Raw genomic sequence first — 51902 nt, forward strand, 5'->3', positions numbered from 1 at the left:
CACGCCGCCAGCGTTCGTCCTGAGCCAGGATCAAACTCTCCAATAAAGTTTGTTACTGGTTCAAAGCTGGCAAATCATTTAATGATAGACTCATTAACGCTTTCGCTGTTCAGTTTTCAAAGAGCATATCGTTCTTTTCTTTCGTCGTTAGCGCCTGTGGCGCCGACCTTTTAAACTATATCAGATCTTCTTTTGAAAATCAAGGGTTATTTTTAGAAGTTTGAAGTTTTTTTCATTCTCTCTAAAATTCCCTTCAAAAGCGACAAGAGTTATCATACCAAGTCGGTAGCAAAAACGCAAGCATTATTACCTAGAATTTTATCCCACTCCCGGTTTAGCTAGAACAGACAGGAATTCTCCCATAGAGCTAATAACAATTCGCGGCATGAAAAGCTCCGGAAGCTCTGACAATAACGGATTCTTGCACTCCCTCCTCCACTTCTCCAAGCAAAACAGACGCATTCCATGAACATTTGCACGCATCCGCGGTTGGAGCTTTAACAAGTCCTCTGGCAAATTTCGTTCTATTAAAATTGAGGTTACATGACTGCGGTTAGCAAGTTGAATGTCATGATCCAAACGATCTCCTACATGAGCAATTACTTTTCCCTGCAGTTTTTGCAAAATAGCTGGGTCAGGCTTGCCAGTACCAGTTCGTTCTGGCGTAATGATCTCATCAAAGTAATCCAGCAAGCCTAGTGCCTCCATTACTGGTGCCTGAAACTTGTAAAAGCCATTTGTGACCACGGCTAAAGAAAAGCCCCGCTTCTTTATCTCCTCGAGCACCTGAAGAATTCCATCCTCGAGCAAATGAACCTTGGGCACTACAGAGTGTTTCCGAACCAACAATTCAATATCAATCCTTTTTTCTATACACCACGCATCGCATCTACTGCCAAGGATATCATCCCAGTCATACGCTTCTACATAGCGTTCTTGGGACATCCGCTGCTCATGCTCGGCTACCATTTCAGAAACAATGTCATGCTCTCTCCCCAATTGACCGGAGATAACACGCGCAATCTCCGGAAATACCCACGCCCCAAACGGGTTTTGCATCAAAGTTCCATCCAGATCAAAGCTAATCCAGCGCTTGCTCATTTTATCACCCCTGATACAAGTCCTTCCATAGATAGTCAAACACACCGTGTTGTATTCCCCAAATAGTGTAAGCACGCCTAACGGAATGGTGCTAAATTTTTCGTTCTTCAAAAAGATCAGCGGGTAAAGGAAGAATTCCACGCTCCAATGAGATGGACGAATATGCACATAAAAAAAGAGACAGACGATTTGTCTGCCTCTTCTTAAAGAAAACGGCAAGCCGCTTTCTTACATCATGCCCATACCGCCCATGCCACCCATATCTGGCATGCCCATAGGAGCTTTGTTTTCTTCAGGTTTGTCAGCAATTACTGCTTCTGTAGTCAGGAACATAGCCGCTACAGATGCAGCGTTGGACAATGCGGAGCGAGTAACTTTCGCCGCGTCAACGATACCAGCTTCGAGCATATTTACATACTCTTCAGTTGCAGCGTTGAAACCGATGCCCACTGCTTCTTTTTTCAGACGCTCTACGATTACAGAACCTTCGAGTCCTGCGTTCGCAGCGATTTGACGAACTGGCTCTTCCAGGGAACGGAGTACGATTTGTACACCTACAGCCTCTTCGCCACCTACATTGATCGCTTCAACCGCTTTGATTGCGTTGATCAAAGTAGTACCACCGCCAGGTACGATACCTTCTTCTACTGCTGCGCGAGTAGAGTTCAGAGCGTCCTCGATGCGGAGTTTTTTCTCTTTCAGTTCGGTTTCAGTAGCTGCACCGACTTTGATTACTGCTACACCGCCAGCCAATTTAGCCAGACGCTCTTGCAGTTTTTCGCGATCGAAATCGGAAGTAGTATCTTCGATTTGTTGACGGATTTGGGTTACGCGGCTCTCGATGGAAGCCTTGTCGCCAGCACCTTCAACAACAGTTGTGTTTTCTTTTGTAACCACGATTTTGCCAGCGCGGCCCAGTTGCTCCAGCTTAGTGGATTTCAGGTCCAGACCCAGTTCTTCTGTGATTACTTCGCCGCCAGTCAGAGCAGCGATGTCTTGCAGCATAGCTTTGCGGCGGTCGCCGAAGCCAGGTGCTTTAACCGCTACAGCTGTGAAGGTACCACGCAGTTTGTTCACTACGAGAGTAGCGAGCGCTTCGCCCTCAACATCTTCAGCGATGATCAGGAGTGGTTTGCCGCTTTGTACGACTTGCTCCAGTACAGGCAGAACTTCCTGGATGTTGGAGATTTTTTTGTCAGTGATCAGGATGTAAGGGTTGTTCAGAACCGCTTCCATCTTGTCAGTGTCAGTGATCATGTAAGGGGAAGCGTAGCCACGGTCGAATTGCATACCTTCTACTACTTCCAGCTCTGTTACGAATCCTTTGGATTCTTCAACAGTGATTACGCCATCTTTGCCCACTTTTTCCATTGCTTCAGCGATCAGGTTACCTACTTCTTGATCGTCAGCGGAAATAGCAGCTACTTGCGCGATAGAGGATTTGTTCTCAACCGGCTTCGCGATGGATTTGATTTCTTCTACAGCTGCACGAACTGCTTTTTCCATACCACGACGGATAACCATTGGGTTAGCGCCAGCAGTTACGTTTTTCAGACCTTCACGGATCATAGCTGCAGCAAGTACAGTTGCAGTTGTTGTACCGTCACCAGCGATGTCGTTGGTTTTGGTAGCAACTTCTTTAACCAGTTGCGCACCCATGTTTTCGTAAGCGTCTTCCAGCTCGATTTCTTTCGCGATGGTAACACCGTCGTTAGTGATCAACGGAGAACCGAATTTTTTCTCAAGAACCACGTTACGGCCTTTTGGACCGAGGGTTACTTTAACCGCATTTGCCAAAGTTTCAACACCGCGCAGCATGGAGCGGCGAGCGTCTTCAGAGAATTTGACTTGTTTAGCCATCTAAACTCAACCTCCTGTTATGTGTTTATTCGTTCGACTTCCTATGTCAAGAGCCTTAACCGATGATCGCGAGGATATCGGATTCGCGCAGCACGAGGTATTCCTTGTTGTCTACCTTTACTTCAGTACCAGCGTATTTGGAGAAGATTACTTTATCGCCTTCTTTTACTTCCAAAGCGATGCGCTCGCCGTTGTCAGCAACACGGCCAGAACCTACTGCGATTACGCGGCCTTCTTGCGGTTTTTCCTTTGCAGAATCAGGCAAAACGATACCGCTTGCAGTCGTTTCGTCTTTGGAGATAGCTTCGATTACCACACGGTCACCCAATGGCTTAAGCACTAAAAACACCCTCCTCAAAAAATGTAGGTAAACAAATTTACGTTGTTAGCACTCGACTGTTATGAGTGCTAACACCCAATTCCTATAATAATGAATCACTATGTACTTTGCAAGTAGTTTCCCTCACTTTTTTCCATTTGCAACTGCTTGACTACTCTTCCTCCTATTAAATTGCATTCTCTAGCAAAAAGGTTCTAGTATTCGGACACGCTCATATAAATGAAACATAGAATCAGGCAAGCTCGCCAAGGAGGGAATTGTTCCATGCACAAATGGCTCTGGATCGGCTTAATTGCCCTGGGAGTCTTGGGAATCAGCCGTCTCTTCACTTCGGATACTACTTCCTTTATACGGGGCAACCTTAACCCTGCCTCCATCTATTGGGATGGCCGTGAAATCGTCACAAGCGAAAAGCCCGGGTACTACATGGAGGAAGGCAAGGAAATACCAGCTTCCCTAAAATACGAAGGAACGCTATATGTACCTCTGTCCATGATCAGTCGCCACTTGAATAAGCCTGTCGGGTGGGATGAAACTTCCCAAACCGCCTGGGTCGGTCAACCTCCCGTATTCTCCATCGGGCAGCCTGAAAAACAGACTACACCCGATGCCGTCCCTGCCTCTCTGTCGCTTCCCCAAAAGCCTGCAACAGCCAAACCACCTGCAGCACTCATTCGAGAGGAGAAGCCTAACACGATTTTTGGCATCGCTCTCGGCATGTCTTCTGAGGAAGTGCACAAACGGTTAGGTGAGCCTGCTCGCAAAGAGCCAAGCAGTCTCGGCTATCAATGGTGGGTGTATAATCGTGACCCTGCGCGATACATTCAAGTCGGTATCTCAAATGACAAAGTCGTCGATGTGTATTCGCTCGCTCCTACAGCAAAGCTCGGAAACATCGGAGTCGGCACCAGCCAGCAATCACTGGAACGTCAGTTGGATGTACAAAACATTGTTTCTTTCTCTTTTCAGGGGGCACACATTCAGATCACCAATCAAAAGCAGCAACGCCCTCTCGTTATGAAAGACGGCACACCCTACATTTATTATTTGGACAAGCAGAATGGCAACAAGGTCACCGCAGTACGTATGATGGATACCCAAATGCTGTTGCGCGGCAGTTTTTACGAAACGAAATGGACCTATCAAGGTCAGGCGCCCAATTTTGATCCCCCTCCGCTTCGTGTTGGTGAACGAGAACAAGTCAATGCTGCATCTGAGCGCCAAATCCTCGATCTGGTCAACGTCTCCCGCTACCGATACAAGCTTCCGCCCCTTCAATGGAATGAAAAGGCTGCCGATGTGGCACGAAAACACAGCATGGACATGGAGGGTAACAATTTCTTCGATCATATCTCTGCGACTACGGGGAGTAATCCATTTGACCGCATGAAAAGTGCCTCTCTCGCTTACAGCATGGCTGGAGAGAATATTGCAGCAGGTTACACGGATGCCATCGAAGCCCATGAAGGTTGGATGAATAGTCCAGGCCATCGTAAAAACGTACTCGAAAAAGGCTTCACCCAGCTAGGAGTGGGTGTATATACAGACTACTTCACCCAAACCTTCCTCACTCCCACAAAATAAACGAAAAGCCCGGTCTCGTCGCTTTTTATGGACGACCGGGCTTGTTTTTGCAAAACAGGTGCCACTTTACGGCAATTTAACCTGTTCCCTCAGGTGGTCAACTTTTTCAGTAAACTCCACAACAACCGTCTCATATTCTTTCGTGTGCAGGATCAGCCACGGACGACGCTCCCCTTTTTTGGGCATGATGACAAACATCTCTGCAATCATCGCATCGAGCTTTGCGGATTTTAGCTTGATCGGCTTTGGGGGGACTAGCGGAATTTTTACGATCATAGCGGAATCCAACGATGGATTAAACTCCAAGACCCGCCCACTCACACTCTGTAAAATCTGTTGGGCTTCCTCCTGAAATCCAGCTGTATTTTCAAAGCTAGCCACAACGCGTTGCTTGTCCGTATCAAACAGCTCAATAGGCTCCCCCAGCCCGGCGGCATTAACAGTACTCCCTGAAAAAAACAACGCCAAACATACGATCAGCCACATATTCCGCACCTCCCGGATCATAACGACCGTAGTATTTCCCAATTGCTGCTGGAATACCAAAAAAGTCCTCTGTCACTCAGGACAGAAGACTTTTCTCATGCTCGTTATTGAACGGGTTCGTTTGTTTCCAAACTGCCGTATTCTTGTTCCCACGCTTCTTGTTCTTTCAATTGCTTGCGATAAACAACACGGGATAGCCAAATGCTCAGCTCGTACAAAAGCAGCAAAGGGATGATCACGAGAATATCGCTGACAATCTCGGGAGGCGTCAAGGTAATCCCGACGACAGCCAATGCAAAGTAAGCGTAACGTCGTGCTTTTGCCAGCCTCATTGGATTGAGGATGCGCAGTCTCGTCAGGAACATGACGATAATTGGCAACTGGAACAGTATCCCGAACGGAATGACCATATTAAACATGAAACCAAAGTATTGCGCGATTCCGTAGTTCGGGTCAGCGCCCATCGATGCTGTAATACTGGTCATAAACTGCATAACCATCGGGAAAACGACGTAGTAGCCAAACACGATACCAACGATAAACAGAAAACAAGCCGCCGGGATGAAATAAAGCGTCCCGCGCTTTTCATGTACTTCCATCCCTGGTGAGACAAAACGCCAAACGTGATAAAGTGCTACAGGCAGTGTGATGACAGCGCCCACAAGGAAGGCAACCTGCATGTAAACACGAAGTGCGTCTGACGGATGCAACGAGACAATGGGCACGCCATCCGCAATCGGTTCTTGCTTTAAATAATCCACGAGTGGACCGGCGAGGAAAAAACCGACGATCAATGCGACAATAAACACGGCCAGCACCCATATGATGCGCTTGCGCAGTTCCGTCAGGTGTTCTACCACTGTCATTTCCTGATCCTTCATGGTAACCACCAACCTTACCTGTTACGCGTTCTTCTGCTCTTTTTCCATTTGCAGGCGCTCTTGCTCCAGCTTTTCGCGGATTTCTTTTTCCAAGCGCTCGCGTTCCATTTTTTCACGAACTTCGCGTTCAATTCGCTCCCGCTCAGCTGCTTCCTTCTCAGCGATAACCGGCGTTGTTTTGGCAGACGCTTCTTTTGCGGCTAGCTCCTTGCGCTTTTTCTCTTCATCGTCGTCTTCATCATCGCTTGTCAGACTACGCGTAGCATTTTTGAATTCTTTCAAAGTATGACCTACCGCACGCCCCAATTCTGGAAGCTTTTTCGGACCAAAAAGCACCAAGGCTAAAACTAAAATTAAGATTAATCCAGGAATCCCGATTGAGCTCATACGTGTTCACTCCTTTTTCTTGTGAAGTCATTTGCTTTTCGTTATTTGCCAGTCTAACCAGCTAGCACTTTCGTAAACCACCATATCCGAGTCTTGTCATATCGGAAGCCACAATTCGCTCCCCAGCTAAGATGCGCGGCAAAAACACATCAAAGGAAGTAAACGTTTCATGCATGACCGCTCCCGGCAACCCGAGAATCGGCACATCACCTTTGTAAGCAACCATCAGCATGGAGCCCGGCAGCATCGGCGTACCGTAGCGCACCACTTCTGCTCCTACTCCTGCAATCGCTCCCGGCGTGCGGTCATCTGGATCGACAGACATGCCCCCTGTGACCAGGATCAGATCGACACCTTCATCGAGGAATGAGTGAATCTGTTGTTCGATCGCTTCCTTGTCATCTGGGGCAAAACGCTGGTCCACGACAGTAGATCCGAGAGCTTCCACCTTGCTTCGAATGACAGGACCGAACTTATCTGCAATCCTGCCAGAGAAGACTTCTCCCCCTGTCGTAACAAGTCCCACTTTTTTATCCTGAAACGTTTTTACTTGTACAATCGGTTCTTCAAACTGTTTGGCCAGTTGCTCCAGCTCGATGATTCGAGACTCCTCCATAATTAACGGGATGATTCTCGTAGCCGCCAATGTATGTCCGGGATGTACGACCTGATCGCCGTAAATCGTGGAGAACGCAATTCCTTCGAGCTTGTTCAACGCATGGACAGCTTCCTCGTTGATTTTGGCTAAACCTGTTCTGGCGGCCTTCATTGATACTTTGCCCTCATAAGGAGGCGTTAAGGTCAAGCCTGGTCCAGAAACAGCCTTGGCGATACGAATGCCCGCTTCTTCCTCATGGATGTAGCCTTCTGGCATCTCCAGCACGTAAATATGCTCTTTGCCAATGGACAACAGCGGCTCAATATCCGCCTCGGTGACAACATGTCCTTTTTTGAACAAGCGTCCTTTGAATTCTCCAGGCAAAATTTGCGTCATATCGTGAGGAAGCATCATTCCGATCGCTTCACGCAATGGCACTTCCCGCATCTGAGGTTTTTCTACCAATGCAATCCTCCCCAATCTTCGTTTGCTTCTCCCGTTCCTTGCAAAATGTGCAAAGCGTCGGAAAGCATATCGCCAATCGCATTGAAACAGATTTCTACGCCTTTCGGATTCCCAGGGAGGTTGATGATCAATGAATTACCCCTGGTTCCGGCAACGGCACGGGTCAGCATTGCCCGTCGGGATTGCTTCAAACCAGCACGGCGCATTTCTTCGGCCAAGCCTGGGACTGGTCTGTCAATGACCCACGCTGTCACTTCTGGCGTAACGTCACGCGGGCTAAGTCCTGTGCCCCCTGTAACAATCAACAGATCGCATTTTTCGCGGTCTACGAGCTCAATCATATGTTCTTGCAAATCTTCCATATCATCACTAACGGCACGGTATACAGCGACATCTACTTGAAGCCATTCCCTTGTCAGATGACGAACGATTGGCATACGATCGTCCACACGATCTCCTCTGGCAATCGAATCACTTGCAGAAATAACGCCTACCTTCCATTTGCTCACGATACATTCCTCCGGTTTCTCATTCGATAGTATTGTACACTTTTCTGTCAAAAACGTCTCGTCGTTTTTCCTTGGTGGATAGCACCATTCGCGGCAGGAGAAGGCATGAAAAAGCTACTGACACAAAACATTCAAAAATGCAGCAGACCTTTTTCGGTGACAACTGCATCTAGCAAAACATCATGAGACTCTAGGGGCACATGCTCCACAACCTGAATAGAGAAACCGACTCCAACCAGGAACGGGAGCTTTTTCAGCGTTGCCAGAAAGCGGTCATAATAACCACCACCATACCCCATACGTCCGCCCTTGCTGTCAAAAGCAACGCCGGGAACAACGATCGCATCCAAGTGTGATACGTCCGCTTCCTCTGCCAGGGCAGGATCTGGCTCCCAAATCCCGTAGACTCCTTGCTTTAGCATGTGCGTTCCTGTATACCGATACGGAATGAGACGTCTCTCGGCAACGTTTGTGAGCGGCAACCATATGTCTTGGCCTCGCTTTTTTGCCTCATGTAGAAAGGGCAGAATATCCAGTTCATCGCCAAAAGGATGGAAAGCCATGATTGCTTTGGCATCAGCCAGCCTTTCATGAGACAGCAAATGATCGCATACTTCTCTGGAAAGCTGCTCTCGTTCCTTTGCAGACATGGACTTGCGCCTCTCCAAAATATGGCTTCGCAGCTGTTTTTTATTCGTTTTTTGGTCCATGACAACCTCTTCCCTCTTTCGTAACGTGCTTGGGACATTCCCGCGAGGCTTGTCCCATCCGCTCTCTCTAGGCTACACTGGCATTAGTATATAAAGAGGTGAATCCGATGATTTTGCTACAAGCTGAACATATAGAAAAAACGTATGGTATCGAAACCATTCTACAAGACATCTCCCTGCAAATTCAAACCGGGGAACGGGTTGGTCTGGTTGGCGTAAACGGTGCAGGCAAATCGACTCTGATGAAGATCCTCGCCGGCGAGCTAAGCTACGACAAAGGAATTATCCGCATTCCAAAGGATGTTACACTCGGGTATTTGGCACAAAACAGCGGCCTTGAATCGGAACGATCGATTTGGGATGAGTTGTTGAGCGTTTTTTCCCATCTACAAAAAGAAGAGCTGGAGCTTCGTGAGCTAGAGGCCAAAATGGGTGATCCGGCTATTCTCGCTGATGAGAAGCGTTACCAGCAACTGTTGGAAAATTACTCTCACCGCTCGGAGGCCTTTAAAGAAAAAGGCGGATACAGCTACGAAGGTGCGATTCGCGGGGTTTTGCACGGTCTGCGCTTTGCCGACTTCGATTACACGACGCCGATCCGCACATTGAGCGGTGGACAAAAGACTCGTCTGGCACTCGCCAAGCTGCTGCTCCAATCTCCGACTATTCTTCTGCTCGATGAGCCGACGAACTACCTGGACATCGAGACACTGACTTGGCTGGAGACGTATTTGCAAAACTATCAGGGCGCCATTCTCGTCGTTTCCCATGACCGTTACTTTTTGGACAAGCTCGTGACCGTTGTCTATGAAATCGAACGGACACGCGCTACCCGCTATGTCGGTAACTACAGCCGCTTCCTCGATGAAAAGGCGGCTCGGCTCGAACAGGATTTGAAGCGATTCGAAAAACAACAGGAAGAGATCGCCAAGCTGGAGGATTTCATCGCGCGAAATATCGCTCGGGCTACGACGACCAAACGTGCACAGAGCCGACGCAAGACGTTGGAAAAGATGGACCGCTTGGACAAGCCGATTATGAACAACAAATCCGTCCACTTCTCCTTTGATGTGGCGAAAATGAGCGGCACCATTGTGATGAAAGCAAACAACGTCGCGATTGGCTACCCGGATGCTGTCCTTTCTCAGGGCCTTACGTTTGAAATCGAGCGCGAGGAGCGTGTGGCCTTGGTCGGTCCCAATGGTATCGGGAAATCGACACTGTTAAAAACGATTGTGGAACAGTTGCCCAAGCTGCGCGGCGATATTCATTTCGGAAGCAATGTAACGATCGGGTACTACGATCAGGAGCATCGTAACCTGAACGAACGGAATACAGTGCTCGGCGAAATTTGGGATGAATACCCGAACATGCTGGAAAAGGATGTCCGCACCTTGCTCGGCAACTTCTTGTTTAGCGGTGATGATGTACAAAAGAAGATCAGCGACCTGTCTGGAGGAGAGCGTGCACGCGTCTCTCTGGCAAAGCTCATGCTGAAGCAAGCAAACTTCCTAATCTTCGACGAGCCGACGAACCACTTGGATATTTTCAGCAAGGAAGTGCTCGAGAACGCCCTATACGATTATCCGGGTACGATCCTGTTCGTCTCCCATGACCGTTACTTCTTAAACAAGATTGCCACCCGCGTACTGGAGCTGACAGGCGATGGCGTGACCAGCTATTTGGGTAACTACGATTACTTTGTGGAGAAAAAGCAGGAACTGGAAGAGCTCGCAGCCGAACAAGCAGCGCAGCCCGCAAAGAAACAAGGCGGTACCGTAGCGGCACAGCCTGAGAAATCCTCTTATGAGCTAGATAAGGAAGCGAAACGTCGCGAACGTCAACGTCAGCGCCGTTTGGAAGAGATTGAGGTCACGATCCAAAAACGAGAGGCTGACATTGTCAAATGGGAAGAAGAACTCTGTCTCCCGGAAATTTATAGCGATCATGTGCAGGCAAAAGAACGCAACGATCAAATCCATGCTGCCAAAGAAGAACTGGAGCAGTTGTATGACGAGTGGAGCGCGCTATCAGAGGAGTAATCCCCTCTTTACGTAGAACAACGCTCCTGTGCAGGCTCCTCCAAGGCGGCATAGAGAGCAGGCACCACCAGAAAGGTAATGCAGGTGGCTGCTGTGACGATGCCTGAGTCATTGAGGATCAACCCAGCCAGTGCACCCACAATGACACCAACAAAGCCTTTAACCAAGTATGGCGTGTCCTTCGCCAGATGGTGCAAAAAGCGGTCGTTTTTCAAGGTGAGAACGCCTAGAGCAATCAGGGAGACGACAAATGCTTTGCTCCAAATCGAAACGCGAATCAAGCGGAGATTCATCGCCAGCTTGCGTTCAATCATCTGCCCTACTTCGGACCATTCCCCATGTACAATCTGCTGAGAAAGCCGTCCGACATGAGTTAAGGGCTGATCTGACATGAGACTGATCGCCATCAAACTGCATACACCCATAACCAGGCCGCCTGCCAACAACAGGAGGCCTTTTTTGCCGATTCGCCAGCCCTCAAGACGTGACAATGCCACGGCAAATCCGATCAGCCCAGCAAGAAAACCGCCCGCGTCCGTTCCCAGGTTCGGTGCCACCATATAGTAAAGCACGACACTGTATATAGCCACGGAGACAGCAGGCAACCATTTATTTTCCCGACTTAGCTCCTTTTGCCCCCCACGTATTCTCTCATACAACGAAGCTACTAGCATGATCGTGCTGCCGATCAGGACCCCTTCGTATTCATTTCCTAACCCGTAAAACCTCGCTCCGATTACTGGATCATACCCGAGGTACGATTGTCGCATCAAATGAGCGCCAGTCCATCCGTCTGCCAGCAGGATGGTTGTTGTGACTCCGCTAACCGTCATCACGATTCGCGGGAGAGCATGAGCTTCCTGCCAAAAAGCCGCGATCAAGGCAGTCATGATGAGCCCTCCCAAGACAACCGCGCCAGATACCTGCCAGTCGAGCAGGCTCTCTGCCAAGAGCAATGCGGGAAACCATAATAAAGCCAGCAGCGCGAGACGTATTCCTCTACGAAGCCGAAAATGTCCCACTCCTTCCCGCTTCCGACCAAACCACCAGAGAACGACCGCACATCCTACAATGACAATCTGCAGCATGACATAGGTATATAGCACGGCTGGACGTGTCGCATATGTATGATGAATTGCGTCTACCTGATTCTGAAGGGCAAGAAGGCCATTCCCTTTTTCAATACGTATGACATGACCAGCCAACCCTTTTGGTACGGGTACGTCCAGCCAAGACAATATAGTTGGTACCATATCGAGTCCACTGATTAATCCCGACTGCCTCGTGGTAGCTGATGTCAAAAGTCCACTCGCTTTGTCTCCCCACATTAACACTGGAGACAAGAGAGCCTTTTCTTTTGTCGCCACACGATTGACGGCTGGCGATCCCAATACAATGCGTTGGTGTGGTTTGCGTTCCACAAGGAGCTGGTCAAGGAAAAGAGACAAGTCACGCAAAACGCGGTGATACTGCCGGGTAAACTGATCCGGATCCATATCCGCACTCAACTGGTATAACCGGGATAAATCTGAGAGTTGAGCAATGATCAAGCCCGCTTGACGCTCACTGCGGATTTTCTCAAGCAGGTACGTGTAATTGGTCTTGATCCCGTACGGATAGCCACGAAGGAGCTCTATGCTTTTTGAAGAAATGTCCCCTTTCGGAATCCTTCCTTGCTGATCCATCGCAAACAGAACAGCATGTCTCTGGCGGAAATCCTCATAGTCACCGTTTCCATATAAAGCGACCTGAATGTTGTTGGCTGCAAGCACGGTCCCAAGAAGCCCGATTTGCGCTGAATACGGTTTCTCCCGATTATCTGCCAAGAGCCGGAAAATACCCGGAAAAATGATCGAGGAGCGCGCCACCTCGTGCGCTTCATCACTGCCTAGCTGTTGCGCCCGTTCACCGGCTGTTTCCCTGAACGAAAGCTCCTCGTATGGATGATAGCCTGTCCCGCTCTTATCAGAGTAAAGCGCTTGACCGCCGCTCCCCATAAGCAGGTAGCCGTTTGCGGCTGTGCGCGATCCGGGTGTTCTTATGGAAAGAGCCCCAGCTCCTGCACCATCCAGCCATTTATCCACAGTAGATAACTTTTTGAGCTGCTCCAGATCATGAAACGACATCCCCTCCACAAACAGCATGATGACTTGTTGTTTTTCCTTTGCTATCAACGGTTTTCCTATATTTGTAGCTAGAAACAATATCAGGAATGACAAGCAAATCAGCGCAAGTTTCTTTCTCACGAGTCTCCCCCCTGTTGATAACTCGACTTTTTTATCCACATTTTCCACAAAACAATCCACAGAGTACATGCGGTTTTCCCGGTCATTTTCTCGTGTTATCACCAGTATTCACAGGAGTACATGTGAACAATCCAGAAAGTTATCCTATGATGTGGATAAATCATAGGAGATGGACGGAACAGCTACACCTTTTGCTTCTGCTTGCATATAGGGGTTATGTTTGGGTTTAGATTATATTTAAATATTGAAGCGTAGACTGGAAATACGCTTCTTCCCCCCACTTACAGCCGCTCGTTTAAACAAACAAAAAAGCATCTCTGATCCAACCTCAGAGATGCTTTTATTCCATTCACTCTATTGTTCAGAAAGCGACAGGCTTGGGACTCCGTTCAAATCAAGCCCTTCAAACTGTCCTTTTTCATACTTGATAAAGCCTGCTGCCCCAATCATCGCAGCGTTGTCTGTGCATAACGAGAACGGAGGAATCACGAGAGGAATTCCTTCTGCCTCGCATCTCGCTTGCAGTCTCTCACGCAGTCCACGATTCGCCGCAACGCCCCCAGCCAGCAATACCTGCTTCGCTCCATGCGAGCGAGCAGCCCGAATCGTCTTTTCTACGAGGACCTCTGTTACAGAGTCTTGGAAGCTTGCTGCCAGATTCGCCGGTTCGATCGTCTCTCCTCGCTGTGCTGCATTGTGCAAGGTATTGAGCACAGCTGATTTCAAGCCACTGAAGCTGAAATCGTAGGAATCTGGCTCCAGCCATGAACGAGGGAGCGGTACATTTGCCTCCCCTTCATGTGCGAGGCGATCAATATGAGGTCCGCCTGGATACGGCATATTCAGCGCTCGTGCTACTTTGTCGTACGCTTCCCCTGCAGCGTCATCCCGCGTTTCCCCCAAAATCTCGAACTGACCGTGCTCCTTCATCCAGACAAGCTCTGTATGCCCGCCCGATACGACGAGCGCAATCAGCGGAAACTCCATTTCTTGCACCAGACGATTCGCGTAAATATGACCTGCGATATGATGCACTCCGATTAGCGGGATGCCTCTGGCCATGGAAATGGCTTTTGCTGCTGCCACGCCAACTAACAGGGCTCCGACAAGCCCAGGCCCGTACGTCACCGCAATTGCCTGAATGTCATCCAACGTTTTTCCAGCCTCGGTCAGGGCCTCTTCGATGGTTAGCGTAATATTCTCTACATGTCTGCGAGAAGCCACCTCCGGCACGACTCCGCCAAACCTTTTATGGATATCGGCTTGGGAAGCGATAACGTTCGACAGCACCTCCCGACCATCGCGAATGACAGCAGCCGATGTCTCGTCGCAGCTAGTTTCAATTCCTAAAATATAAGTAGGAGCACCTGATTCCCTATGTGCTTCGTATTTTTGCTGTATGCGCTTCTCGTAGCGCGACGTATACGTCTTGTTCATTACAATGTCACCCACATAATGATTGCGTCCTCATTGTTATCCGAATAATATCCCTTGCGCCGCCCATGCTCTTTAAAGCCGAGCTTGATATACATGTTCCGCGCGACTGTGTTCGAAGGTCGAACTTCGAGCGTCATGCTATGGGCACCCTGCAACTTGGCAACACCCATCATTTTGATCATCAGCGCCAATCCAACCTTCTTTCCACGATATAATGGATGGACGGCGATATTGGTAATGTGTGCCTCATCGATCACGATCCACATGCCACAATAAGCGATAACCCGATTTTGGTGAACGACGACTACATAGCGTGCATTTGGATTTCTCGTCAGCTCGTTGACAAATGCATCATGCGGCCATGGAGTTGTAAAAGCCAAGCGCTCCAGCTCTGCCACAGCCCCAACGTCCTGCATCGTCATATAACGATATTCCAAATCGATTGGTTGACTCATGCTTTTACTCCTTTACGGCCCCCGCCTGCTTTTGGGCAAGCCACTTCGCTTCTGCTTCTGCCAGTTGCAAATACTCTGGAACCAGTTCATGCGCATTTCCGCCGTCTTGAAGCTTGCGCAGTGCCACATAGCCGATATGGGCAGCACGCGGGTGATTGAACGCTGGAGAAGCAAATTGCGCCTGATTCCCTAACTCTTGCACAATCGTCTCCCGGTGAAGCCTTACATCTTCACCCAAGAACAAAATCGGCTCTCCTTGCGCCTGATCTCGCAACAGTGGCAGCCATTCACGCAACAGGATGATTTGTTCTGTGGACTGCGCTCGCACCGCCTCCATGCCATCGGAACGATAACAGCCCGTATACACTTGACCTCTGCGCGCATCGAACAGCGGTACAATCAATCCAGAGAACCCGGTGGCATTCATGGCGATTACCTCCAGACTGGATACACCGATGACTGGCACATTCAGTGACCAAGCCATGCTTTTTGCAGAGGCAACACCGATTCTCACGCCCGTGTAGGAGCCTGGTCCATTCGCCACCCCGAAACCACTGAGATCCTCTGGCGCTGTTCCTGTTGCATCGAGCAGTTCACTGACGCAGTCCATCAGACGCACGGAATGGTTTTTTTGCTGGTTCGTCGTCATTTCGGCCAAGACCCGCTCTTCCTCTACCACAGCTACACTTAGCACCAGATTCGATGTATCAATCGCCAGTACGCGCATCAAAATCAAACTCCTCACACAATTTCACATAACGATTCCCTTGAGGAACCAGCTCGATCATCCGCTGTTCCTCTCCTTCTCTACGCAGGAAGACGGTCATCCGATCTGTCGGCAGGACATCCTCGATTAAAGAGGCCCACTCTACGACACAGACACCTTCTCCAAAAAAGTAATCGTCCAGACCAAGAGAGTCTGGATCATCGCCCACCCGGTAGACGTCCATATGGTAAAGCGGCAAGCGCCCCTGATATTCTTTTATGATGGTAAAGGTCGGACTGTTCACTACTTGTCGAACTCCTAGTCCTTTGGCCACCCCCTGGGTAAAAGTCGTCTTGCCCGCTCCCAGATCCCCCTCCATCGCGAGGAAGTCACCTGGCTCAAGCAGACTTGCCAGTTGCTCGGCAAAGCGCTGCGTCTCTTGCGCTCCCGTGAGCCTCCAAGTATAGCTCATCTCTTTCATCCACTCCTAAAATGGTTGAATCCTGCTTTGGGCAACGGGAGCTGTTGATCATCGCGCTGAAGCATCAATTCTGGTTCATGCCTCTTCCCCACCACCTCACCGATGACAGTAAATGGTACACCACTAGCGGCAAATTGCTTACTTACCGCTTCGTAGTGACTTTTCGCAAGCGTTCCGACCAATTGATAATCTTCACCGCCATAAAAAGCCCATTCCAGCGGATCTTTTTCCACGTACCGTGCATACTCCCGAACTTCGTCATGGATCGGTACCTTTGCAGCATCGACCAAGATCGATACACCACTCGCCTCAGCAATCTCCCACAGCTCTGAGGCAAGTCCATCACTTACATCATTCAGTGCACTACATGCCCCTGATTCCATCAGCAGTCTGCCCGCCTTTATTTGGGCAACGGGACGCTGATGGGCATCCATCAATGTCTCCCAAGGTAAAGAGACACCCCTTTCAGCAGTCTCGCCTTGCAGGAGAAGATGTAGTCCTGCTGCAGAAGTTCCGACATGCCCTGTAACAAAAACAAGCTGCCCAGGCTTTGCTTGTGAGCGGCGAATGGCACGCCCTTTTTCCACCTCACCCAGTACGGTAACACTTAGGTGCAGGGCATCAGGCGCAGAAACGGTGTCGCCACCAATGACACGAACTCCATATGCCTGACAAGCCTCGTAAATACCTTCATAGATTTGCTGGCATTCGGCAGGCGTCCATTGCGGACTTACCGCGATACTGACAAGCGCATACCGGGCAACCCCGCCCATCGCTGCAACATCGCTCACATTGCTGATAACAGCTTTATATCCGATATCACTAGGATTCATCGTTTTCTTCAAAAAATGAACCGTCTCCACCATCGCATCGCAGCAGGCTACGACTTCCATTTCTGGCGTTGGGGAGAAGACAGCGGCATCATCCCCTATCCCGACGGTCAAACCGTTCCCTTCCTGCCCCGCAGAACGACTTGTCCATTGCCGGATCAGGGAAAATTCGTCGTGTGCCACTTCAAACGCTCCTTTTCCTTCGCGGAAAACATTTTTCGTCTGTTCATTATACCCCTGCTGTCAAAAGACGTGCAAGAAAGCTAAACGCCTCTGACTCTTTATGTCGTTAGCTCGCGCAACAGCAGCTTTCCTTTGCAGCGCCCACAACGATAGCGGCTCGGGTTCATCTTTCGTTTACGTTTGTAGCTCATACCACATTCCTTGCAAACCAACTCGTAGCGATAAGGCAGGGTTGTACGTCCGTTTCCTACCTGTTGACAGTATCTGCTCCCCCCGACCTGACGCAGAAGCAGTTGAAAATCCTGATCCGCGTGACGATACCCGCGCTTTTCTATGTGCAAATGATAATGGCAAAGCTCATGCTTAATGATCGCAATCAATTCCTCCACACCATGCTCCTGCAAATGCTTCGGGTTCAATTCAATGTCATGCGAGCACAGCAAATACCTCCCGCCAGTCGTGCGCAATCTGCTGTTAAAGCGGGCCTGATGGCGAAAGGGCTTGGCAAAAAATTCGCTGGATATTTGCTCTACCAGCATTTGCAGTTCCGTATCGGTCATCTCATCTCCTCCGCTTCCTTCTTTTCACCATAGCAGTTCCAGTTGAAAAGTGCCAGACAGATAGGCTACACTGAGTGCAAATAAACGGTTATAACCGTTTATTTGCCGACCACATGCGGTCATATCCTGTTTAATGAAAAACGTCGAGACGTTTTTCACAAATAAACGGTCATTTAGACAGAATGGTGGAGGAGTTCATGCGCTATTTGTTGTTGCAGTCCAGTGACGGACTACAGTTTGTCTCGTTGCCCGAAACGCATATGTACCAATTAATCGCTCTATTAAAACGACTTAACAAGGAAATCGACAAATTGACGATCACAGAGCGCCCTGAATTGCCTACGGTTCTGGCAGACTGTGCGGATGTGGAACGGTTAGAGAGCGGGCTTTCGATCGTGGATGGTTTGGCGTACGTCAGTGGTCTGGAGCGACGCTTCGCTGCCCTACAAGAGACCGAGTATCCCCTCATCTCTTTATTGACAGAGATCCGTGCCCTACAAGCCCAATTGGAGTATTTGCTCGAAGAAGAAGAGTAAATAAAAATTCTAGGCACCTCCTGCTCGTCTCGGCGCATACATTGCCTATAGACGAATATCTCCAGGAGGTACTTTCATGCCACAATGGATGCGCAGGCAGTTGCAACGTGCCTTTAATGGGAAGGACGTTCGCCAAATCCGTGTGCTCAACAGTTGCTGGTTCTTATATTTAGAAAAAAATGGCGGCCGCCCTGACTGACAGGAGGCCGCCTTTTAGTTCATTCTTACCCTTCCGTTGGGGCGATCATGGTCATCCCTACACGCTGACGTTTCTCGTCAATTTCTACTACCCATACATCTACGATATCGCCAACAGTCACCACTTCAAGTGGATGTTTCACAAAGCCCTTCTTCAAGCGGGAAATGTGTACGAGACCGTCGTTTTTCAGACCGATATCCACAAACGCTCCGAAGTCGACCACGTTGCGCACAGTACCTTGCAGCTTCATGCCCACACTCAGATCAGACAACTGAAGGACATCACTTCGCAAGAGTGGTTTTGGCAGTTCGTCACGCGGGTCGCGACCAGGACGCAAGAGGCTGTCTACAATGTCTTGCAGTGTTGGCTCGCCAATCCCGAGCTTCGCAGCGGTCTCTTTTACATCCAAAGACTGCACGCGTTCCTTGCAGTTCTCACTACCGATCTCCTGAGCGCTAATGCCCAGCATCGACAGTAGCTGGTGGGTCGCATCGTACGATTCCGGGTGAATCGGTGTTTTATCCAGTGGATTCGCTCCGTCCATCACGCGCAGAAATCCGATGCACTGCTCGTACGTTTTAGCACCTAAGCGTGGAACCGCCTTTAGCTGGGAGCGCTCCGTGAACTTCCCGATCTCGTCCCGTTTTTTCACGATATTCCCCGCCACTTGACGGCTGATCCCTGATACATACTGCAAGAGAGAAGGAGAAGCCGTATTCACATCTACCCCGACATGGTTTACGGCAGACTCAACCACAAACTGCAGACTGTCTGCCAGCCTTGATTGGGAAACATCGTGCTGGTACTGACCGACCCCAACGGACTTTGGATCGATTTTGACCAACTCCGCGAGCGGGTCTTGCAAACGTCGGGCGATCGATGCCGCACTTCGCTCTGCTACATCCAGGTCCGGGAATTCTTCCTTAGCCAAGGCGGATGCGGAATACACGGATGCTCCTGCCTCGTTCACGATGATGTACATCACCTCACGCTTCAGCTCTTTCAGCAGCGTGGCAATGAACTGTTCTGTCTCGCGCGAAGCAGTACCGTTCCCAATCGCGACAACCGTAACTCCATAGGTTTCGATCAACTGCTTCACTTTCACTGTAGCTTCTGCCACTTTATTGGCCGGAGGGGTTGGATAAACGACTGCAACCTCCAGCAGTTTGCCGGTTTCGTCTACAACGGCGAGCTTACAGCCTGTACGAAACGCCGGATCTACCCCAAGGACGACTTTGCCTTTTACAGGCGGTTGAAGCAGCAAATTGCGCAGGTTTTCCGCAAAGATGTGAATAGCACGTTCCTCGGCAGCCTCTGTCAATTCAGCGCGCACCTCTCGTTCAATAGAAGGGGCAATCAGGCGCTTATACGCGTCCTCGACTGTCAATGTCAGTAGATCGCGGGCAACTGTCTCATGCGGAATGGTGCGTTTTTGCATCCAAGCCAAAATCTCTGCGACTGGGGCCTCAATAGAAACCTTCAAAATACCTTCGTTTTCTCCCCGATTGATGGCCAGTACCCGATGGGGAACGACCTTTTTCAGAGGCTCACTATATGCGTAATACATCTGGTATACATTTTTCTCGTCTGCTTCTTCGGCTTTCTGCTCCGTCAGAAGCAATCCTTTTTGCACGGTGCGTTGACGAATCCACTGGCGAATTTCTGGGTCATCAGACAGAAGTTCCGCCACGATGTCCTTTGCTCCTTGCAGAGCTTGCTCAGTCGTCTCGACGCCTTTTTCCGAGTTGATATATGGTTTTGCTTCTTCTTCCGGATTCCCGGTTTTCGGTATGCTCATGAGGTAGTTGGCAAGTGGCTCTAGTCCCTTCTCCTTGGCCATGGTTGCACGCGTGCGGCGTTTTTGGCGGTAAGGGCGGTACAGATCCTCTACCTCTTGCAGCTTTGTCGCACGCTCAATAGCTGTGCGCAGCTCGTCCGTCAGCTTGCCTTGCTCATCGATGAGCCGAACAACCTCTTCCTTCCGCACTGACAGGTTGCGTAAATAGCGAACGCGTTCCTCAATCGCTCGAATTTGTGTTTCATCTAGCTGCCCCGTCATTTCTTTGCGGTAGCGGGCAATAAAAGGAACCGTGTTTCCTTCATCCAGAAGGGCAACCGTGCGCTCCACCTGGTGAGGTTTGACACCCGTATCTTGGGCGATTGTCTGGATCATCAACGTAAGCTCCATACCTGTCCTCCTGCGCTCATTCTTCGTCGTTTATTGTACCACATTTGCTAACAAGGACTGGAAAAAGGGAAGAAAAAAGAGGAGCCACTTGGCCCCTCTACGTCGCGGTTTCCAGCTGTTCCACTCTCAATGCTTCTCGCAGCTTGCCCAACGCCCTGCGCTGAAGGCGGGATATATGCATCTGCGACATCCCCATGATGTCCCCAGCTTGCTTCTGACTCAAATTTTGATAAAAAGTTAATTGAATGATTTCTTTTTCACGATGATCCAAAATTTGCAGGGCCCGCTCCAGCATTAGATTCTGCTCGACTGCTCCGTACCCTTCTTCCGTCGTTCCCACCAGGTCGAGTAAAGAAATGGTGTTGCCGTCCAGATCCGCTTCCAGCTCGCTATCCATAGAGAGTGAATGATAGCTGCGCCCCATCTCCAATGTCTCCAGAATCGCTTCTTCTGTAACGCCGAGGCTGTTGGCAATATCCGCAATTTGGGGAGATCGCTGCAGCTTGATCGTGAGCTCGTCGACCACCCTTTTGATCTTCGGGCTCAGCTCCTTTACTCTGCGCGGAACATAGACACTCCATGTCTTGTCCCGAATATAGCGCTTAATCTCCCCTACGATAGTCGGAATCGCAAAGCTCTCAAATGTCCGCTCAAAGCTAGGGTCGAACCGACGAAAGGAAGCAAGCAGGCCGATTAATCCGACTTGCACGAGGTCTTCATACATGACTTGTCCGCGAACAAACTTCTTCGCTAACGATTCCACAAGAGGAGTATAGGCCCTCACCAGTTGTTCCTGTATCGCAGGATCTTTTGTTTCACCATACAGGTGGATGAGCTCCTTCAACTCCTCTGGACTATATTTCTGCTTCCGAGATTGTCCAGTCATTGCCAGCCACCCCATCCTGCCGAACATACTTGGTCATGGAGACTACTACTCCTGACTCAGAGCGAATCTCCACCTCATCCATAAGCGTGTGAATGAGATAGAGCCCGAGCCCGCCCTCATCCAAATCCTCAAGGTTTTTCCCTGCATAAATCGGCGTCAGTTGCTCAGCAATGAGCTCATTTGAAAACCCAACGCCCTGATCGCTTATCTCGATCACCAATCGATCTTCATAAACGTGGCATTGGATATGAATGGAGCAAGGATTCTCTGTTTCCTTGTATGCATGTCTTACTACATTCGTGCATGCTTCTCCGACGGCAAGCTTGATATCCTCAATCTCGTCAAAAGAAAAGCCCATACGGTTGGCTATACCGGATACAGTCAGACGTGCTACTCCCAAATACTCCGCCTTGCTTGGCAAAGTCAATTGAATCACGTCTGCCTGAGGTCGATTTGGACCCATTACTCGCTCTCTCCTTTGCGGATGGCAATATGATCGTATAAGCCAGTGATGCGAAATAGCCTTTCCACACGCGGAGACAATTTGTGCACCTCAAATGTACGATTTCGTTGGATGCACTCTTTCATAATCCCGATGAAAATTCCGATTCCGGTACTGTCCATGTATTCTACTGCTTCCAAATCAACCGTAATGTGATTGATATCCGGCTTGGTGACGAGTGACATGAGTGTTTCCTTTACTTTCGGTGCTGTAAAAGCATCAATATCTCCACCAAGGACCACTCGGTGCTCAGTTCCAAGGCTCGTTGTCTTAATTAGCAGGTCCATCTGCGTCTCCCCCCGTACGTTGCTTAGGTTCTTCGAAGTACAATCATGGTGTAATCATCCAGCAGGTTAAACTGGGAGAGCAGAAGCAGTCTATTGTACAGGCCGTTTGCCATCTTTTGGGCAGATTCGCCCACCTCTTTTTGCAAATGGTGTACAAGCTCTTCCCTTTGCAAATAATATCGGTTATTTTTGCATTCTGTTACACCATCCGTCAGAAGAATCAGAACATCATTTATTTCTAAATAAATCTCCTGAACCTGGTATTCACTGTTTGGGCATAAACCGAGTGCATTCCCTCGCCCTTCGAGATCGTAAAATTTTCCTTCCGCCGACTTGTACAAAAATCCTGGCTCGTGTCCTGCCATCGCATAACGGAAACAGTGTTCCACTGAGTCGTAACTGCCAAAAAGCATCGTCACAAACATGCTCGGATCAATATTTCTTCCCACGATCCGGTTTAAATGGTGCAGCATTTCATCGGGACCCAGCTCCATTTGTCCAAGGCTGTCTATCGCATATTTCACCATCGACATACACATCGCAGCAGGCATTCCTTTTCCGGTAATGTCTGCAATAGCGACGCCAAAACGCCCGTCACTTTGCTCAATGAAGTCGTAATAGTCGCCCGAGATTTGTTTCGCGGCAATACTCACTACGCCAATCTCCAGCTCTGGGTAGACCGGAACCTCACTTGGCAAAAGGGATTGCTGCATCGCTTTGGCCACGGCTATTTCTGATTCCATCTGTTGATGCCGATTCCGCCAGCTATTTACGGATCGGTGCTCGTTCCCATATTCAATCATGACCTCTGTCAAAATGGAGAAGGAGGAGCGCACAAACTCTGGCACTTCCCCAAGCTGCTCAAGCGCTTGCGCATGCAAATCAGTTATTTCTTCTGGTGAAATATCTTGAGAAAGCATCCATTTGCCCAACTGCTGGGCTCCATAAAGCTGGTCCTCCCCTTGAGCACTCAGGTAATCCCGAAGAATTTTGACATACTCTTCCTGGAAGCTCCGGGTTACCATCTATCTCATTCCTCCTTTGCTTAATCGCTCCACTTCACAACAACGACACGCGTCCCTTCTCCCAGGGTACTGTGGATCTCAAATTCATCCATCATGCGCCTGACACCCGGCAATCCGGCCCCGAGGGCACCCGAAGTCGAATAGCCATCATCTAATGCCTGGCGGATATCAGGAATCCCTGGACCACTGTCATGTGCTATTATTTGCAGGCCGATTACTCCTTCGCGCTCAATCGGCGAAATGGTGATCGTCCCCGTACCCGCATACAAATAAATGTTGCGAGCTAATTCAGAGATTGACGTGGCGATGCGGGACTGCGTGATCGTGCCAAAGCCAAACGACTTCGACATATTTCGCCCCACTTGTCGCGCCGTCACGATGTCTGATTCTTGTTCTATATTGATTGTCTCAGGAGAATAGTCTGCCACAACCAAAAAAACCCCTTCCGCCTCGCTTGGTAGGTAGAAATGAGTTTTTTCTCTACCTCGAAAAATAAATCATATTGTGTCACATTTTGTCTGATATTCTCTTTTCGAACAGTTCGATGTGCACCTGCGAAATCCCTGCAAATTTGACAGCAAAAAACCACTTGCTTCACTCAAGTGGCTTTTCCTATCAAATGGTCTGATCTTTTTTCACACGTTAAAAATCAATGAGTCCTAAACTGATTTGCAAGGATTCATTAACCCGATCCATCATCTCGTCATCGAGATGCGTAATTTTATCAGTGAGACGTTGTTTGTCAATGGTTCGTATTTGTTCCAACAGAATAACGGAGTCACGATCAAATCCATAAGTTTTTGCGTCAATTTCCACATGCGTAGGCAGCTTCGCCTTTTGAATCTGCGCCGTAATGGCAGCGACGATGACCGTCGGACTAAATCGATTTCCAATGTCGTTTTGAATGACTAAAACAGGCCGTACGCCTCCTTGCTCAGAGCCAACGACCGGGGACAGGTCCGCGAAAAACACATCGCCACGTTTGACAATCACCAGTCACACCCCGCTAACTAAGCGGACAAGAGTATGGTCAGCCTCTTCTTCAGCGCCAAAAGCCTCCGATGCCATATTCAGATTGATCTTCGCCATCTCCATGTACCCTTTTTGCATGGTCTCACGGATTGTGCGTTTTTTTCGCTCTTTCAAATACAAATGCATCGCTTGGCGAATAAACTCGCTGCGATTGGATTTTTCCTTTTGAATAACGCCATCCACTTCCTGAAGCAAGTGTTGTGGCAAGCTGATCATGATGCGTTTCGTGTTTGACTTCGACAAGACAAATCCACCTCCAACCATGACCGTAACTTCCATCCGCTATGCTGGTTCTAGAAAGAACAGCCAATATGAACAATACCATTATGTCGAATCCATTGCAAAAATATACCTACTGTGCGCTTTTTCGGTGAAAAAACGTGAGTGTAAACAATCCAAAGGTGCAGGTGAAGACTTCGTTTACCCAAAAAAGCCAGCTTTTTCGCTTAACTAGTATTCGTGTTCCACGGGAAAATTCCTGCTGAATTTCCTTGCTAGTTATTTACATTTTCACGAAGACGAGTGCTTCATCGTTAATGGGTGAAAGACGTCCGTTACTTTCTGGTCGCGTAAATAGAGGCGCGGAATTCGATAATTCAGCATACAAGGCACCTCGTAATTGATTGTTCCCAGCAAATCGGCAATTTCATCCAAGGAGATTTCCTCGTCCCCCTGCTTGCCATACAAGACGACCTCATCATTGACCGCTGCTTCTGTCGAATTCAGGCTGACCATCATTTGGTCCATGCAAACTCTGCCTGCAATCGGGTAGCGCGATCCATTGTACAACACCTCACCGCGGTTGGACAAAAGGCGAGAATAGCCATCTGCGTATCCGATCGGCAGCGTTGCGATCCACTCGTCAGGCTTTGCTGCATACGTAGCACCATAGCTGACCGTGAATAGCTCATCTGCCTTCTTGACGTGGGCAATTCTGGTCTTGAGTGCCAGGGCGGGGGCAAGAATGACATCCGCACGTTCTTTCATGTACAAAGAAGGATACAATCCGTATAAACCTATGCCTAAACGAATCGTATCATACCCCCAATCGGGAAATGCGATAGCCGCAGCCGTATTGCAGCAATGAACGGTCGGCAATGTTTTATTTGCTTCACGCAGTACTTGCAAGAAGGATTGAAACAAGTCGTGTTGTCGTCGCACATGGGTTGTATCTGGTTCATCCGCGCAGGCAAAATGCGTAAAAATGCCTGTCCACTCAAGCTTTGAGCATTCTTCAAGGGCATCTACAACTGCAAGCAAATCTTCTTTTGTCCGGACGCCCAAACGTCCCATGCCTGTATCGGTCTTCACATGAATCCCGACCGGCTTGTCATCATTTTTCTGAAGAATGTCGTTCGCTTCCGTGATCCATTCGACGCTGTAAGCAGTTAACTCCACTTCCAGCTCGCTTGCAGTGACAATGGATTCAACAGGTGTGTATCCCAACACTAAAATCGGCGCTGTGATCCCTGCCCTCCGCAAAATAAGCGCTTCATCGAGCAATGCGACTGCAAGTGAATCTGCACCGCTCGCCAACGCTTCTTTTCCAACATGGACAGCACCATGACCATACCCGTCTGCTTTCACAACAGCCATAATACCCGTTTTTTCTGGCAAATGACGTTTGAATGTCTCGAGGTTCGCCCGGATGGCATCCAAATCAACCTCTACCCAAGTGTCACGACAAAACGATTTCATTCCTATCTCCTCTTGTTCCCTTTTTTATAGTAAAACAAGCGTTCATTTAAATGACTGAGAAATTGCCTGGAAACCATCAGTGATTCCTTTTTGCCGCCTACACGATAAAAATGACGGCCTTCATAAATTTGCTCGACTTCAGACAGCGGGTAGCTCTTTTCCTGTCCTGACATAGAGATAATCAGGTGGGTCTTGGTCAGCTTGTACACCGGACGCAATACCGATTTGTACAGAAACGGAGACAATCCAACAACAGCAATGGCAATGGCAAAAACAAGCACTTTGAATCTCGTGTCATTGGTCGGGAAAAATTGAGAGAGAATCATCATTCCCAGCACAAACATGACAGTCTCGTTAATGCGCATTTTCCAGCTTTTTCGCAGGAGCATGTCTTTGTAGGTCGATGCTTCCTGGTACAAAACTTCGTTAGACGGTTTCTTCATGTAAAGCATGCCACCTCATTCAATAAGTTACTCTGAATGTATCGTGTTTTCCCGCTGTGTGTCAATTCGCGGATTGTCCTTTCACCTCATTCACACGTTGGTTTTTGTGTACAAATCGGCCCTCATCGACCAATCCCGGGAAAATAGAAAAGCAGATGGGATTCGCTCCCACCTGCTGACTTTTCTACATGGTTTTCTCCTGGTCTTTTTCCTCTTTTTCATGTCTTGGGAAAACGACTTTTTCAAAGCTGCCATCCACCATTTTTTGCACCATCGCTGTCAATTCCTCGCTGCGCTTATCTGCTTGCTCCTGTGTGAGCTTGCCTGCCTCTACTGCTTCTTTTAGCTTGGCTTCGTGCTGACCTACCAAGAGCTCGATGACGTCATCCACTTCTACGCCCTGCTCCTTGGCAATGGTCGCCAACGATTTTCCTGCTTTTTGCTCTTCCTTCAGCTTGTCTGCATCCAGCTTGAGGAGGGACAGCAGTTCTTCATTTTTCTCAATGCCCATTCCTTTACCCGGTCCGCGTCCGTGATGCGTGTTTTGCACCATTTCTTTTACCCGTTCACTCGCATTCTCATTCATTTTGTCGGCCTGTTCCTGCGTCAGCTTCCCGGCGGTTACCGCCTCTTTCAGCTTGGTTTCCTGTTGTTTCACCAACAGAGCCACCAGATCATCCACGGATACGCCTTGAGCCTCTGCGATGGCAGCCAGCGATTTGTCTGCTTTCAGCTCTTCTTGGAGTTTATCGGCGTCCAGCTTCAAGAGGGACAACAGTTCTTCGTTTTTCTCGAAGCCCATTCCTTTATCCGGTCCGCGTCCGTGATGCGTGTTTTGCACCATTTCTTTAAATCGTTCGCTCGCATTTTCATTCATCTTGTCGGCTTGCTCCTGGGTGAGCTTGCCTGCTGCTACCGCTTCTTTCAGCTTGGTTTCCTGTTGTTTTACCAACAGCGCTACCAGATCATCCACGGAGACGCCTTGCGCCTCTGCGATGGCAGCCAGCGATTTGTCCGTTTTCAGCTCTTCTTGGAGTTTATCGGCATCCAGCTTCAAGAGGGTCAGCAGTTCTTCGTTTTTCTCGAAGCCACCGATGAAGCCTCCTCTTCCGAAGCCCTTATCCGATTTCGCGTTTTCTACTTGCTCTTTTACGCGATCGCTCAGATTTTCAGATAGCTTATCTGCCTGCTCCTGAGTCAGCTTGCCTGCTGCTACTGCTTCCTTCAGTTTGGCCTCTTGCTGGTCAACCAGAAGTGCCACGACATCAGCGGAGTCAACTCCTTGGGCTTGTGCAATTGCTGCGAGTGTTTTCCCTGCTTGAAGCTCTTCTTTCAGCTTGTCAGCATCCAGCTTCAACAGAGAGAGAAGCTCTGTATTTTCTTTGAGGCCCACACCACCGTGGTGGCCCATCTTGCCCGTTTTGAATTTTACTTCTGCAGGTTTATTCAATGAAGTTGGTTTTGCTGAATCGGCTGCCATTGCTCCGCCTATGCTACCCAAACTCAGAACCACTGCCATCGTTCCCATCAGCATTCCCATTTTCGTTTTGCTAAACATGTACACTCAACCCTTTCGTCTTTGCTCGTGTAGTGTGCTTGTTCTTTGGTACAAGACCAAGTGTACATGGGTATTTTTAGATTCCCGTTTGAGAAAAAAGGAAAACTTGAGGGAAAATCGTAGAAAACTATGAAGGGCATTTTGGTTTGAGTCAACATAGTGGAGGAAAAAGAAAAAGCACAGTTCTCTTCGACTCTGACACGCCAACTGGGGGGATTCACTGGCCGGCTCCACTCCAAAAAGGGGACCGTCGATCCAAAGCCACCCTACGGGCGGAAGTTTCTCAGGGAAGAAGTGTTCGACAAGCGTGGTCCCTTTTTTGGAGTTCCGACTGGGTAGGCGTTGTCAAGGTCTGCGAGCCCTGTGCTTTTTCTTTTCGCCAGCTTTTTCATTCATTGCTTCTTTAAAAACTTAGGAAGATCATCCTTTGAGTATCAACAGGGGGGAGTTTCTAAAATAGTAGAACAAAGCCGCTTGGGAAGAAGTGCATTTCCAGTCCAAGCGCCTCTGGAGCCCGACCCAGTTTCGAAATAAATGACGGGGGTTTTCAGCTTCAACCTCTGCGAATCCTTCATCGAGATGACTACTTTTGAAGCGCTCCCGTCATTTATTTCGGAACGGACAGTCCAACCTACAGCGGGGCGTAGACTGGAAATGCACTTCTTCCCCTCCACTGCAGCCACTTTCCCTAAGAATAGCAAAAAGAGGACGCTATTCACCGTCCCCTCTCCCACGCTTTTATTTTGCGCTGAGACCATATGTCGACTGTGCGACATTCACCATTTCTTCCTCAGGGAGATCCCCAGCGATTGTATATTCGATGCCGTCGAGCTCCCACGTCAGAAGTCGCTGATTTTCACCTGTCTGCGCAAGCACACCAACCGTAAAGCCGAGGTTTACAGGCATACCTTGCTCATACGACACAGATGCTGCCGTCGGACGCCCTTCGATTACCTTGTAGTTGTAGGTTCCTTTGTAGGTCAGGATAACCTTTCTCTCTCCATCACGGGTGACGGGCTCGATATCTCCTTGCGTAACCCCTTCTGGCATATACGTAGGGACGATGACACCGAATTGGCTGTTCGGTTGTTTCACGACCTGTCCATTTGTTGGTGCCATTGTTGGGATTGTTGTCAACGAGCTTGTTGTCATATTGCGCTCTTTGTCAAAGGCGTCTTTGTCAAACATAGGGTTGAACGAAAAATCAGTGAAATCAATTCGTACGAGCGGATTCATGCTAGCATCCATAATTTCGGCGTGTGTCGGTTTGAAATCTTCTGTCAGCCAAATTTTTTGCTTGGTCAAAGAACGATTGCCACTGTAGTTCGCTTTCACTTCGAATACATACTGTTTTTCTTCCATCTTCATTTGGCGCTCCGTGTCATCGATAATGCTCTTGGCCAGCGTTTCGTATAAATATAACGGTCCGTTGTTCTCAGGCCAGCCACTTTGGAAGCGGAAGCTCTTGTTCAGATGCGGGGTCAATACAAAGACTCCTTCATTGTTTCGCAAGATGATTTGTGTAATGCCACGCTGTTTTGAGGTAAGAGCTACCCGATAATTGGTTGGCTTTTCATACCAGACCTGAACATCGTACTCCATGGGGGTAGAGCCTGTCTGCATGGTCAAAACTGCCTGAGACTTGTACCCAGTCATTTTTCCCAGTGCACCGTTCAGGTCGCTCACCACATCTTCTGGTGTTTTCTGACCGAAACAACCGCCGAGGAACAGGGTGAAAACCAACAATAACACCAGTGGTAAAGCTACCCGTTTCATTCAATGAACTCCTCCTTGTCAATATTTTCGACAAAGAAGGGCATCCCTGTCTATTTCCTGGGAAATCTGTCAGTCTCTCGCCCATGCAGCGCACATCGTGTCAATAGTTGCGAATAGTTACGAAGTTGGCGATATATCGCTTGGATCGGCTACAGACTTAGCCTTCCTGTGTAAGAGCAGGTAGTCCCTCCTGATCTACGCGATATAAATGTATGTCCATCCTCGTCCCAATATGCAGACAAGTTAATCGGTTTTTTCAAACATCTATCGTTCTTCTACAATAACCTGGGCAATCGCATGTGTCTGGCTATGAGAAATGCTCACATGAATATGAACGCGAGCGGGGTCGAGATCAAGCTTGCTGTACACCTCGTTATTGATGGTCATGACCGGCTTCCCCAAATGATTTGGGAGGATTTCCATATCCAAAAAACTGAGCACAGCACCAATGCCTGTGCCCAGAGCCTTTGCTCCCGCTTCCTTGGCAGCAAATCTGCCTGCAACCATTTCCGCCTGTCTCGTCTCTGCTTTTCCCTGTAGGAGCTGTTGTTCATCTGTGGTCAAAAAGCGTTTGATTGCACTCTCTTGTCTTTTTATCAAAGCAGCGATGCGCTCTATTTCCACAATGTCTACACCTGTTCCAATGATCATGAGCACTTGCCTCCTAGTGGGCTGATTTACGAATCACAGTATCATCCACTTCCACGCTTTTGCAAGTGCGAGGATAGAAACCACATTCCATGCATAGACTTTACGTAAAAAAATAAAACCCCCGCAAATTGCGAGGGCTCTGTCCGCTGGCTCCTACTCAGTAACTTGGCCAGAAGATTGTTGTGCAGCCGATTGTTGGTTTTGACGGCGAACTTCTGCAACATTTGTCTCACTTGCGAATTCAGTCGCAGTACCTTGGGAAGCAGCGCGCTGTGCAGATTGTTGGTTCTGACGACGAACCTCTGCTGCGTTTGTTTCACTTGCGAATTCAGTCGCAGTGTTTGCTGCTTGGCTAGCTTGGTTCGCTTGGCCCATACCTCTGTTTTGTTTAGGCATCGTTACATTCACCTCCTCGACGTCACTGAATATAATTTGTACAGCCCCCTATGTGCGTATCCATCCTCATTTTTCCAAATCATGCTGTTGTTTACTTGCTTTGTCTCGACCGATCATTCATATTGGAAGGAGCAAGGCTTTTACTCTGCTTTTGAAAGGGGCAATTCTGTATGGCTCACAAGGTTATTATCTATACCCAAGTCACTTGCGGTCCTTGTCAGGAAGAAAAAATGTGGCTGACTTCCAACAACATTGCTTTCGAAGACAGAGACATCCGTCAAAACGAGGCTTTTTTCCAGGAAGCCATTCAGTTAGGCGCTAGCATGACACCTGTAACCCACATTGAAAAGGAAAACGGCGAGCAAATTGTCATCCATGGATTTGACAAGGAAGAACTAAAAAAAGCGTTGGATCTCAATTGATCCAACGCTTTTTACGACTGATCAGCCAAATGAAGGTTCACTTGCAACTGATTTTTGTTTGACTACTGGCGACATGTCCGGCAAGTTAGACAAAATTTGCTTCACTTCAGGACTGCATTCCGTATTAACGGAGTAATAAACCCATGGTCCTTTCCTACGCTCTTTGACCAAACCATGCGTTTTCAACTTAGCCAAGTGCTGGGAAACAGAAGGCTGGGAAGTTTGCAAAATTTCCACGAGATCACGGACACATAAGGACTGTACTTGCAGGAGAGCCATGATCGTCAAGCGCGTCTTGTCACCAAGTAGCTTATAAGTCTCTGACAAAAACAGTACCTGCATCAAATCCATTTCCATAAGGATACCCACCTTTGCCTTACATATCTGTTTATCAGTATACTATATGGCTTATATGATGGGGAAGATAGAACGCAAAAGTTATGTGAACCCTGCTTATACATCCTGCTTTTTCATCGCCTCAATGATCTTGTCTGCAGTGCGCGCAGCCAGCGCCATGACTGTATTTGTCGGGTTGCTTCCACTCGAGGTAACAAAAGTAGAAGCGCCTGCTATGAAAAGATTGGGTATGTCATGTGACTGCCCGTATTCATTCACAACAGAAGTTTCCTTGTCATTCCCCATCCGGCATCCCCCCATGAGATGAGCGGTATCAGATACCACATGCTCTGGCTGCCCCCCCATCGCTTCTATAATCCGGTTCATTTGCCCAATGGCATGCTTGTATAGCTGCTTGTCGTTCTCCTGATAACTGAACGTCACCGTAGGAATCGGTATTCCGTATTCATCTTTTTCACCTGAAAGCGTCACTCTGTTATCAGGATGAGGCAGCACTTCCCCTACCAAGGTGATCCGCGCATACATATTGTAATCCAGCATGGTCTCACGAAGCTGTTTTCCCCATAAATACGAGCCATCTTCCCTCTCGGCAGCAATGGCAGTCGCCATCGCGACCGGACGTGACCCGTGTGCACTCAATGTATATCCGCGGGCAAATCCTCGTTCCCGGTCTGTCTCGTAAAAATGCTGGGTCAAGGCAAGGACAGGTGTTCCCTTATACAATCGCACCTCCTCCGGAAGCCGTCCGTATACATCATGGCTGGAGTGGGGCATAATTGCTTTTCCTACCCATCCGCTCGAATTCGCAAGCCCTTGCGGAAACTGTGCATTCGCTGAACTGAGCAACAATCGGGGAGTCTCCACTACAAACCCGGCCAAAATGACGACACGAGCCATCTGCTTGTGCGTCAAGCCATTATGGTTAAACAACACACCGCTGACCCGGTCGCCTGCCATCAAAATTTCCGTCACCATGCAGTCGGACAGTACCTCTGCCCCCTCCGCTATCGCTTTGGGGATATGATGAATCAACCCGCTGTACTTGGCATTCGGCATGCACCCTTGATTGCAAAAGCCACGATTGATACAGGGAGGACGTCCATCAAAAGGACCCGATAAAATCGCCAGAGGCGCAACCACACTCTCGATCCCCAGCTTCTCGCACCCTTCCCGGAACAGTTGGGCATTGGCACTGATTGGCTCCCGAACGGGGTAAGGATACGGCCCTTGAAAGGAACCCCACGGAAAATGATTGGGACCTGAGACCGCAATCTCCCGTTCGATCTTGTCGTAATACGGGGCAAGATCCTGATACGTAATCGGCCAGTCATCCCCTACGCCGTCTACGGTCTTTGTCTTAAAATCACTCTCGTGGAAACGCAGGAACACCCCCGTAAAATGCACGGTGCCTCCCCCAATTCCCCGTCCTGAGTTGTTATGTCCCAAACGCAGTGGGTCTTTGCCTGCTACCAGCCTCGTTTCCTGCCAGGCCAATCTCCGCATCGACAGCTCATCACTGGCAAAATCGTGTTGCGGGTCCCAAAACGGCCCTGCTTCCAGTACGACAACGCGCAACCCGGCCTTTGCCAGCTCATAAGCCAGCACGCCACCTGCCGCTCCAGCACCTACGATGCATATATCTGCGTCATTGGCGTATTTTCTTTGATCCACAGGAGTGGGGCGATGAGTAATCGTATGATGGTCATGACTCGTCATTTGTTTTCGCCTCCCATGGGTCCGTCAATCCTTTTTCCACCCGTACATAGCCACGCGGATAAGCGGGTCCGCCATAGCCGATATCCGACCAAACTAACGGATGTGAATAGTAAGCACTGACTGTGTCATGCAGCAACCGCTTGAAAAAATCTGCTGGAGCAAAGTCTTTCCACGCCTCCTGGTTTTGGATGCCCCCATTCGCAACGCGCTGAAGAACGGCTTCTTGCTGGTCTAGCTTCAACGCAACAAAATCAGTTCCATAAGCGGCATGACTCTCCGCATCAATCCCTTTCAAGCCCGAGCGATAGAACTCTTTTTTGGGGGGAATTCCGACCTTTCGCTGTGATTCGCCGATATTACTAGCCGTCGTATTATCCAGATGCTCCACCACAAAGGTCAGCACTTCCAAACGGTGATCATTGACCAATACGCCTACGACTGTCTGCAAGAGCAAGGATTCAGGCTTCGTAAAAAATTGATTGGCAATCGCGGGCATTCGTCTGGCGCCTACCACTTTCCTGGTGTGAGCATCCCACTCTGTATGCTGGTCCCAAACATCATAGGATGGGTAACGTTTAGGCTTTTCCATGTCCTCTCACCCCTTTGAAAACGATTTTTACCAAAACAGCGCAAGAAGCCCCAATGCAGACATGGCCGTGATCAGTAAAGGAAGAATCACAGGAGGACCGACGAGAAAATTTTGACCTTGTGAATAACCTCCCACACGCTGCCCAACCCCGACCGTATGCAAATAGGCCCCGTACAAACCACCAACCATGCCGACTACCATCATCAAGGCAAACACCCAACGCAGCCATCCCGCATTCACAAACGATAAAACAATAGCAGTAACCGCAAATACAGGGAGCTCAAGCACGGGAATCCACATTGCCCAATGGCGGAAGTTTTGTCTTGAGTGAAAAAGTGTGACCTGAACCGCAATCAGGGCGAACGCCAACCCAGCAAAAAGTATCAGTACGCGTTCGATCGGCCAGCCATGCCACATGGAAACATCCTCCTTTTTACGTACATTGCGCCTATTTTTTCCGTCCTTGTCAGGTCCTATTCTGCCTATTTCACTACAAGCAGCATGATGAATAGAAAAAAGCCTGCTACTAGCCAGCAGGCTTTTCATTCCCTATGAAAAATAAACCAATGTCAAATACAAACCGAGCAAAGTGAACATCAATGTCGGGACGGTCAAAATAACCCCCGTCCGAAAATACTGCCCCCACGTAATCGTCACGTCTTTGCGTCTCAAGACGTGCAACCAGAGCAAGGTCGCAAGCGATCCGATCGGCGTCATTTTCGGCCCCAAATCGCTTCCGATCACATTCGCGTAGATCATTGCTTCCCGCAACACTCCATCTGCTTGTGTCCCTGCAATTGCCAACGCGTTGAAGATGACTGTCGGTAGGTTGTTCATGACAGAGGAAATAGCAGCAGCCAGAAAGCCTGTTCCCAATGTCGTTGCCAATAAACCATGCGCCATGAACCAATCCAAGGCGTCTTTGACCAAGTCAGTCAATTTCGCGTTGTGCAGCCCCCACACCACGACATACATGCCAATCGAAAAAACAACGACTACCCACGGTGCTTCTTTCATAATCCGCCGCATGGCGATCGCTTCACATTTTCTTGCAGCCAGACAAAAAATGATGGCTGCCCCTGCAATGATGATAGAAACGGGCGTATGGATGGACTCGCTAATAAAAAAACCAATCAACAAGACCGCAAGAATCGGCCACGCCAGGCGAAACATTCTGTGGTCGCGAATCGCTTCCTCCGGATTTTTCAGATGGGAAAGGTCAATCTGCACCGGGATGCTTTTGCGAAAATATAGGTACAAAACCAGCAGGCTTCCACCAATCGAAAACAAAGTCGGAATGATCATTTTGGCCGCATACGCAGCAAAGCCAATATCAAAATAGTCAGCAGAAACAATATTCACCAGATTGCTAATCACAAAGGGCAAAGAGCTCGTATCTGCAATGAACCCGCTCGCCATGACAAATGCCAAAACTGTTTTCCCATCCAGCTTTAGTGCCCTCACCTGTGCCAACACAATCGGCGTCAGGATTAGGGCTGCCCCATCATTCGTAAACAAAGCGGATACGAGTGAACCAAGCAGGATCACATAAACGAACATCAACCGCCCATTCCCTTTGGCAAAACGGGCCATATGAAGCGCAGCCCATTCAAAAAAACCGACTTCGTCCAATACGAGCGAGATGATGATAATCCCAATTAGCGCGAGCGTCGCATTCCAAACAATGGAGGTTACCTCTGCAACATCACCGATCGTGACTACCCCAATCGCCAAGGCCAACAGTGCTCCACCGACAGCCGGATAACCAATCGACAACCCCCGCGGTTGCCAGATAACCAATGTCAACGTAATCAGAAAAAGGAAGAATGAAATCCAAACCACCGCATGTATCTCCTTTCCTAAAGCAAAAAAGAACGGACCTCAAAAAGTCCGCTCTCCTACCATACTACAAATTGAAATGATCTGAAACGTCAAGTAATGGAATCCTTTAAAGTAAAATGTGGCCACCTTCTACATGAAGTACAGTTCCGGTAACAAAACTATTTTGGAGCAGGTATAGTACGCTTTGTGCGACGTCTTTCGCTTGTCCAACTCTCTTCACAGGGAGTTTGTCTGCCAATGTTGCATAGAAATTTTCGCGGACGTCTTCAGGCATTTTACTCCGTGATGGCGTATCAATAATGCCAGGTGAAACGATATTCACTCGGATTGGTGCCAGTTCCAAGGCAAGGGTTTGCCCCAGATTTGAAACCGCCGCATTGACTGCACCAAGGGCAGAAGAACCAATCATCGCTTTGTAGGCGACAACCCCGGAGAATAAGGTGATGGAACCGTTTGTGGAAATCTTCGGCGCTCCGTACTTCGCCGCGTAGTATTGACCCCAAAATTTGTTGTCGAACAGCTTCCGCGCTTGGGCTGTATCCGTTTGAAGGAATGAACCACCTGATGTTTCCGCTGCGCTGACGACCAGATGATCAAACGTGCCTATTTTTTCAAAAAAGGCCTGAACCTGCTCCTCATCGGTGGTATCTAGGGTATACGCCGAGGCTTTGGAGCCAAGACTCTCTTTTGCCTTCTGCAATTTATCTTCGGAGCGGCTGGCAATGATCACTTCTGCTCCTAGCGCTACTGCCTGTTTGGCTGTCTCCAAACCAATTCCTGAGCTTCCGCCGATGATGACTAACTTTTGATTGTGCAACATGATAGGATCTTTCCCCTTTACTGTGAGATTTTCATTAGAAGCTCAATACCTGTTTGAGATGCGCCTCGAGTTCGGATACAAATCGGTCGATCTGCGGATTTTTGATGACATCATAGCAAGCAAAGCTCTTTACAGGTTGCATGCCTAAAAATTCCTGTACGCGGTGCAAATGACTGATTGCATCCTCCAGGCTTTCCCCTTTAAAAAATTGGGTCGGATCGTTAAATGCTTTTTCTGGGGCATTCCAAGTCGTCGAGAACATATATTTTTTGTCGGTTAATAAACCGCCTCTACCGTATTGATTAGCCCCCTTGAAAAACAAACCGTACGCATATACTTCATCCATATATGTTTTCATTAACCCAGGGACACTGAACCAGTAGATGGGGGTTTGATAAATGACCAGATCTGCCCAGAGAAATTTCTGGTGCTCTTCTTCGACTTTGTATCCGTTTTGAATAATGGTAGTTCGTACATCGTTCTCTTTTTCGAGCAGACTCACCATATGATCCATCAAGGTTTGGTTCAGTTTCCCCTCCGATGAGCCATATTTTTGGTGACCATTGATGATAAGGATTTTTTTCATTTTTAACATCTCCTTTACGTTAGTTCGTTCAATTTTCCGCTACGACACCAATTTGTTGCATAAAGGTTAAATTGTCTTCCAGGTGCCAGTCTTCAACAAGCTTCCCATCCTTGATGCGCAAAACATCGATTGCCATAAATTGAATGGGCTTCCCGGTCAGAGGTTTTCCCATAAACTCGCCTTTGCTCGTACCCGTAAAAGAAAGACGAGCTGTCACCTTGTCCCCCACTACCAGTAAATCCTCAATTTTGCATTGCAAGTCGGGAACTGCTTTACGGAAGTTGCGAGAAGCAAATAACAAGCCATCCGGACCTTGAGGCCTTCCTTTCGGCAACGTGTTATCAATGAAACTTGGAGAAACGGTTTGTGAAATAAGTTCCTCATTCCCCGTGTTCCAGAATCCGTAGAAACGTTGAGCGGCCTGTACCATTTCAGTAGCTTTCGTTGAATCCAACGAGGAATCAATCGTCATAGAAACGGGTTGTGGAAGATCCTTCAATAGTTGTACGTCTGTCTTGGCGGACAACACAGCCGTTTGATTATCATAAGCAGACGTTTTCGAATCAGTAGCGCATGCTGTTGTGAACAGCATCGTCCCGAAGATGACAGCAATACCAGCTATCGAACTCATTCTTTTTGTGCGTGGAATCATATTGTTCCAATCAACTCCTTATTTAGAGTGGAAGTATCGGTTCACATTGCTATTGTAACGACAGTAACTTCATTTATGGAAGTAGTGATATTTAATTCATATAGTTTCCGAAAAGATACTATTGCGCTATAATAGCCAAAAACCCTACTATTTTTTTGGAGGATATTCCGATGAACGTTCTTGAACCAATCGAACTGAACAAAGGAACCCCAGGCCAACCTTGCCCCATTGCCAAAACGCTTGACGTAATCGGGACCAAATGGACCTTTTTAATCATTCGGGATCTGCTTATCGAAGGAACGCTGCGTTTCAGCGACCTGCTGAAATCCATGGATGGGATTAGTCCAAAAACACTGTCGCTTAGACTTAAGGAATTGGAAGAGCACGGCATATTGGAAAGGAAGGTGTTTCCGGAAGTCCCTCCGCGTGTGGAATATACGTTAACGGAGAAAGGGAAACGATTGGAAGGTATTTTCATTGAGTTAAAGAGGTTTGGGTTGCATTTATAAACGTTTGGAAATCAAAAAGAGCGGACCTCGAAAAGTCCGCTCTTTTACCATCATGCCTATTGAATTATCCGAAACGTCCGGTAATGTAATCCTCTGTTCTTTTGTCACGAGGATTTTGGAAGATCGTCGGGGTGCTGTCAAACTCGACTAGCTCTCCATTCAAGAAAAACGCAGTCTTATCGGAAATACGTGCTGCCTGCTGCATGTTGTGTGTCACGATTACAATCGTATAACGGTTCTTCAGCTCTTCCAACAGCTCTTCGATTTTGGCTGTCGAAATCGGGTCTAATGCAGAGGTTGGCTCATCCATCAAAATGATCTGTGGCTGAACAGCGAGTGCCCGTGCGATACAGAGGCGTTGCTGCTGTCCACCGGAAAGCCCTGTTGCTGGCTTTTTCAGTACATCCTTCACTTCATCCCAAAGGGCCGCCGCCTTGAGGCTTGTCTCTACCAACTCGTCCAGCTTGTTACGATCATTCATGCCGTGTAGTCTCGGCCCGTACGTGATGTTGTCATAGATGCTCTTCGGAAACGGATTCGGATGCTGAAACACCATGCCGATATTTTTGCGAAGTCGCTCAACTTCTACACGCGAGCTATAAATATCCTCGTCGAAGACTTTTACCGTTCCCGTAATTTTGGTGTTCGGTACAGAGTCGTTCATTCGGTTCAGCGTCCGTAAAAATGTAGATTTACCACAGCCAGACGGACCAATTAAGGCTGTAATGGAATCAGACTCTACATCCAGATTTATATGATAGAGGGCTTGCTTATTACCGTAGAAGAGATTCAACTCTCTCACCGAAATAACGCTCATACGGTCTTCGCTCCTTCGTGGTTGTTACGTCTTTTTACTTCCCCACTATAGCGCACCAATGTTAGGTTTCCGTATGAAGTTTATTAAGTTTCGTTAAAGATTTCGTTTTAGGACTTTTTACATAGGTCATCTTACATTAATTTATGGTAAATCTTGCTGGCAAAGCATATACGCTCCTCTAGGTACCCCCTACAATAAAGCTGAACGTTTTGATAAGGGGAGAACAATTAATGCCAGACATAAAAAAACTATGGGGTCACTCGTCGTTTCATTATCGTTCAATTTTCACCAGGCTGTTCGCAGGCATCATGGGCATGGTTGTCTGCATGATGGCAATTGCCGCTTTCTTCATCAGCTATCAATCCGAAGCCACACTCAATGAAAAAACAAAGCAGCAATTACACGAAGCATCAGGTGCAGCTCTACAGAAGGTACATAGCAGGGTCTATGACATCGTGACCGCCTTGCAATCATTTGCTTCCACTTATAAAAACAGCAAGATCACGAACAGTCAGATCTTTGGCATTTTTACAGATTTGTCTACCAGCAATCCTACGATTTCCGAATTACAAATCGTCACCACGGACGGAAAGTATTTGACCTTTCCGGGATCACCCCTCGACAGTTCCTACGATCCGCGAAAAATGGACTGGTATGAGGGGGCATTGAACCAACCGCAGCAGGGGGTTTTTGTCTCAGATGTCTTCCAGTTTTCCAAGACGGAGTTTCCCAAAATTGCCGTCTCACTCCCTTTGCGCAATGAAGATGAGGAGCCAGTAGGCGTCGTCGTGGCATTCGTCTCTGTTCCCAAGCTGAGCGAATCAATCGGGCAGATTAAACTGGGCGAAACCGGGTATGCCATGATCGTTGATCAACAAGGCAAGCTGGTCGCTCATCCTGATCAATCCTACGCGTTGCAGCGCCCTCTTCTCTCGGAGTTGGCCATCGTGCAAAACGTCATCGCTGGTCAATCTGGGTACGAGCCGAGCAGGATCAATGAGGTGGACTCATTTGCCGCCTATCAATTTGACCCCTCCCTAAAATGGGGAGTGATCGTCGCACAGTCGGTATCCGAGGTAAAGCAAGAGGTTCGCCGCCTTCAGTTAACTATTTTGGCCGTCTCACTCGTCGGACTTGCTGCACTCGCACTCATGTTGTATGTGTATGTTCGCCGAATCATCAAGCCGATTAAGGAAGCACAACAAAAAATGTCCGCCTTTAGCGAGGGTGATCTGCTGCAAACCATGCACGTTCAAAGTAATGATGAAATTCGCCAGCTGGCTGACAGCTTCAATCGAATGAGTGAACAAATCCGGACGATCATCGGTAAAATCCAGTACGTCATCTCAGACGTCAAACAAGTAGCCGATCATGTCGGAAAAGGCTCCCGCCATTCTCACGCCATGCAGTCAGAAGTCGTATCCGTAACAGAGCGGCTGGCCCAAGAAATGGACAACCAGCAGGAGCAGATCGATGATATTCACGCCACGATGGCCGACATCACGCAAGAAATGTCTCGGATCACTGACTCCATGGAAAAAGCAATTGTACAGAGCCGGGAATCACGTCAGCAAAATGCCAGAGCAGCAACCTCCATTGATTTGCTAAAAGAAAATATGCACAATATCTCGGAGGATATGAAGGCTTCTATGCATGCCATGTCCTCCATGAGAGAAAGCATGAGTGACATCAACGAAATGCTCGGTCTGATTTCCGCCATCTCCAAGCGAACCAAGCTTTTGTCCTTTAATGCTCGAATCGAAGCTTCCAGGGCTGGACAAGCTGGGATCGGCTTCAGCGTCGTAGCAGACGAAATTCGCTTGCTGTCCGACCAGACGGAAGAGGCATCGGCCCGTATTCAAAAGGTAATTGAATCAGGGGAAGAACGAATGGAGCACGTAGCTGCCTGCTTGCAAACGACCGATCATGCTACTCTAAATGGCATTCAAACCTTGCACCAGGCCGCTTCTATCTTCCACAATACGATCCAGCTCAGTGAAGCGTTGACTGCGCAATTTGAATCGATCAGAATGCTCACAGGAACAATCTCGACTCAGAGCCAAGCCATTTCGCAGCGGGTAGACAATCTGTCCGCCTCTGCACAGCAAGTAGTATCAGGCACACAGCAGGCCGTAGCTGCCAATCAAGAAAGTCTATCTTTATCCGAACAATTTCTCGATGACTCCCTACGCCTGACAGAGATCGTGGAGGATCTGGAGCAAACCATCAAATTTTTCCGAGCGGGAGAAACAACCCCTTCTTTGAAAAATTCATGATATCATAAAGTGAATGGGAACTTTTCACAAACCTATCCTACGAAAGGGGATGTCTGGACCTTGGATAAGCGTTCCATTCACTTTTATGTCATTGCCCTATTTGTACTGCTAGCAATGTCCCTCGTAACCTTTATCAAGGTCTTCGATCAAAGCCACTATCTGCGTTACTTGTTTGTGGCGATATTTTTTGCTGGCTTGATAGTCGGTTATGTTCGATACTGGATGAAGGTCAAAAGCGAGAACATGCAGCATCAAAGCAAATGGTACAGGTATGGATTTTTACTTGCTTTTGCCCTCATCTATATGGCTATCAAATATGGTGTAAAAGCTGTTGTAGGTTATGAGGCTTCCAGCGAAGACTACGGCATTGTCATCGCGTTCTTTTTCTTGGGTCTGTTTATTTCCTACTATGGTTTTTATTCACGATATTTGCGGAAAGCCTGAAACCAATAGCACAAGAAGCCCTCCTGCAAGCTGATTTGCTTGGGAGGGCTTCTTGTGCTTTTCTATTCTCTCTTAGCCAAAACGTCCGCTAATATAATCCTCGGTTTTTTCGTTTTCAGGTGATGTGAAGATTTTCCCTGTCTCATCCATCTCGATCAGCTCACCCATCAGGAAGAAGGCGGTTTTCTCAGAAATTCGCGCTGCCTGATGGAGGTTATGGGTAACGATTACGATCGTATACTCATCTTTTAGCTGCATGACCAGCTCTTCGATTTTCATGGTAGAGATCGGATCGAGAGCGGAAGCCGGTTCATCCAAAAGCAAAATGGTTGGCTGCATTGCAATTGCACGCGCGATACAAAGCCTTTGCTGCTGTCCACCAGAAAGGGAGAGTGCTGAGTCGCGAAGACGATCTTTTACCTCATCCCAAAGCGCTGCTTTTCGCAGGCTCGATTCAACCAATTCGTCCAAATCACGTTTATTGGTCATCCCATGGAAACGCGGTGCAAATGCGATGTTTTCATAAATCGATTTAAAAAATGGATTCGCTCGTTGGAAAACCATTCCTACCACTTGGCGCAGGCTTTCGATGTTTACTTGCGAGTTGTTAATGTCGATACCATCCACAATAATGGAGCCCTCTACTCGACAAGAAGGAACCAGATCATTCATCCGGTTCAAGCTCCGTAGAAGCGTCGATTTCCCGCATCCGGACGGGCCAATAAAGGCCGTCACGGAGTTGCGTTCAATATTCATTGATATATTTTTTACGGCGTGCTTCTCTCCGTAGTATACATTCACGTTATTCGTCTGAATGATCGTTTCTTGCATGGTCAGTACGGACATGGCTGCCACCTACCTCTTCTTAGTTTGATCCTGACGTCATCTTTTTGTAAACCCAATTCCCGAACCAACGAGCGGAAAGGTTAAAGAGCAAGACGGCAATAATCAGAACAGCAGCCGCGCCATCTGCGACATCACGTGCATCCGGTGTCAGCCCCTCGCTGTTTACCTTCCAAATATGCACGGCCAAGGTCTCGGCAGGACGGAACGGATTCAGAGGTGACGTTGTACTGTTCATCGAGAAGTCGGTGAAATCCAGATTCGGTGAAGACATCCCTGCCGTAAACAGCAAGGCAGCCGCTTCCCCAAATACACGGCCAGATGCCAAAATGGCACCCGTAATGATACCTGGAAGTGCTGCTGGAAGGATGACTGACACGATGGTACGCCATTTGGTAATACCAAGCGCGAGACTCGCTTCCTTTTGACTGCGTGGTACGTTGCGCAGTGCATCCTCTGTTACACGAACCAAGAGCGGCAGGTTAAATACCGTCAGCGCAAGTGCTCCACCAAACAGGGTATAGCCCCAGCCAGTCATATTTACGAACACGAGCAATCCAAACAAACCAACTACGATAGACGGAAGAGAAGACAATACTTCTATACTCATGCGGATGAACTGTGTAATCTTGTTATCCGGCGCATATTCAGCCATATAAATGCCTGCTCCGATCCCGAGCGGCAACGCGATCAGCATGGTCAGGACCAGCAGGTACAACGAGTTGAAAAGCTGTGGTCCAATCCCGCCACCCGCATTGACAATATCCGGCGGAGAGGTCAAAAAGTCGAGATTCAGCTTATGCCAACCTTGCGAGAGAATGAAGCCCAATAGTCCCACCAAGGTACCGATAATCAGTACGGCAATCAGTGTCAAAACAACAGTAGCAGCGCGGTCCATCAGTCTCGCTTTCATCTATTTTGCCAACCTCTTTCTGCCCAACAGGCGCAAAATCACGATAAAGATGAAAGACATCGCCAAGAGCAGCAAAGCCATTGACCAGAGAGCATTGTTATACGGAGTTCCTTGAATCGTGTTCCCCATGTTCAATGTGATACCGCTAGTGAGCGTACTGATCGGTTCGAGCAAACCGCCTGGCAGCTTCGTTGTGTTACCGATAACCATCTGCACAGCCAAAGCTTCTCCAAAAGCGCGGGACATTCCCAAAACAATAGCCGTCAAACAGCCAGGAAGCGCGGAATGCAACACGACATTCCAAATGGTTTGCCAACGAGTAGCACCCAGTGCGAGCGAAGCATTGCGCAAATCCTGCGGAACAGCCTCGATAGCATCTGCTGCCACACTCGTAATGGTTGGCAAAATCATCAAGGCAAGAACAAGTCCCCCTGCCAATAAGCTGAAGCCAAGAACATCAAATTGTTCCCGAATAAATGGAACAAGCAAAGTTAGTCCAACATAACCGTAAACCACCGATGGAATACCCACCAACAGCTCGATAACCGGCTTCAATACTTTTTTTCCGAAGCCTGGAAAGATTTCTGTCATAAAAATAGCGGCGCCGATTCCGAGTGGCGCGGCAATTAAAGCAGCCAGTGCCGTTACGAAAAACGAACCGAGGATAAAGGGCAACACACCATACGCGGAGGGTTCACCTTCTGGGTCCCATTTGTCATGGGTTAAAAATTCTTTGAAGCTTACTCCATCGACAAAGAACGTCGACAGCCCTTTTGAAGCAATAAAATAGGTGATCGATAGAACGACAATAACGAGCAAACCCGCACAAATCATCGCGATGGTTTTGCCAGTAATATTCTCTGTTTTTTGACGCTTGTTCGTTGTCAGCATTTTTTGCGCAATCATCGATTGACGCTCTGTATTTACCCCTTCAGTACGATGGCTCATGTTCTCCCTCCTGGAAAGAAAACGACTGTACGCAAGCAAAATGAGGGGAAGGCCCCCCTACCCCTCTATTTTGCTGTTGACGATAACGCTTATTTTTGTGTTACTTTGCCTTCTGCATCACGTTCCACTTTCATGTCTGTGATTGGCAGGAAGCCCAATTCTGTAACGGTTTTCTTTTGTACTTCGTCAGTCAGGATGAAGTCGAGGAATGCTTTTGCATCGCCAGTTGCTTCACCTTTGGTGTACATATGCTCGTACGCCCATACTGGATATTTGTTCGTTGTAATGTTTTCTGCGTTTGCTTCCACGCCATCCAATTTCAGAGCTTTTACAGTGTCATTGAAGTAGGACAGTGCCAAGTAACCAATTGCACCTGGTGTTTCTGCAATGATTTTGCGAACAGTACCGGAGGAATCCTCTGTGATACCTTCTGCTTCTTCTTTGCCATCCAACGCGAATTTGCTGAATGTCGCGCGAGTTCCGGAAGATTTCGGACGGTTAACCAGCGTGATCTTCATATCTTCGCCGCCAACTTCTTTCCAGTTGGTGATTTTTCCGGTGAAGATGTCGATCAATTGTTGCTTGGACAAGTTGTCCACTTTTACTTGCGGGCTTACCGCTGCTGCCATACCGACAACCGCTACCTTATGGTCTACCAGTTCGTTTGCTGGAATGCCTTTTTTCTCTTCTGCAAAAATATCAGAGTTACCAATCGTTGCTGCACCGCTTGCTACTTGGCTCAAGCCCGTGCCGCTTCCTCCGCCTTGTACTTGGATTTGTGCGCCTGCATTTTTTGCCATAAAGTCCTTGGCCGCTTGCTCGACCAGAGGTTGTAAAGCGGTAGAACCCACTGCTGTCACAGGTTCACCGGAAGTTTTTGTTGTCGAACCAGAGTTGCTTTGCTCCTGGGCTGGTTGTTGCGCTGGTGCTGGTGTTTGTGTCTGCGCAGTGTTGCCGCTTCCGCACCCCGCGAGTAATGCCCCTACACATGTCAGCGCAATAAACATTTTGCTGAGTTTTTTCATTGGATGAAAATCCTCCTTAAAAGGTTCGGTTTGTTTTTTCTCTCTTACAAGTACAAACTATACAGCGGGAATGTTGTCGTATTATGTTGTGAATGTAAAGCTTTCTTAAAGATCCCGGAATTCCTGTTGTAAAACGGCGCAAGCATGGGAATAATGTCCCTATTCATTTGGTGGGGGTGTCCATGTGGAACGTTTGGCCTTGCTTTTTGTTATCATCGGTGCCCTGAACTGGGGATTAATCGGGTTGTTTCAATTCGATTTGGTCGCGAGCTTGTTTGGTGGAGCGGAGTCTATCGTAAGTCGAATCGTGTATACGTTGGTAGGCTTGTTTGGGGTATATGCCATCAAGTTTCTCTTCACGGATCGGGAAGAAACGCCAACAACATAAGAAAACTATGTCCGGCTGTTGGGGAGAGGAGGAAACAGGAGAAAACGCTCAGCTTCTTGTCCCACCCGCTGAGGGATTCACTGCCCGTCTCCATGAAAAAAAGCGAAACCCGCGTCCAAAGTCGTCCATTCAAGAGGTGTCTCAGAGGTGGACGCTTAAGAACGTGTTTCGCTTTTTGCATTACGCCTCGGTCGGTGTACCAAAGATCTTCGCTTATTTCTCCTGTTTCCTCTACGAGTTTTCCGTATTATTACGATTTTAAAAGCCTTAAAAGAATGAAGAACGTATTCAGTCACGACAGAGAAGAATATTTCCAGACGTAGCGACTTGTGGAGTCCTACCGAGCGGAGAAGCGATTAGCGGGCAAAAGAAACGCAACGTGCCCATGCGACGAAGCGGCTACCACTTTTGCGTTTCCCCGCTAATCGCTTCGGAGCGGACAGTCTCACCCCCCAGCAGGACGGAGCCTGGAGCCTAGACTGGAAATATTCTCCTCCCCACGACAGCCACTATACGCGAAACACAATCTCTACGAAAAAGACGGCACATCCCAATTAACTGGGTGTGCCGTCTTTATAGTGATGATTAATTATCCCGTTTCAGTGGCTCGGAGAGATCTACGTGCCCCATCAGCGTTTCTACTTTCTTGCCATCCTCCAAGAAGACTATCTCCTTTACTTCCGAGAATTGAAAGAAGGTATTCTTCAACGCATCCATAGCCATCGTCTCGCCACTTGAACCCATGTTGAACTGATTTTTGCTATCTGCATCAATCGTCAAGGTGCCTTTATCGATTGTAATGGAATGGTACTTGAAGTCTTTCCACAATGGAATGTGCACGTCTGGCTTTACAGGCGTCTCCAGCAGGGCAAGTGTCTTTTTGTACTTCTCGATATCTTCTGCAAACGTGATCTCTTGCTCTTCTTTTTGCAGCTCCATCACATTATTATCCGAATAGTAAACGGTGACCATTTGCTTTTTCAGAGTCGGCTCTGTTGTCGATGGATCAGTTTTTGAACCAGATGGCTGTTCTACTGGTGTGGTTGGCTGTGGTGTTTCTGTCGCGTTTTGCCCACATCCGGCCAAAAGCAGCATCACTAACGCTGCCATCCAGATCACTCGACTTTTTTTCATCGTGAAAAGCCCCCTTACTGATAAGACTCGTAGTATTCACGAATAGCCGCAACAATGGCTTTCGCGATTTTATCTTGGAATGCCGGATTCGTCAGCTGCGCGTTCTCCTGTGGATTGGAGAGGAAGCCAGTTTCGGTCAGCACTGCTGGCATTTTCGTGTTTTTGATCACATAAAAGCCGCTCTTCTTGAAGCCCCGATCCGGGAACTGCGTTGCCCCACGCAAATGTTTATGTACCACTTGGGCAAAGTCTTTACTGTTTTCATTATAATAGAAAGTTTCTGTTCCTGCAGCCGTCGGTTTCGGGAATGCGTTGGCGTGAATAGACAAGAACAAGTCGGCTTCTAACTCATTGGCAAAAGCAACACGCTCTGACAGTTCATAAAACACATCTGTTGTGCGGACAGGAACGACTTGAAACTCTGGATATTGCTTCAGCAAAGCCACAATCTTATTGGAGACAGCCAAGTTGTAATCTTTTTCATTGTTGCCAGCAGAGCCCTTCGTGCCTGGGTCTTTTCCTCCATGACCGGCATCAACGACGATCAGGTAGCCTGTTTTCTTCGGCTTTGGCGTCAATTTTACTTCGATACCGTCTTTCGTGTAAGCCAGCTCATACGTGCTCTTTTGGTTCAGCTCAATCACGACGCGAACCGTGTCAGGAGATGCACTGTATTGGCTGTAACGCAGGTTAGTAATGAGAGGTTCTTCTTTCGCTTGTTCTGCTTGATTCAGTTCATCCGAATCCGAATCTGTGCCTTGGTCTTCATCATCAGCGGAGACCGTTTGCTCGGATTCGCCTACGCTATCGTTTTTCTCGTCTTGACGTTTTAGATCTTCAATTAAATCATCATCCAATGCGGTTTGTGGGAGATCCAAGACGATCCGGTGTGGACCAGTCATTATAAACGACTGAGGAATGACAGGCATGGTCGTTTCAATACGAACACGGTCGCCGTCCTCGGATACATCTTTCATAATATTGAGGCGATCGATCTCAACTTGATTATTTTTCTTGTCCCACGCAAATGACCCTCCAAGCTCGTCCTCCAATTGACGTAATGAGAGGACTAACTGATCATCAATCGTCATCCCGCGCTCAGGTCTTTTCCACGCAAAGCCTTTTTGTCCCACTTGCTCAGCTACGGCCTGTGCGGACGCGTACATCGTGTCTTCCACTTGATACAGCTTGATCGGCTGGGTTGGCATCTTGCCATTCAGCTTGACCTGTGGTGTTTCGTTCGCAATGACAGTACGTGTACTGTTGTCCCACCCGACTGTAACACCAAGTGACTCCCCGACAAAACGCAGTGGTAGCAGCATACGCTTTTGTGAAATAACAGGCGGCGTATCGAGCTTCACTTGTTTGCCGTTCAACACTGCTGTACGGGAGTCTAGTGTAAGGGAAAGCTGCTGTGAGCCTTTGGTAATGACAGCTGTTCGAGTAGCGTCATTCCAATCCACATTTGCACCTAGCCCTTCGGCGATGACACGAACGGGAACCAACGTGCGCCCACTCTTGATGACCGGCGGTACTTCAGCACTTACTGCTTGTCCACCAATCATGAGATTGACAGCTTCCTCTGAGGCACTGCTTGCTGCAACCGCCCAACCGGGGATTAGCAGCAGGACCAGCAATGCAAAAAGCAGAGGGTAAAATCGTCTCTTCATCCTGACCTCCTCCGTGATGTCTGTTTTCTTCGTATTGTGGCGTCAGCCAATGTGCAACGTTCACCATTCTATTAGACGCTTGATGATCTGTAAAGTTTATAGTCTTTTGGTACCAAAATGAAAAGACCGCCTCCGCAAGCCCTGCGAGACAGTCTTTGCAACTGATCAATTATTATCGAAAAAATCCCCTTCTCTCTTGCCTACTTACTTCTTGAACAGGTTTTTTTATCATGTTCAAGCCCCCGTTGGCAAGAAATTGCTGGATCAGCGAAATCACAGCTGGATTCGACAGCACCTTAATGGAGTCGGCTACTTTTGGGTTTTTCAACTGGGGAATAGCGTCACCCAGATACGGTAAAAGCGGCAGTAAATCTTCGATTGAAATGGCAGGCTTTTGTGGCGGGGATACAGCTTCCACTTGGGCAGTATTCCGTCGTCCTCCAAACAGCAGACCTCGCCGTTCTCCTGTACCTTTTGGTGGTGCCTGTTTGAGACGCCCCAGTGTATTTTTCATATCCTGTAGTTCCTGTCGTACCTGACTCATTTCTCTCATCATTTGGGCATTGTTTGTATGTTGCGCATCCGCAAGTTTGTTGATCGATTCTAGCAAATGGTTCTTAGGGATAGCCTGCTTCTTTTTCGCTTTCATTTTCTCAACGATAATCCCACCTCCCTCCTCACTCTACCCCCTTATCTAAAACGTTTTTTTATATTTTCCAAATCCTTTGCAGTGACACCTTTTTTCGAAAGCTTATTCAACAAACTCCCGACATTTTCTGTTTTTTGCATCTGACGAAACTGCGCAGCATACCCGTTAACCTCTTGCTCGGTCAATTTTTTCCCTGACTTTCTGGCCATTTCACGAATGACTTCCTTGATTCCCGCGTCTGTCCTCAGCTTTTCCTTAGGAATGGATTTAACAATGTTGAGCAAAGAACCAATATCCATCAATATCCCTCCTAATTGCAGTTAGTTCCTTTTTACTCTATGTAGCCAAGGGCGTAATGGATTGGTCATTTGTCCATGAGACAGAAAAAAAGAAGAGGTCGCAAAAAACCTCTTCTCATCCGTGTTTACATTATGGAGTAATATCCGCATATTTGAAATCGATAGCACCCAGACCATCCATCACGACATCTTTCAGATTCTCGTTTTGCACCCAAGAATTCACGTAGAAGTAGATTGGCATGATTGGCATTTCATCCATCAGGATTTGCTCAGCCTGCATGAGAATGGCTTTACGCTTCTCCGGGTCTTGCTCCAGAGCGGATTGGTTCAAAAGCTCCTTGTACTTTGGATTTCCCCAACGTGTATCGTTGTTTCCGCCGTCTTTTTCCTGGAACATTTCCAAGAAGTTGATGGGATCATTGAAGTCACCCAACCAGCCTCCACGAGCGATTTGATAATTTCCTTGGTGTACGTCTTCTAAGTATACCTTCCACTCTTTATTTTCGAGCTCGATATCTACGCCGAGGTTTTTCTTCCATTGATCCTGTATTTCTGTTGCGATTTTTTTATGACCTTCGGATGTGTTGTAGATGAGTGTAATTGGAGGGAGTTTGGAGATCCCCTCTTCCTTCATACCTTCTACCAGTAATTTCTTTGCTACTTCAAGGTCATTATCTTTGAAGTAACCGTCTTTGTTCAACGCCATGCTCGGTGGTACAAAGCCTGTTGCCGGCACTTGACCAGCTTGCAGGATATCGGAGGTGATGCTTTCACGATTAATGGCATAGGCGAACGCCTTACGAATTTTTGCGTTGGTAAAGGGTGCTTGCTCTGTATTGAAACGATAAAAATAGGCACCGGCGATTGGCTGAGTTTTCAATATACCAGCTTCCCTCAAAATCGGAAGTGCGTCGGTTGGCAGCGAGGAGTTTGGAGCACCTGCCCAATCCAGCTCGTCGTTATCAAACAAGGACAATTCCGTATTCTCATCCTCTATCATGGTGAATTCGATTTTGTCCAATTTTACATTGGCTTTATCCCAGTACTTCTCGTTCTTTACGACAGTCAGATTGCTCTTGTGTTCCCATCTTTCCATTTTGAATGGTCCGTTGCCAACAACAGTCTTTGCCTCGTAAGCCCATTTTTTGTTGCCTTCGACTACCTTCTTGTTTACCGGGAAGTACGTTTTGAAAGCAACCAGCTCCGGGAAAAATGGCGTCGGGTTTGTCAGTTCCACTTTTAGCGTCTTATCGTCAATGGCCTTTACCCCAACGTCTCCCGCTTTGCCGGTCCCATTATTGAATGCTTCTGCGCCTTTCACATAATACAACTGGTAGGCGTAGCTGGAATCTGTCTTTGGATCGAGCGCGCGCTTCCAAGCATATTCGAAGTCATGTGCCGTTACTGGATCGCCGTTGCTCCATTTTGCTTCACGAATCTTGAATGTATAAGTCTTCCCATCCTCAGAAACGGTATAGCTCTCTGCCGCGGCTGGGTGCACCTTTCCGTCTTTTCCGAGACGTGTCAGACCTTCGAATACAGCTGTGATGATCGTACCAGAGGTAGTATCCTCCGCAATTCCAGGGTCTGCTGTAGGCGGCTCCGATTGCAGATTTATTCTTAATACCTTAGGCTCAGCCGCTTGGATAGAACCTTCGTACCCGGTCATCATTCCACCGAAAACGAGGACCGAACTCAATACCATAAAAACACTCTTCTTCATCATACACCCTCCAATAATCCCTGATAGAATCTTCCGAAAATAGTATACAATAAAAAGTAAAAATTTGGATGTTAAATAGATAAAAAAAGAAGAAAGGTGAGTAAAGCACCTTTCTTCAGGCTGTCGAGAAAGTCGACAGCCATTTTTATTTTACTTAATTTTAAAGCGACACCGCGTTAATTTGTTATAATTCTTATAATTACATTTTATAGTAGGTGATAATTGTGCTTACCTCCAATGAT

The 51902-nt window shown here is 48.1% G+C and carries 57 protein-coding genes; 9 read left to right on the forward strand and 48 right to left on the reverse strand.

The window, feature by feature from the left end:
• Positions 1-318 precede the first annotated feature (318 nt).
• From M3630_RS28985 to groES, 3 genes are all read right to left on the reverse strand, one after another.
• The gene (locus tag M3630_RS28985; protein WP_251254499.1) at positions 319-1101 is read right to left on the reverse strand and encodes an HAD family hydrolase; all 783 of its coding nucleotides are present in this window, start codon (positions 1099-1101) and stop codon (positions 319-321) included.
• A gap of 228 nt (positions 1102-1329) precedes the next feature.
• A complete protein-coding gene (groL, locus tag M3630_RS28990; protein WP_047074052.1) occupies positions 1330-2961 on the reverse strand; it encodes a chaperonin GroEL in 1632 nt (543 codons plus the stop codon).
• A 55-nt stretch (positions 2962-3016) separates the two neighbouring features.
• A complete protein-coding gene (gene groES, locus M3630_RS28995) occupies positions 3017-3301 on the reverse strand; it encodes a co-chaperone GroES (protein ID WP_007721023.1) in 285 nt (94 codons plus the stop codon).
• A 264-nt stretch (positions 3302-3565) separates the two neighbouring features.
• Here groES and M3630_RS29000 point away from each other — a divergent pair, with 264 nt between their 5' ends.
• Positions 3566-4885, forward strand: coding sequence for a CAP-associated domain-containing protein (locus M3630_RS29000; RefSeq protein ID WP_251254500.1), 1320 nt, complete (start codon positions 3566-3568; stop codon positions 4883-4885).
• A gap of 66 nt (positions 4886-4951) precedes the next feature.
• Here M3630_RS29000 and M3630_RS29005 read toward each other — a convergent pair whose 3' ends face one another.
• From M3630_RS29005 to M3630_RS29030, 6 genes are all read right to left on the reverse strand, one after another.
• Positions 4952-5371, reverse strand: a complete 420-nt coding sequence (locus M3630_RS29005; RefSeq protein ID WP_173611947.1) for a hypothetical protein — start codon at positions 5369-5371, stop codon at positions 4952-4954.
• A 104-nt stretch (positions 5372-5475) separates the two neighbouring features.
• Positions 5476-6252, reverse strand: coding sequence for a twin-arginine translocase subunit TatC (tatC, locus tag M3630_RS29010; RefSeq protein WP_173611946.1), 777 nt, complete (start codon positions 6250-6252; stop codon positions 5476-5478).
• Positions 6253-6273: 21 nt separating this feature from the next.
• Positions 6274-6639, reverse strand: coding sequence for a twin-arginine translocase TatA/TatE family subunit (tatA, locus tag M3630_RS29015; RefSeq protein WP_173611945.1), 366 nt, complete (start codon positions 6637-6639; stop codon positions 6274-6276).
• Positions 6640-6700: 61 nt separating this feature from the next.
• On the reverse strand, positions 6701-7702 hold the full coding sequence (locus tag M3630_RS29020) for a molybdopterin-binding protein (protein WP_251254501.1): 1002 nt from the start codon (positions 7700-7702) through the stop codon (positions 6701-6703).
• Positions 7696-8211 (reverse strand): MogA/MoaB family molybdenum cofactor biosynthesis protein, encoded by a 516-nt coding sequence (locus tag M3630_RS29025; protein ID WP_012684262.1) that lies wholly within the window; start codon positions 8209-8211, stop codon positions 7696-7698. The genes M3630_RS29020 and M3630_RS29025 overlap by 7 nt, the downstream gene beginning before the upstream one ends.
• Positions 8212-8342: 131 nt before the next feature.
• On the reverse strand, positions 8343-8921 hold the full coding sequence (locus tag M3630_RS29030; protein WP_173611943.1) for a 5-formyltetrahydrofolate cyclo-ligase: 579 nt from the start codon (positions 8919-8921) through the stop codon (positions 8343-8345).
• Positions 8922-9028: 107 nt separating this feature from the next.
• On the opposite strand from M3630_RS29030, the gene abc-f reads away from it, so the two are divergent.
• Positions 9029-10963, forward strand: a complete 1935-nt coding sequence (gene abc-f, locus M3630_RS29035; RefSeq protein ID WP_173611942.1) for a ribosomal protection-like ABC-F family protein — start codon at positions 9029-9031, stop codon at positions 10961-10963.
• A gap of 8 nt (positions 10964-10971) precedes the next feature.
• On the opposite strand, the gene M3630_RS29040 is transcribed toward abc-f, so the two are convergent.
• From M3630_RS29040 to M3630_RS29070, 7 genes are all read right to left on the reverse strand, one after another.
• A complete protein-coding gene (locus tag M3630_RS29040) occupies positions 10972-13209 on the reverse strand; it encodes a hypothetical protein (protein WP_251254502.1) in 2238 nt (745 codons plus the stop codon).
• A 354-nt stretch (positions 13210-13563) separates the two neighbouring features.
• The gene (gene tsaD, locus M3630_RS29045) at positions 13564-14646 is read right to left on the reverse strand and encodes a tRNA (adenosine(37)-N6)-threonylcarbamoyltransferase complex transferase subunit TsaD (RefSeq protein ID WP_251254503.1); all 1083 of its coding nucleotides are present in this window, start codon (positions 14644-14646) and stop codon (positions 13564-13566) included.
• Positions 14646-15101: a ribosomal protein S18-alanine N-acetyltransferase gene (gene rimI / locus M3630_RS29050; protein WP_219663124.1), complete on the reverse strand. Its 456-nt coding sequence runs from the start codon at positions 15099-15101 to the stop codon at positions 14646-14648. Before rimI ends, tsaD begins: the two co-directional genes overlap by 1 nt.
• 4 nt (positions 15102-15105) lie before the next feature.
• On the reverse strand, positions 15106-15828 hold the full coding sequence (gene tsaB / locus M3630_RS29055; protein ID WP_173611939.1) for a tRNA (adenosine(37)-N6)-threonylcarbamoyltransferase complex dimerization subunit type 1 TsaB: 723 nt from the start codon (positions 15826-15828) through the stop codon (positions 15106-15108).
• A complete protein-coding gene (tsaE, locus tag M3630_RS29060; RefSeq protein WP_251254504.1) occupies positions 15809-16279 on the reverse strand; it encodes a tRNA (adenosine(37)-N6)-threonylcarbamoyltransferase complex ATPase subunit type 1 TsaE in 471 nt (156 codons plus the stop codon). Before tsaE ends, tsaB begins: the two co-directional genes overlap by 20 nt.
• Positions 16280-16284: 5 nt before the next feature.
• Positions 16285-17301, reverse strand: a complete 1017-nt coding sequence (thiL, locus tag M3630_RS29065) for a thiamine-phosphate kinase (protein WP_221869308.1) — start codon at positions 17299-17301, stop codon at positions 16285-16287.
• A 98-nt stretch (positions 17302-17399) separates the two neighbouring features.
• Entirely contained in the window at positions 17400-17861 is a 462-nt protein-coding gene (locus M3630_RS29070) for a SprT family protein (protein WP_251254505.1), read from the reverse strand.
• Positions 17862-18058: 197 nt separating this feature from the next.
• On the opposite strand from M3630_RS29070, the gene M3630_RS29075 reads away from it, so the two are divergent.
• Complete coding sequence (locus tag M3630_RS29075; RefSeq protein ID WP_232774744.1) at positions 18059-18397, forward strand: hydrolase/acyltransferase; 339 nt, start codon at positions 18059-18061, stop codon at positions 18395-18397.
• Between the two features lie 76 nt (positions 18398-18473).
• Positions 18474-18596 carry a cortex morphogenetic protein CmpA gene (cmpA, locus tag M3630_RS29080; protein WP_012684250.1) on the forward strand — a complete coding sequence of 41 codons (123 nt, stop codon included), beginning with the start codon at positions 18474-18476 and terminating at the stop codon, positions 18594-18596.
• 25 nt (positions 18597-18621) lie between these two features.
• Here cmpA and M3630_RS29085 read toward each other — a convergent pair whose 3' ends face one another.
• The 14 genes from M3630_RS29085 to M3630_RS29150 form a co-directional block, all read right to left on the reverse strand.
• Positions 18622-20784: a Tex family protein gene (locus M3630_RS29085; RefSeq protein ID WP_251254506.1), complete on the reverse strand. Its 2163-nt coding sequence runs from the start codon at positions 20782-20784 to the stop codon at positions 18622-18624.
• Positions 20785-20881: 97 nt separating this feature from the next.
• On the reverse strand, positions 20882-21670 hold the full coding sequence (gene sigB, locus M3630_RS29090; RefSeq protein WP_088910503.1) for an RNA polymerase sigma factor SigB: 789 nt from the start codon (positions 21668-21670) through the stop codon (positions 20882-20884).
• Positions 21639-22133 (reverse strand): anti-sigma B factor RsbW, encoded by a 495-nt coding sequence (gene rsbW / locus M3630_RS29095; protein ID WP_232774748.1) that lies wholly within the window; start codon positions 22131-22133, stop codon positions 21639-21641. The genes sigB and rsbW overlap by 32 nt, the downstream gene beginning before the upstream one ends.
• Positions 22133-22459, reverse strand: a complete 327-nt coding sequence (locus M3630_RS29100) for an anti-sigma factor antagonist (RefSeq protein WP_173611932.1) — start codon at positions 22457-22459, stop codon at positions 22133-22135. The genes rsbW and M3630_RS29100 overlap by 1 nt, the downstream gene beginning before the upstream one ends.
• Before the next feature lie 23 nt (positions 22460-22482).
• The gene (locus tag M3630_RS29105) at positions 22483-23484 is read right to left on the reverse strand and encodes a PP2C family protein-serine/threonine phosphatase (protein ID WP_173611931.1); all 1002 of its coding nucleotides are present in this window, start codon (positions 23482-23484) and stop codon (positions 22483-22485) included.
• A 20-nt stretch (positions 23485-23504) separates the two neighbouring features.
• Positions 23505-23918: an anti-sigma regulatory factor gene (locus M3630_RS29110; RefSeq protein ID WP_173611930.1), complete on the reverse strand. Its 414-nt coding sequence runs from the start codon at positions 23916-23918 to the stop codon at positions 23505-23507.
• A gap of 208 nt (positions 23919-24126) precedes the next feature.
• Entirely contained in the window at positions 24127-24477 is a 351-nt protein-coding gene (locus M3630_RS29115; RefSeq protein WP_005830205.1) for a type II toxin-antitoxin system PemK/MazF family toxin, read from the reverse strand.
• A gap of 3 nt (positions 24478-24480) precedes the next feature.
• On the reverse strand, positions 24481-24780 hold the full coding sequence (locus M3630_RS29120; RefSeq protein WP_007721089.1) for a CopG family ribbon-helix-helix protein: 300 nt from the start codon (positions 24778-24780) through the stop codon (positions 24481-24483).
• A 246-nt stretch (positions 24781-25026) separates the two neighbouring features.
• Complete coding sequence (gene alr, locus M3630_RS29125; protein ID WP_221869304.1) at positions 25027-26214, reverse strand: alanine racemase; 1188 nt, start codon at positions 26212-26214, stop codon at positions 25027-25029.
• Positions 26215-26216: 2 nt separating this feature from the next.
• A complete protein-coding gene (locus tag M3630_RS29130) occupies positions 26217-26657 on the reverse strand; it encodes a hypothetical protein (RefSeq protein ID WP_047074011.1) in 441 nt (146 codons plus the stop codon).
• 184 nt (positions 26658-26841) lie between these two features.
• Positions 26842-28215, reverse strand: coding sequence for a coiled-coil domain-containing protein (locus M3630_RS29135; protein ID WP_251254507.1), 1374 nt, complete (start codon positions 28213-28215; stop codon positions 26842-26844).
• 738 nt (positions 28216-28953) lie between these two features.
• Positions 28954-29991, reverse strand: a complete 1038-nt coding sequence (locus M3630_RS29140; protein WP_173611927.1) for an outer membrane lipoprotein-sorting protein — start codon at positions 29989-29991, stop codon at positions 28954-28956.
• A 264-nt stretch (positions 29992-30255) separates the two neighbouring features.
• On the reverse strand, positions 30256-30642 hold the full coding sequence (acpS, locus tag M3630_RS29145; RefSeq protein WP_251254508.1) for a holo-ACP synthase: 387 nt from the start codon (positions 30640-30642) through the stop codon (positions 30256-30258).
• 153 nt (positions 30643-30795) lie between these two features.
• Positions 30796-31038, reverse strand: coding sequence for a gamma-type small acid-soluble spore protein (locus tag M3630_RS29150; RefSeq protein ID WP_173611925.1), 243 nt, complete (start codon positions 31036-31038; stop codon positions 30796-30798).
• A 170-nt stretch (positions 31039-31208) separates the two neighbouring features.
• Here M3630_RS29150 and M3630_RS29155 point away from each other — a divergent pair, with 170 nt between their 5' ends.
• Complete coding sequence (locus tag M3630_RS29155; protein WP_173611924.1) at positions 31209-31460, forward strand: glutaredoxin family protein; 252 nt, start codon at positions 31209-31211, stop codon at positions 31458-31460.
• A 21-nt stretch (positions 31461-31481) separates the two neighbouring features.
• Here M3630_RS29155 and M3630_RS29160 read toward each other — a convergent pair whose 3' ends face one another.
• From M3630_RS29160 to M3630_RS29195, 8 genes are all read right to left on the reverse strand, one after another.
• Positions 31482-31817 carry an ArsR/SmtB family transcription factor gene (locus tag M3630_RS29160; RefSeq protein ID WP_047074001.1) on the reverse strand — a complete coding sequence of 112 codons (336 nt, stop codon included), beginning with the start codon at positions 31815-31817 and terminating at the stop codon, positions 31482-31484.
• A 96-nt stretch (positions 31818-31913) separates the two neighbouring features.
• Positions 31914-33533, reverse strand: a complete 1620-nt coding sequence (locus tag M3630_RS29165) for a GMC family oxidoreductase (protein ID WP_251254509.1) — start codon at positions 33531-33533, stop codon at positions 31914-31916.
• The gene (locus M3630_RS29170; RefSeq protein ID WP_234126290.1) at positions 33520-34122 is read right to left on the reverse strand and encodes a gluconate 2-dehydrogenase subunit 3 family protein; all 603 of its coding nucleotides are present in this window, start codon (positions 34120-34122) and stop codon (positions 33520-33522) included. Before M3630_RS29170 ends, M3630_RS29165 begins: the two co-directional genes overlap by 14 nt.
• Positions 34123-34149: 27 nt before the next feature.
• Positions 34150-34539, reverse strand: coding sequence for a hypothetical protein (locus tag M3630_RS29175; protein ID WP_007721110.1), 390 nt, complete (start codon positions 34537-34539; stop codon positions 34150-34152).
• Positions 34540-34671: 132 nt separating this feature from the next.
• On the reverse strand, positions 34672-35964 hold the full coding sequence (locus M3630_RS29180; protein ID WP_251254510.1) for an arsenic transporter: 1293 nt from the start codon (positions 35962-35964) through the stop codon (positions 34672-34674).
• A gap of 106 nt (positions 35965-36070) precedes the next feature.
• Positions 36071-36784, reverse strand: a complete 714-nt coding sequence (locus tag M3630_RS29185; RefSeq protein WP_251254511.1) for an SDR family oxidoreductase — start codon at positions 36782-36784, stop codon at positions 36071-36073.
• 34 nt (positions 36785-36818) lie between these two features.
• Positions 36819-37370 (reverse strand): NAD(P)H-dependent oxidoreductase, encoded by a 552-nt coding sequence (locus tag M3630_RS29190; RefSeq protein WP_251254512.1) that lies wholly within the window; start codon positions 37368-37370, stop codon positions 36819-36821.
• Between the two features lie 28 nt (positions 37371-37398).
• Entirely contained in the window at positions 37399-38022 is a 624-nt protein-coding gene (locus tag M3630_RS29195; protein WP_237899867.1) for an ester cyclase, read from the reverse strand.
• A gap of 170 nt (positions 38023-38192) precedes the next feature.
• On the opposite strand from M3630_RS29195, the gene M3630_RS29200 reads away from it, so the two are divergent.
• Positions 38193-38531: a winged helix-turn-helix transcriptional regulator gene (locus M3630_RS29200; protein WP_007721121.1), complete on the forward strand. Its 339-nt coding sequence runs from the start codon at positions 38193-38195 to the stop codon at positions 38529-38531.
• A 64-nt stretch (positions 38532-38595) separates the two neighbouring features.
• On the opposite strand, the gene pstB (M3630_RS29205) is transcribed toward M3630_RS29200, so the two are convergent.
• Positions 38596-39348, reverse strand: coding sequence for a phosphate ABC transporter ATP-binding protein PstB (pstB, locus tag M3630_RS29205; protein ID WP_012684227.1), 753 nt, complete (start codon positions 39346-39348; stop codon positions 38596-38598).
• 230 nt (positions 39349-39578) lie between these two features.
• Between pstB (M3630_RS29205) and M3630_RS29210 the strand changes: the two genes are divergently transcribed.
• Together M3630_RS29210 and M3630_RS29215 are read left to right on the forward strand one after the other, a co-directional pair.
• Positions 39579-41624, forward strand: coding sequence for a methyl-accepting chemotaxis protein (locus tag M3630_RS29210; protein WP_251254513.1), 2046 nt, complete (start codon positions 39579-39581; stop codon positions 41622-41624).
• 60 nt (positions 41625-41684) lie between these two features.
• Positions 41685-42068 carry a hypothetical protein gene (locus tag M3630_RS29215; protein ID WP_251254514.1) on the forward strand — a complete coding sequence of 128 codons (384 nt, stop codon included), beginning with the start codon at positions 41685-41687 and terminating at the stop codon, positions 42066-42068.
• Positions 42069-42140: 72 nt separating this feature from the next.
• Here M3630_RS29215 and pstB (M3630_RS29220) read toward each other — a convergent pair whose 3' ends face one another.
• The 4 genes from pstB (M3630_RS29220) to M3630_RS29235 form a co-directional block, all read right to left on the reverse strand.
• Positions 42141-42914 (reverse strand): phosphate ABC transporter ATP-binding protein PstB, encoded by a 774-nt coding sequence (gene pstB / locus M3630_RS29220; RefSeq protein ID WP_173611915.1) that lies wholly within the window; start codon positions 42912-42914, stop codon positions 42141-42143.
• A gap of 19 nt (positions 42915-42933) precedes the next feature.
• Entirely contained in the window at positions 42934-43824 is an 891-nt protein-coding gene (pstA, locus tag M3630_RS29225) for a phosphate ABC transporter permease PstA (RefSeq protein ID WP_047073983.1), read from the reverse strand.
• A complete protein-coding gene (gene pstC, locus M3630_RS29230; RefSeq protein ID WP_007721130.1) occupies positions 43825-44772 on the reverse strand; it encodes a phosphate ABC transporter permease subunit PstC in 948 nt (315 codons plus the stop codon).
• A gap of 89 nt (positions 44773-44861) precedes the next feature.
• A complete protein-coding gene (locus M3630_RS29235; protein WP_232774754.1) occupies positions 44862-45797 on the reverse strand; it encodes a phosphate ABC transporter substrate-binding protein in 936 nt (311 codons plus the stop codon).
• Between the two features lie 184 nt (positions 45798-45981).
• Here M3630_RS29235 and M3630_RS29240 point away from each other — a divergent pair, with 184 nt between their 5' ends.
• Positions 45982-46185 carry a DUF378 domain-containing protein gene (locus M3630_RS29240; RefSeq protein ID WP_048036205.1) on the forward strand — a complete coding sequence of 68 codons (204 nt, stop codon included), beginning with the start codon at positions 45982-45984 and terminating at the stop codon, positions 46183-46185.
• 585 nt (positions 46186-46770) lie between these two features.
• Here M3630_RS29240 and M3630_RS29245 read toward each other — a convergent pair.
• The 5 genes from M3630_RS29245 to M3630_RS29265 all read right to left on the reverse strand — a co-directional run bounded on the left by M3630_RS29245 (position 46771) and on the right by M3630_RS29265 (position 51660).
• Complete coding sequence (locus tag M3630_RS29245) at positions 46771-47319, reverse strand: GerMN domain-containing protein (protein WP_251254515.1); 549 nt, start codon at positions 47317-47319, stop codon at positions 46771-46773.
• A 14-nt stretch (positions 47320-47333) separates the two neighbouring features.
• Positions 47334-48989 (reverse strand): N-acetylmuramoyl-L-alanine amidase family protein, encoded by a 1656-nt coding sequence (locus tag M3630_RS29250; protein ID WP_251254516.1) that lies wholly within the window; start codon positions 48987-48989, stop codon positions 47334-47336.
• A gap of 172 nt (positions 48990-49161) precedes the next feature.
• A complete protein-coding gene (locus M3630_RS29255) occupies positions 49162-49638 on the reverse strand; it encodes a hypothetical protein (RefSeq protein ID WP_251254517.1) in 477 nt (158 codons plus the stop codon).
• 41 nt (positions 49639-49679) lie between these two features.
• Positions 49680-49937, reverse strand: coding sequence for a hypothetical protein (locus tag M3630_RS29260; RefSeq protein WP_173611958.1), 258 nt, complete (start codon positions 49935-49937; stop codon positions 49680-49682).
• Between the two features lie 130 nt (positions 49938-50067).
• The gene (locus M3630_RS29265) at positions 50068-51660 is read right to left on the reverse strand and encodes a peptide ABC transporter substrate-binding protein (RefSeq protein ID WP_251254518.1); all 1593 of its coding nucleotides are present in this window, start codon (positions 51658-51660) and stop codon (positions 50068-50070) included.
• Between the last annotated feature and the right edge of the window lie 242 nt (positions 51661-51902).

It is taken from the genome of Brevibacillus sp. MER 51 (assembly GCF_023714195.1).
Lineage (GTDB): Bacteria > Bacillota > Bacilli > Brevibacillales > Brevibacillaceae > Brevibacillus.

What these genes read in the sequence shown, in the direction of transcription:
- M3630_RS28985 (WP_251254499.1), bottom strand. Translation starts at nt 1,101, where the DNA reads ATGAGCAAGCGCTGGATTAGCTTTGATCTGGATGGAACTTTGATGCAA.
- groL (WP_047074052.1), bottom strand. Translation starts at nt 2,961, where the DNA reads ATGGCTAAACAAGTCAAATTCTCTGAAGACGCTCGCCGCTCCATGCTG.
- M3630_RS29000 (WP_251254500.1), top strand. Translation starts at nt 3,566, where the DNA reads ATGCACAAATGGCTCTGGATCGGCTTAATTGCCCTGGGAGTCTTGGGA.
- M3630_RS29005 (WP_173611947.1), bottom strand. Translation starts at nt 5,371, where the DNA reads ATGTGGCTGATCGTATGTTTGGCGTTGTTTTTTTCAGGGAGTACTGTT.
- tatC (WP_173611946.1), bottom strand. Translation starts at nt 6,252, where the DNA reads ATGAAGGATCAGGAAATGACAGTGGTAGAACACCTGACGGAACTGCGC.
- tatA (WP_173611945.1), bottom strand. Translation starts at nt 6,639, where the DNA reads ATGAGCTCAATCGGGATTCCTGGATTAATCTTAATTTTAGTTTTAGCC.
- M3630_RS29030 (WP_173611943.1), bottom strand. Translation starts at nt 8,921, where the DNA reads ATGGACCAAAAAACGAATAAAAAACAGCTGCGAAGCCATATTTTGGAG.
- abc-f (WP_173611942.1), top strand. Translation starts at nt 9,029, where the DNA reads ATGATTTTGCTACAAGCTGAACATATAGAAAAAACGTATGGTATCGAA.
- tsaD (WP_251254503.1), bottom strand. Translation starts at nt 14,646, where the DNA reads ATGAACAAGACGTATACGTCGCGCTACGAGAAGCGCATACAGCAAAAA.
- rimI (WP_219663124.1), bottom strand. Translation starts at nt 15,101, where the DNA reads ATGAGTCAACCAATCGATTTGGAATATCGTTATATGACGATGCAGGAC.
- tsaB (WP_173611939.1), bottom strand. Translation starts at nt 15,828, where the DNA reads ATGCGCGTACTGGCGATTGATACATCGAATCTGGTGCTAAGTGTAGCT.
- tsaE (WP_251254504.1), bottom strand. Translation starts at nt 16,279, where the DNA reads ATGAGCTATACTTGGAGGCTCACGGGAGCGCAAGAGACGCAGCGCTTT.
- M3630_RS29070 (WP_251254505.1), bottom strand. Translation starts at nt 17,861, where the DNA reads ATGACCGATACGGAACTGCAAATGCTGGTAGAGCAAATATCCAGCGAA.
- M3630_RS29075 (WP_232774744.1), top strand. Translation starts at nt 18,059, where the DNA reads ATGCGCTATTTGTTGTTGCAGTCCAGTGACGGACTACAGTTTGTCTCG.
- cmpA (WP_012684250.1), top strand. Translation starts at nt 18,474, where the DNA reads ATGCCACAATGGATGCGCAGGCAGTTGCAACGTGCCTTTAATGGGAAG.
- M3630_RS29085 (WP_251254506.1), bottom strand. Translation starts at nt 20,784, where the DNA reads ATGGAGCTTACGTTGATGATCCAGACAATCGCCCAAGATACGGGTGTC.
- sigB (WP_088910503.1), bottom strand. Translation starts at nt 21,670, where the DNA reads ATGACTGGACAATCTCGGAAGCAGAAATATAGTCCAGAGGAGTTGAAG.
- rsbW (WP_232774748.1), bottom strand. Translation starts at nt 22,133, where the DNA reads ATGGGTCCAAATCGACCTCAGGCAGACGTGATTCAATTGACTTTGCCA.
- M3630_RS29100 (WP_173611932.1), bottom strand. Translation starts at nt 22,459, where the DNA reads ATGGACCTGCTAATTAAGACAACGAGCCTTGGAACTGAGCACCGAGTG.
- M3630_RS29105 (WP_173611931.1), bottom strand. Translation starts at nt 23,484, where the DNA reads ATGGTAACCCGGAGCTTCCAGGAAGAGTATGTCAAAATTCTTCGGGAT.
- M3630_RS29120 (WP_007721089.1), bottom strand. Translation starts at nt 24,780, where the DNA reads ATGGTTGGAGGTGGATTTGTCTTGTCGAAGTCAAACACGAAACGCATC.
- alr (WP_221869304.1), bottom strand. Translation starts at nt 26,214, where the DNA reads ATGAAATCGTTTTGTCGTGACACTTGGGTAGAGGTTGATTTGGATGCC.
- M3630_RS29130 (WP_047074011.1), bottom strand. Translation starts at nt 26,657, where the DNA reads ATGAAGAAACCGTCTAACGAAGTTTTGTACCAGGAAGCATCGACCTAC.
- M3630_RS29135 (WP_251254507.1), bottom strand. Translation starts at nt 28,215, where the DNA reads ATGTTTAGCAAAACGAAAATGGGAATGCTGATGGGAACGATGGCAGTG.
- M3630_RS29140 (WP_173611927.1), bottom strand. Translation starts at nt 29,991, where the DNA reads ATGAAACGGGTAGCTTTACCACTGGTGTTATTGTTGGTTTTCACCCTG.
- acpS (WP_251254508.1), bottom strand. Translation starts at nt 30,642, where the DNA reads ATGATCATTGGAACAGGTGTAGACATTGTGGAAATAGAGCGCATCGCT.
- M3630_RS29150 (WP_173611925.1), bottom strand. Translation starts at nt 31,038, where the DNA reads ATGCCTAAACAAAACAGAGGTATGGGCCAAGCGAACCAAGCTAGCCAA.
- M3630_RS29155 (WP_173611924.1), top strand. Translation starts at nt 31,209, where the DNA reads ATGGCTCACAAGGTTATTATCTATACCCAAGTCACTTGCGGTCCTTGT.
- M3630_RS29160 (WP_047074001.1), bottom strand. Translation starts at nt 31,817, where the DNA reads ATGGAAATGGATTTGATGCAGGTACTGTTTTTGTCAGAGACTTATAAG.
- M3630_RS29165 (WP_251254509.1), bottom strand. Translation starts at nt 33,533, where the DNA reads ATGACGAGTCATGACCATCATACGATTACTCATCGCCCCACTCCTGTG.
- M3630_RS29170 (WP_234126290.1), bottom strand. Translation starts at nt 34,122, where the DNA reads ATGGAAAAGCCTAAACGTTACCCATCCTATGATGTTTGGGACCAGCAT.
- M3630_RS29175 (WP_007721110.1), bottom strand. Translation starts at nt 34,539, where the DNA reads ATGTGGCATGGCTGGCCGATCGAACGCGTACTGATACTTTTTGCTGGG.
- M3630_RS29185 (WP_251254511.1), bottom strand. Translation starts at nt 36,784, where the DNA reads ATGTTGCACAATCAAAAGTTAGTCATCATCGGCGGAAGCTCAGGAATT.
- M3630_RS29190 (WP_251254512.1), bottom strand. Translation starts at nt 37,370, where the DNA reads ATGAAAAAAATCCTTATCATCAATGGTCACCAAAAATATGGCTCATCG.
- M3630_RS29195 (WP_237899867.1), bottom strand. Translation starts at nt 38,022, where the DNA reads ATGATTCCACGCACAAAAAGAATGAGTTCGATAGCTGGTATTGCTGTC.
- M3630_RS29200 (WP_007721121.1), top strand. Translation starts at nt 38,193, where the DNA reads ATGAACGTTCTTGAACCAATCGAACTGAACAAAGGAACCCCAGGCCAA.
- pstB (WP_012684227.1), bottom strand. Translation starts at nt 39,348, where the DNA reads ATGAGCGTTATTTCGGTGAGAGAGTTGAATCTCTTCTACGGTAATAAG.
- M3630_RS29210 (WP_251254513.1), top strand. Translation starts at nt 39,579, where the DNA reads ATGCCAGACATAAAAAAACTATGGGGTCACTCGTCGTTTCATTATCGT.
- pstB (WP_173611915.1), bottom strand. Translation starts at nt 42,914, where the DNA reads ATGTCCGTACTGACCATGCAAGAAACGATCATTCAGACGAATAACGTG.
- pstA (WP_047073983.1), bottom strand. Translation starts at nt 43,824, where the DNA reads ATGAAAGCGAGACTGATGGACCGCGCTGCTACTGTTGTTTTGACACTG.
- pstC (WP_007721130.1), bottom strand. Translation starts at nt 44,772, where the DNA reads ATGAGCCATCGTACTGAAGGGGTAAATACAGAGCGTCAATCGATGATT.
- M3630_RS29235 (WP_232774754.1), bottom strand. Translation starts at nt 45,797, where the DNA reads ATGAAAAAACTCAGCAAAATGTTTATTGCGCTGACATGTGTAGGGGCA.
- M3630_RS29245 (WP_251254515.1), bottom strand. Translation starts at nt 47,319, where the DNA reads ATGAAAAAAAGTCGAGTGATCTGGATGGCAGCGTTAGTGATGCTGCTT.
- M3630_RS29250 (WP_251254516.1), bottom strand. Translation starts at nt 48,989, where the DNA reads ATGAAGAGACGATTTTACCCTCTGCTTTTTGCATTGCTGGTCCTGCTG.
- M3630_RS29255 (WP_251254517.1), bottom strand. Translation starts at nt 49,638, where the DNA reads ATGAAAGCGAAAAAGAAGCAGGCTATCCCTAAGAACCATTTGCTAGAA.
- M3630_RS29260 (WP_173611958.1), bottom strand. Translation starts at nt 49,937, where the DNA reads ATGGATATTGGTTCTTTGCTCAACATTGTTAAATCCATTCCTAAGGAA.
- M3630_RS29265 (WP_251254518.1), bottom strand. Translation starts at nt 51,660, where the DNA reads ATGAAGAAGAGTGTTTTTATGGTATTGAGTTCGGTCCTCGTTTTCGGT.